This window comes from Mesorhizobium sp. M0408 (assembly GCF_040321495.1).
GTDB lineage: Bacteria > Pseudomonadota > Alphaproteobacteria > Rhizobiales > Rhizobiaceae > Mesorhizobium.
Genome location: NZ_JAMYRO010000040.1, coordinates 1 through 48,844, shown reverse-complemented (window position 1 = coordinate 48,844; position 48,844 = coordinate 1). Strand labels below are relative to the sequence as shown.

Genomic DNA, 48,844 nt, shown 5'->3' with positions numbered 1-48,844 from the left:
ACCCCCCCCCCCCCGCCCACCCGGCGCATACCCAGCTCCCCCCCCCCCGCCCCCGCCCCCGCCCACCGGCGCCGGTGGGGCATCCCCCGCGCCCGCCGGCCCGCCCCCCCCGGTCTCGGATTCCTCTTCCAGCACCAGCCAGCCATTGAAGCGTGGCGCTGCACTGGCGATGTCGATCACCGCCGCGGTATCGCAGACGCCCTTGCCGAGCATCGCCCATGTGCCGCTGGCATCGACATCCTTCAGGTGCACGTAGCGGATGCGGTCGCGATAGGTGGTGAGCGTGTCGGCCATGTTCCGATGGCCGCGCAAGATGTGACCGGTATCCGGCACCCAGCCGACGAGCGACGGATCGACCAGCCCGAAGATCCGGTCGTAGTCAGCGCGATCGAAGAGCAGCGTGTTGTGGTGCGAACTCGGATGCACCGCGACCTGGACGCCCGCCTTGCGCCCTAGCTCCCCCGCCTTGTTGTAGACCTCCGCGGCGATGGCGAATTTGTCGTCGCGCGGGCCGTCGGAGACGACTGTCGCCGAGCCCATCGACACCAGCGTGTCCGGAAAGGCAGCAGCGAAGTCGATCCATCGCTTCGCGGTCTCGAGGTCGTTGCCGATCTTCTCCTTGAGCGTGAAGCCGCTCTTGGAACCGAAGGCGAAGGAGACGAGCGTCAGCCCTGACGCCTTCAGCGCGGTCGCGAACTCCGCCGGCTTGTCGGCATATCGGCCGATCATCGTGTCGTTGATCTCGATGCCGGCATAGCCGCCATCGGCGATCGCCTTCAAGAGATCGTCCGGGCCGCCGGCAAAGCGCTCTCCGAGCATTTCCCAGGTAAAGGTCTGGCAACCGACTTTCAGGTCTTTCACGATCGTCCTTTCATTCCTTGATGCCGCCCCGCGTTAGCCTTGCGGTCCTGCCGTTCGTTGAAGGCCTTGATTAGGTCGCCAAAGGTTTCCTTGCCGAAGAAGGCGGCGCTGGCAAGCTGATTTCGGAACGTGATTGCGCCCGCGCCGGTCGAATGCCGAGACCCGTGTCGAGCGCTGCGGCGCCCAGCATGCCGGCGCCGATGAGAAATTGCCGGCGATCGGCGATGGTGACGTGACCCACAGGCTTCGTAGCGGCGGTCGGCCGTTTTTCATGTCAGTCATTTCCTCCCCTGAAGGCTGCGGCCCCCAATGTTGCGCCGGCATTTTCGCATGTTCTGCAAAAATTTTACGCGCGTCAATATTTAAAGTGCTGTATAGCGGGCTGTGATTGCGGCTCGCCACCGATTCAGCAGGCCCGCCGAAGTGTCATCGCGTTGGGAGGCAGACTCGAAAATGCAAGCAAAATCACAGATTAAGCTCGGTATCGGCGTTGTCGGATGCGGCAACATCTCGATGACTTATCTGCGCAACGCGGCGCTCTTCGGCGGCCTCGAGTTGCGTGCATGCGCCGACATTTCCACCGAACTGGCGGCACTGCGCGGCAGCGAATACGGCATCCGGGCAGTCAGCGTCGACACGCTTCTAGCCGATCCGGACATCGACCTTGTCCTCAACCTGACCGTCCCGGCGGCGCATTTCGACATCTCGTTTTCGGCGCTTTCGGCGGGCAAGCATGTTTTCACCGAAAAGCCGCTGTCAACCTCGGCTAGGGACGGCCGCCGGCTTGTCGCCGAGGCGGCGAAGCGCAATCTGCTCCTAGGCTCGGCCCCCGACACTTTTCTCGGCGCAGCCGGACGGCGGGCGCGCCGCCTGATGGACGAGGGCGCGATCGGCCGCGCCGTCACCGGCACCGCCTTCATGATGGGGCGCGGCATGGAGCACTGGCATCCCAATCCGCAATTTTACTATCAGCCGGGCGCCGGCCCAATCTTCGACATGGGCCCCTATTACCTGACCATGCTGGTCAACCTGCTTGGGCCGGTGGCACGCGTGATGGCGATGGCGACTCGGGGACAGGAAGTGCGCCTTATCACTGCCGAAGGTCCCTACAGGAACACCAGTTTCAAGGTCGGCACGCCGACCAACATCCTATCGCTGCTGGAGTTCCGATCGGGCGCCACCGTCACCTTCGGAGCCTCCTGGGATGTCTTCAGACACTCCAATCACCCTATCGAACTGCACGGCACGGAAGGCTCACTGCGCCTGCCCGATCCTGACACGTTCGGCGGCACCGTATCGCTTTCGGAACGCGGCGCCGACTGGGCCGACTTCCATAGCGAGAGCGAGCTCTACGGGGGGCGCAACTGGCCTTACGCCGCGCCCGACCGCGCCAACTACCGCATGCTTGGCGTCGCCGATCTGTCGCATGCGCTGAGGACGGGCAGAAAACCCCGCGCCTCGGGCGATCTCGCTTTGCATGTGCTGGAGATCATGGAGGCGATCCTCGCTTCGGGAGAAAGCCGCGAGTCCGTCGCCGCCAACGGGGCGGTCGACCAGCCGCCGCTTCTTGGCGAGGACGAGGCGACGAGCCTGCTTGCCTGAGGCGTAGGATCAGTCGATGGCTACGTTGCTTTCATCATTTCTCGATCCGGAAGCCCGGCATGTGCTCGACCTCGGCCGACAGGCTCCTGCGCGGCCGTTCGACGCCGGCACGCCTGAAGAGGCGCGGCGCGCCTATGAGGAGAGCTTTCCCACACTGCAGGGTGAACGCGAGCCGGTCGCCTCACTGAACGAACGCTTCATCGACGGGCCTAGCGGCCCGTTGACGCTCAGGATCTATCACGGGCGACGGGCGGCCTTGGCCAGTGCCCCAGCGTTGCTTTATCTGCATGGCGGCGGCTGGGTGATCGGCAATCTCGATTCCCATGACGAGATCTGCCGCTGGTTTGCCAACATGGCGGCCTGTGTGGTCGTCTGTCCCGACTATCGGCTGGCGCCGGAACACAAATTCCCGGCCGCCATCGAGGATTGTCGCGCAGCATTTGCCTTCATGCAAAGTGCGGCCGACGATCTCGGCATCGACGCGGAGCGGATCGCTGTCGCCGGCGACAGTGCCGGTGGCAATCTCGCTGCGGTGCTGTGCCTGATGGTGCGTAGGAGCAAGAATCCGCCGACCGTGCAATTGCTGTTCTATCCGAACACGGATGCCTCGCAGACAGCGGACAGCTATCGCCGTTTTGCTGAGGGCTATGGTCTCACCGCGGCAACGATGGCCTGGTTCCGCGACCACTATGTCAACCATGCCGGGGATATCGACGACTGGCGCGTGTCGCCGCTGAAGGTCGCCAGCCTTGCCGGCGCAGCACCAGCCTTTGTCGCGATCGCCGGTCATGACATTCTCGTTGACGAGGGTGAGGCTTACGCAAAGCGTCTGCAAGATGACGGCGTGCCTGTCGTGCTGAGGCGCTGGCCTGGCCAGATCCACGGCTTTGTCTCGATGGGCCGCCATGGTCCGGCCTCGCGGCAAGCCGTCGGCGCGGCGGTTGCCGCGTGGCGCGGCTTCGATGGAAAGCTCAGGCCGATTGACGCATAACCAGCGTCGCGTCGAGATTGACCTTAGCGGCAACCTCAGCTCCATCCTCGTTCAGCAGGGCCAGCAGCGTCTCGACGCTATATCCCGCCATGGCGGCGAAGTCCTGCGCCATGGTGGTGAGGCCTGGACATGTGTAGCGGCTCAGCGGGTGATCGTCATGAGCTGCGACACGCAGGTCGCAGTCGGCCTTGCGACCGACCTTGAGGCCTTGCGCGTAGGCGGCCGCCATCACGCCGAAGGCGAGACGGTCGTTGTTGCACAGAATGGTCTTGCCCGACAGGCCGCCATTGCCGAGCATTTTTTCCATTTGCTCGTAGCCGATCCGTTCGAAATCCCATGTGTACTCGTCGGTGTTGCCGATGACGACAGGCTCATGCCCGAGCCGCTTCATAGAAGCGATATAGCTTTTCAGTCGTTCTGGCGAGTTGTGGTTGACGTGCGGGATATCGAAATAGACCGGGGCATCGCCGGACCGGCACAGATACTCGACGATGGTCGAGACGCTCTGGGCATTGTTGTTGCCGACGAACGGCGTTCCGCCTTCGAGATAGGTGTCGAAATAGACCACCGGTATGGCCTGCGTCAGCTTCTCCAGCGTGCGGTGGTCCGAGCGCAGGCCGAGCGGCGCGATGAGTGCACCGGAGACCTTCAGCGACAGGATGGTTCGCGTTGCCTCCACTTCGAGCTCGCGCGAGCCGTGCGAGGAGATCACGATCGGCCAGTAGCCTTCGTCGCGCAGCCTTAGTTCGATGCGGCTGACCATCTCCGAATAAAAGGGGTCGGCCACTGTCGGCACCATGATGCCGATGCTGCGGGTCCGCTTGCGGTTCAGGTTGCGTGCAAACAGATTGGGCTGGTAGTCGGACGAGCGCAGCGCCTCTTCGATACGCTGCCGTGTCGCTGGCTTGACGCTGGTCGGATCGTCGAAATATTTCGACAGCGTCGGCCTGGAGACGCCGCAAGAGCGGGCAAAATCATCCATCGTCTTGTGCGTCGTCGGCAATTCAAACGCCTCGCGTTCTGGACATCCAATCACTGGGTTGCCCTAGCGCTGCCCCAGGGTACCCGCATACGCTGCCGTGCAACGGCAAGGCAAAATTTTACAGAGAGCTTCAGCAGTTTCAACGCGTATCGCTGAATTTTTTCACGCGTAAATTTATTAGTTGACGCGAAAAGTACAAGCCATATTGACTCCGAATATCGGTTGCCGCCAGGCAGAATTGCACGCGACTGAGAGGGGTCGTTCGAGTCGGGCCCTGGGGAGAAACGCCGGGAGGTTCCGCGAGGTGAAGAAGCTGGTCTCAGCCGGCGAGATCGAGCTTCGGCGATTGACGCAGCGTCGGCACCGAGATGCTGAGGGCAGCAACAGCGCGCTTTCCAGTCTAGCGCGATATGAAGATCCTTAATGTGCTAAATTTGTCTTCGTACTCCGAAACGTCGGTTGCCAATGGGACACGCTGCCAATTCTGGGCACCACAATCCGGAAGGCACCTACACATAGCGCACTTCGACTCCCAGCTTGTCCAATCGACTGCGAATCCCATAGGGCATAGCGGTGTCGGTGATGATCAGATCGACACGTGACAACGAAAATGCCTTAGATGAGGCGCCAATATCCCATTTGCTTGAATCCGCCACAAGGATCACGCGCCTGGCCATACGAACCAGATTGCGTTTTGTGCGCGCAATGTCTTCTGAGACATCGACGACATCGAATGACTGATCGATCGCATGCGCGCTGAGGAACGCTTGGTGGGCCACAAGGCCGCCCACAGCCCTATCAAAATCCGACACGATCGTGCTGACCGTCGAGGGATAGACCCGACCGCCTATCATATGCACGTCCAGCCCAGGGCGATACATCAGATGCTGTGCAATGTTCATCGCGGTTGTGGCTACTACCACATTGTTGACCGGGGGCATCTGCATTGCGACCTGCAGCAACGTCGAGCCGCTGTCGAACACCACGGACTGGTTGTCTATGATCTGGCGCGCCGCCATCTGCGCGATACGCCGTTTGGCATCGAAATTGCGAGACATCCGCTCTTCGAAGGCCGCCGCTGGCGAATCAGCGGGCAAGGCGATCGCACCGCCATGCGTTTTGATCAACTGCTTTTTTGCATCCAGAATTTCCAGGTCGGACCTGATGGTCACCTCGGAGACGCCGAAGTTTTCCGCCAGTTGGCTGGTACGCGCCTGGCCGGTCCGCTGAAGCGCGAGCATGATCTGATGTCGCCGTTGTTCCGCAAGCATGTGTAACCCCGAATTGCTGTTTGGATAACTGCACGCCAACCTTTCGAAAATCGAATAGGAAACCGGCCTGCGTTTGAGAATTCGAGGGATACCGCCTCACCGCAGCGAACGCTAGCCGTTGCAGTTGCAACCTATATCGAAACGAAAGAAATCGAAATATTGAATATTGTTTTGCTTTCGAGTTAGGGTCCTCAACGTCAGATCAACAATTGCGAAGGGACTGCACTGATATGGGCCTTGGAACTAAAATTCGCTTGTCGCGGCTGTTCTCGCATCGATCTGGGAACCTGTTCGGTGGTGCCGTCGACCATTTCGTAGGGTACGGCAACGTCCGCGAGGGAGGCCTTGCGGATCTGCCCGGCGCGCTCAAGCGGGTGATGGCCGGAGAGCCAGATTACATCAGCATTCAACCTGGTGCGGCGCGTCATTTGTGGCCGGCTTACGCCGGCAAGGCAGCGCTGGTCATTCAGGCGGGATGCTTTACGCCCGACGATCGGATCAGTCAGTTGATCGCGACGCCCGAAGATGCAGTGCGCTATGGTGCCGATGCGCTGGCGGTCGCCATTCCGGTGCGGGGCGATACCGAGGGTCACTACATTCGTTGGCTTACCGATACGGTCAACGCGGCTGCTCGTTTCGAAATGCCGGTCGTTGCACATGTTTATCCCCGCGACTATTCAAACGGCTGCAAGATCGTCTTCACCCCCGACGAAATCGCCTACGCAGTGCGGATTGGTTTTGAGACCGGTGTTGACGTGATCAAGGTCGGATACACCGGGGACTTCGACTCATTCAAGGAAACCGTGGCAACTTGCCCGGTTCCCATCGTTATCGCCGGCGGTCCGAAGACCGAGGATCTTCTGGGCGCTCTCACCCAGACGTCTGAAGCCCTGCGCGCCGGTGCGAAGGGTGCCGTCGTGGGGCGCAATCTGTGGGGGCACGGTGACACCACGATGGCAGCGCGTGCATTCAAGTGCGTCATTCACGATGGGATGGCACCGCAAGACGCTTTGGCGGCTGCGGGCACGTGAGCTGTGACCGGCAATCTGCAGGTTTTGGGCTTCGGAGCCTTGGCGATTGACGACATCATCTATGTCGACAGCCCGCTGGGTGCTGGCAAAGGGAAGGTGACAAATCGCACGAAGGACCACGGCGGCAATGTGGCGACGGCACTCGTTGCTGTCGCCAAGCTGGGGGGGCGTGCCGGTTTCATCGGCTGGCTGAGTGATCAGCCACTTACGGATGTCGGCGCCCACGAGCTTGAACGACACGGCGTCGACATATCTTTCGCGCCACGTCGTGCCGATGCCAAGCCGATCCGGTCGGTTATTACGGTCGCGCCCGATGGTGACAGGTTCATCGCCTATGATGATGATGTGCCGCACGGGACCTCCGATGCGCTGGCCGATAGCGTCCTTGCGCAAGCCCAGGTGCTGCTGATCGACGGTTACGCCACGCACGCTGACATGATTGTTGCTCGTGCCCGTAAGCTGGGTCTGGCGGTGGTGGCCGATATTGAGTGGACTGTCGGACCTGCGACCGAACGATTGATCCGCCTGTCAAATCACCTGGTATTGCCTCTGAAATTTGCCCAAACCTATACTGGCGAGGCCAAGGCGACAGCGATCCTGCGCAAGCTGTGGTCAGATGACCGCTCCGCGGTCGTGTTAACCGAAGGCGATCGAGGAGCCTATATCCGGCAAAAGGACGATGTCGTTTTGTGGCACGTTCCGGCCTACAAGGTCAGGGCAGTGGACACGACCGGCGCGGGGGATTGTTTTCATGGCGCCTATGCCTTCGCCCTTACGCAGGGAAAGCAGCCTGTCGCCTGCGCTGTTTATGCAACTGCCGCGGCCGCGATCTCAGTGACGGGCCGGGGTGGCCGCATGGCTCTGCCGGATCACAACGCCTGTGTCGCGTGGATGGCGAAAGAAAATGCACCTGTGCCCATACCGATTACGTCGCCAGACTGAGAATTCATCACTCGGATATTGCCGCTGCTGGTGGGACGTCCGAGGCGCGCGGTTAACCGCGCAGATAGCAATGCCGGTTCGATCTGCAGTCGCGCCGCGCGGAGGCTATTCGATGTTTAGGTAGCGCTGACAATAGGGAGGATGTGACGTGGCTGTTGTTGTGTTGGACAAAATTTGCAAGACCTACGGGACGAAATTCCAAGCCATCAAGGATCTTAGCCTGACGATAAACGACGGCGAGTTCCTCATTCTCGTTGGCCCTTCGGGATGCGGAAAATCGACAGCCTTGCGCATGATCGCGGGGCTGGAGGAGATCAGCAGCGGAACCCTGACCATTGGTGGAGAGAATGTTGAGGATCTAGCGCCGAAGGACCGGGATATTGCGATGGTCTTTCAGAACTATGCCCTTTATCCGCATATGACAGTGTTCGACAACATAGGCTTCTCGATGAAGCTTGCGGGGAAGAGCAAGGCCGAGCGGACGAAGCGCGTCCATGAAATAGCAAAGACCCTGCAGCTGCACACGCTGCTCGACAGTAAGCCGGCCGCGCTGTCTGGCGGACAACGCCAGAGGGTCGCCATGGGGCGCGCGATGGTGCGCGAACCGGCAGCCTTTCTCATGGATGAACCCTTGTCAAACCTCGATGCCAAGCTGCGCGTGCATATGCGCGCGGAAATTGTCAGCCTGCAAAGACAGCTGGGGGTGACCACGATTTATGTAACACACGATCAGACCGAAGCCTTGACCATGGGCGACCGGGTTGCGGTCTTGAAAGGCGGTGTCCTTCAGCAGGTCGACACGCCAAAGACGCTGTATAATCGACCAGTCAATGCCTTCGTCGCGGGTTTCATCGGCTCGCCGTCGATGAACCTGTTCGAAGGCCGTTTGCACAATGGCAGGATCAACCTGCCGACCTTTTCGATACCGGTGCCGACGAGTGCGTTTGAGCGCTCTCCTGGTCTGAGCGCCTTCGAAGGCAAGACGCTCATTTTCGGCATACGCCCCGAAGATCTTTACGACAGCAGTCTGGAATCGGGATCGCGACATGCCACTCTACCGGCCATCGTGAAGACGACAGAGGAATTGGGATCCGAGCTTATCGTTCATTTGAAGGTCGACGCGGTTCGAATCGATTCTGGCGACCCAGATGCTGTTGAAGATCTAAGCGGCGCAGCAAATGTCGTAGCGAGGTTTGAAGCCGTCAGCGCGGTCCGGCCGGGCGCGTTGATTGATCTGGCGATCGATGCGGCCAAGTTGCACTTCTTCGATCCCCAGACGCACCTCACAATCTAGCGTGATCCGCGATGGTTGACCCGGCTAAAGGGACGGAGACGCAAATGTCGCTTCTGTCTTCTGGCGTAGGTGACGGCAGACGCTGGCTTCGCTCTCCTGGGCAATCCGACCAGTTCTCGCTCGCCCATCACAGCTCGGGCCGTCTTCGTTGGCAAATGGTGAGACTTGCTCGACATCGGTTCAGCGCGCGACAGCCGATTTTTCCACCGGAGGTGGAGATCGTCTTGTGCCCGGCGGCACCCTGTCATCGACAACCAAAACGATCGCCTGAACGCCTCTGAATTGCGACGTCTACGCGAGCGCGCGACCCCACCGAATGGCGTTTTTTCTCTTCGAATATACGACTTTCATTTGTTTTCTTTTTAGGGGAGTGGCTTTCATTTGTTTACGAAAATAGAGAAAGAAGCGGCACAAGCAATGTGCACAAGGGAAAAACTAACCCCAGAGAACTTAAGAAAACCATATACCAATCAATGGCTTACATTCAGTCATAACGTCCCGGCATCCTACCCATTTTTCACGATTGCAGTTCTTGATTGACACAAAGACCCGGAAAAGAACCTAGTTTGATCGCGATCGGGAGGATCGAGCCAAACGTCGCTCCTAGGAGGAAAACATGAACGTCAGAAGATATATTGCTGCGGCCACGTCCGCTGTGGCTGTCTGGGCACTGTCTGCTACCTGCGCCTTTGCTGAGACCAATCTCGAATTCATCCAATGGTGGGAGCCGGAAATGCCCGCCGGTGCTCTGCGTAGCATCATGGACGACTTCGAAGCCAAAAACCCTGGTATCAAGGTGACGCTCGTCAGCGGTCCCTATTCCGCCACCCATGATCAGATCGTAGTCGGCGCCGCGTCGGGGACGCTCAGCGACGTCGTCGGCCTGGACGGAGCATGGGTCAATGGCCTTGCAAAGCAGGGCGCAATCGCTTCCATGGACAGCCTGATGGCTGACGCCAAATATGATCAGAGCCAGATCGCTGACATCATCAAGGTCAACGGCCAAAGCGTCATGTTCCCGCTCGCCTCGTTCGTATACCCGGTCTTCGTCAACCTCGATCTGGCCAAGGCTGCTGGTGTCGACAAGATGCCGGCCAACCGCACAGAATTCGCCGCTGCCGCGAAGAAGATGACCAATGCGGACAAGAACGAGTACGGGTGGGTGCTGCCGCTATCGCTGCAAAACCCCGGCGGCATCCAGAACGACGTGATGTCTTGGGTCTGGGCTTCCGGAGCATCGATGCTCAAGGACGGCAAGCCCGACGTGGAAAATGAGGCCGTGGTCGGTACACTCGAATACGTCAAGTCGCTACAGGACGCCGGCGTCATATCGCCAGGCATCTTTGCCAAGAAGGAACAGGACAAGGTCGAAGAGTTCGTCAACGGCCGTGTCGGAATGATGATCGACTCGCTGGCTCATATCAATCTTATCCGCCAGCGTAACCCCAATCTCAAGTTCGGTATCTCTGCGCTTCCTGCGGTCGACGGCTATACGGGTAAGCGCGGACTGCCCTATGCCTCTTGGGGCATCGGCATTAGCAACAGCACCGAGCATAAGGCAGAAGCCTGGAAGCTTGTTGAATATCTGATGAGCCCGGAAGTGAACGGCCGCCTGGTATCGCTCGCAAATGCCTTTCCGGGCAACGTGCAAGCGAAGCCTGACTTCTCGAAATCGGACCCGCTGTTCGAGGAAGCCTTCAAGATCTTCCAAAGCGGTCACTTGGCCAATGAATTCGTGGGCTTGCCGGTGGCCGAAGACCTGATGCGCGACATGAACGTCGAAGTGCAAAAGATGTTCGACGGCCAGCAAACCGCAAAGGAGGCCGCTGCCAACACGCAAAAGCAGTGGTTGCTTGACTTCGCCAAGTAGGCGCTGCTTCAGACAATTCGGCAGCGCGATAACATCTATCGCGCTGCCGCTGCATCGGAACCGGACCATACGGTCGATGACCAAGCGGATTGTACCTCATGAGCCTCGCCAACGAAGGTTTGATCGTCACGCGAACGAAAATGCGCAAGCGTGGCATGCTTTCTTACAAGACGAGAAAGCGGCTCACTCCGCTGTTTTATGTGGCACCCGCCACGTTTTTGTTTTGTCTGCTAATGCTGTTTCCCATGATCACGGTCCTGCGCTATTCGTTGATGGACGGCGCAATCATGAAAAAGGACGCTGCTTTCATAGGGTTGCAGAACTACGAGACGATCTTCACAGATCCAGTCTTCTGGCAGTCGGTCGGGCAGACCCTCTATTTCACGGTGATGAGCGTCATTTTCCACCTTCTAATCGGCCTGGCCTTCGCCCTATTGCTGAACACCCAACGCGTCCCTCCGATGATTAGAAGCATCCTGCGTGTTCTCTACATTTTGCCATGGCTCTTTACGGCAGTCATCATCGCGATCATCTGGCGGCTGCTTTTGGATCCCAATGGCGTGGTCAACAGCATTTTGATGACGCTCCATATCGTCAACTTCAAGGTCGAGTGGTTCTCCTCGACGAAAACCGCGATCCATGCGTTGACGTTTGCGAACATCTGGGCGGGATACCCTCTATATATGGTCAGCTTGCTCGCCGGTCTCCAGGGCATCCCCAAGGACCTTTACGAAGCCGCCGGCATCGATGGCGCCAATGAGTTCCAAAAGTTTCGGTACATCACGATCCCGCAGCTGATGCCGATCATCATCAGCATCGCCCTGCTGGATTTCATCTGGACGATGCAAGTCTTCCCCCTGGTCTGGATGACAACGGGCGGTGGACCGATCCATTCGACCGAGGTGCTGAGCACGTATACCTATAAGCTTGCGTTTTCGAGTTACGAATTTTCACAGGCTTCGGCGAGCGCGATCTTCATCTTGATCATCTCGATGGGCGCGACTTACTTCTACATCAAACACCAGAAGGCCAGGTGACCGGCAATGGCAAAGCGCTCCTTCAAAAACACCGTTTTGCCGACCGTACTGACATATCTCGGGCTCGCGGCCGGTCTGGTCTTTGCAGGCTTTCCAATCCTGTGGATGTTTTTCACTTCGTTGAAATCGAACACCGAGATCTTTGCCCTGCCGCCGAGACTGCTGCCCGACCATTTCACGAACGTGGCCTATCTTTCGATCTTCAATGATCCGACCAAGGTGCGCTTCTTTCTCAACAGCTATCTGGTCGCGGGAGTGGTAACCCTTCTGACGTTACTGATCGCCATTCTGACGGCCTATGGCTTCAGCCGCTATTCATTCCGGCTTAAGAATACGCTTAACGTCTTCATCATCAGCACACAGACCGTACCGCCGATCACGCTTCTGATTCCCTATTTCGGCATGGTCGTCGCCTTCGGCATTTTCAACACCTATTTCGCGCTGATTCTAACCTACATGGTATTCACCCTGCCTTACGCAATCCTTCTGATGACCGGCTATCTCAATACCCTGCCAAAGGAACTCGATGAGGCAGTGCTGGTCGATGGGGGGTCAAGTTGGACAGCGCTATGGCGTGTGATTATCCCTCTTTCAGTCCCCGGCGTCGTCGCGACCGCGGTCTATACGTTTCTGTTGGCGTGGAACGAGTTCCTTTTTGCGCTTACTTTGACGAAGTCGACGGACATGCGGACCGTTCCGATCGGTATCGAGTTGCTTATGGGCCAACATGCGTTCGAATGGAACGAGATGATGGCGATGAGCGTGCTGGGATCACTCCCGCTTCTGATCCTGTATCTGATTGCACAACGTTACTTCCTCGCGGGCCTGGCCGCCGGGTCGGTGAAGAGCTGAGCAAACTGACTGCCAGTTCGCTGTTCGCTGCTGAACACATCAACCCATTCCGGCCCCGAAGGTCCGGTCTTTGACAGCGCCAGCGCTATGCCAAATCCTGCACGTCGAGGGTCGTGCAGGCCGAAGGCGGCGACTGATCGCGCTCGACATCTCTCCCGCGGTTTCCCAACTGTTTCGCCCCGATGGCCCGGCGCTGACGCCGCTGCCGTCGACCTGAGTGGCGCACTCGGAAGTTGAATCCGACTGCTGACCAAGCCGGCTTCTAGCCTGGCCTCGGCATCCCCTGCCTTGTCGATTTCGCCATCTGATGCCGCGATCGCTCGACACCGGTCTGCTGCAATGCAGCACATCAAAACCCGCGGCACACCATTTTAAATCTTGACGCGTGTCAAATTTTTATAAAACATGCGGAAACGCGGACAAGGCATCGATCAGCGCGGCTGGAAGTGACGAAAGCCGGCGTCGGCGGTCCTGTGACGCGGACATACGGGCCGCTCTATGGCGATGCCTTCTCCAATGAGCTCGAAAGCTTCCATCGCCACATCATGGACGGCACCAAACCTCTGACCGATCTCGCGGACTCTCGTCGCGACTTGGCGCTGATGGCGGAGATCATTGATCGCATGAAACAGACTACGGGGATTATGCGCTGAAGCTGCCCTTTTAGGGTAGATCCTACGAGGAGATTGCATTGGCTCCCGGCTGGCGGGTCTACGCTTTCCGGCTCGCGGTCTATCCGCCAACCATCAGCTTGACGACTTCGTCATGGTTGGTTTCCGATATCTTGCGCTCGCCGGCCTGGACGCCGCGCCGCAGCACGATGATGCGGTCGGACACGGCGAAAATATCCAGCAAATTGTGCGAGATGAAGATTACGCCCCTGCCCTGGGCCTTGAGTTGGTGGATGAGCGAAATGACCTTGCGCTGTTCGGGCACGCCGAGGGCCGCGGTCGGTTCGTCCATGATCAGGATCTGCGCGTCCCAATAGACGGCCCGGCCGATGGCAACAGCCTGCCGTTGACCGCCGGAGAAATTGCTGACCGGGGCATCGAGCCGGCTGACATGGAAGTCCAATCGCCCCATGGTCTTCTTGGCGGCGACGGCCATGGCCTTGCGATCGAGCACCGGCAAGAAACCGAAGGCCTTGCGCATGGGTTCACGGCCAAGGAAGATATTGGCGCCGATGGACAAATTGTCGGCGAGAGCGAGATCCTGATAGATGGTTTCGATGCCTTTTTCGCGCGCCTCATGCGGCGTCGCAAATGTCACCGGCTGACCCCTCAGCAGAATTTCACCGCCCGTCGGCTGAAAGACGCCCGATATCGCCTTGATCAGCGTGGTCTTGCCGGCGCCGTTGTCGCCCGCCAGGGCCACCACTTCGCCCGGCCGCACGACCATGGAGAAATCGTTGAGCGCCCGGACGGCGCCGAAGTGCTTGGAAAGATTCCGGACTTCCAGGAGGGGGGTGGTCTGGCCTGGGCTATTCATCCTGACGGGCTCCACTGAACCGGCGCTGCGCCTGGTCGATGAGAACGGAAATGATGATGACGACGCCGACGGCGATGAACTGCCAGAACGGCTCGACATTGACGAAAACCAGCCCGTACTGAATGACCGCGATCACCAGCGCACCGGCGACCGTCCCGAAGATCGTGCCCGATCCACCGAACAGGCTGGCGCCGCCGATCACGACTGCTGCGACGCTGTCGAGCAGCAACGGCTCGCCGGCCTGGGCCGCGCCCGCGGTGAAGCGCGCTGCATAGAGGGCGCCACCGAGGCCTGCGCACATCGCCGAAAGCACATAGAGGCGCAGGATATGGCCTCTGATGTCGATGCCGGCACGACGAGCCGCCTGCACATTGGCGCCGATGGCGTAGTTATGCTGGCCGAACCGGGTCTGGCTCAGGATGTAGTGCATCGCGACGACGAAAACGGCTGCAATGATGACGAGATAAGGCACACCGTAGAACCTGCCGTTGCCGAGCAGCGCGAACCAGGAATTCTGGACCGGCACCGTCGTGCCGCCGGCGAGCAGGAAAGCAGCGCCGCGCGCCACGCCAAACATGCCAAGCGTGCCGATGAAGGGCGGAATTCTGAGGCGCGAGATCAGCAAGCCGTTGATCATGCCAGGGACTCCCGCGACGATCACGGCCGCCAGAATGCCCACCATCATGGCCAGAGGCACCGGCATGGCGGCGCCAGCCAGATTCGTGGCATGGGCCGCAACAACAGCAGCAAGGCCCATGATGAAGCCCAGCGAGAGGTCGATGCCTCCCGAAATGATGACGAATGTCTGTCCGGTCGCAAGCAGCAACGGCGCCACGGCAAATATCGCAATGGATTGCACGTTGAACGGATTGAGCACGAAGGTCGCGCCGAAGGAGGCCCTCGACCAAACCTCGAAACAGATGATCAGGCCGGCGAGAAACAGCCAGGCGCGCCCTTCGGCGATGCGTCCGAGCCAGGTCCTGGCCGGATCACCATGGTCGGCCTGAGGGGCGACATGGGTTTCGCTCTGCTCGGTTGGTGATGTTGAAGTCATTGACACATCCGATCCGCAGCGCGGCCTCCGTCAACAGGGTCCCAGAGACCCGGCGCTGGTCTCCTCCCGGCAAGCCGGAAGGGGACCAAGCTGGTTGGAATCATTCGGAATAGAGGTACCTCATTCGGAATAGAGGTACTTCGAGATGTTCGGGTCCGCGATGTTTGACTTGTCCATGATCGTAAAGCCGGTGCCGATCGCAACCGGGATCGACTGGCCGGTCAGGTGGGCATAGGCAGAAACGACACCAAAATAGCCGATCTCGGCCGGATGCTGGGCAATCGCAACGTCCACCAAGCCGGTGTTGATGTTGTCGACGATGCTGACCGGTGCGTCGAACGCGACGACCTTGATGGTCCCGCTTTGCCCTGCCTGCTTGACGCCGTTCGCCGCGCCGATCGCCGAGAACAGATTTGCACCGAACACACCAACGAGATCGGAGTTGCGCGCGAACGTCGCTTGGAGCTGCGAGGCAGCCTTGTTGGCGTCGTCGTCGTTGAACTGCGTCTCGAGCACGGTGATGTCCGGATGCTTCGCCATCTCCTTCTTGAAGCCCTCTTCACGCTGATCGGTGGTCGAAATGCCGGGCTTAACGTTGGAAACATAGACCTTGCCTTTGCCGCCTATGGCCTTGACCAATGCCCGCGCGGCGATCTCGCCGCCCAGAATGTTGTCCGAAGCAATATAGGACAGCGGGAAATCCGCCTCACCGGCACCGGTCTGGTAGACGCCGCTGCCGATGAAAGTGTCGACGGTGATCACCGGGATGCCGGCATCATTGGCCTTGCGGAGCGGCTCGACCAATTGAACCTTGTCGGTTGGCGCGATCAGGATCGCGTCTGGCTTCTTGGCGATGACCGCGTCAAGCACGGGGACTTGCGTTACCGGATTGAAATCCGAAGCGCCCTGGAACACCAGGGTCACGCCAAGGGCATCGGCCGCCGCCTGAGCGCCTTTGCGCATGGTGATGTAGAAGCCGTCGGTGGTAAGGCCCGGAACGAGAGCAATGGTGAACTTCTTGTCCTGCGCCAAAGCGGGCGTGATCAGCGCCGTTGCGCAGATGGCGAGAGCCGCCAGGGCGGCAACAATCTTCTTCATAACATCCTCCTCATAATGTTGGCAGATTTGCCGTTGCGATTGATATCGGGAATGGCCGTCAATCTGTTCAGGCTACGAATCGTAAATGCGCTGACGGCCGGAAAACGGGTTTCGCCTGCTTGCTGTTACGGGCAGCTCCTCCCAGGCGCCCAGTCATTAGATCAGCCAGTCGAAACCGACCAGCCCTGCTGCCCGCAGTCCCGTTTCCTCGCATCCGCAAGGTCCAGAGAACTGCGCCGCTCGGCGCGCATGCGCGCCTAGCGGCAGGTTGTAACACTTTGCTGAAAGAAATTGCAACCGGTACTTCCCTGGCCGGAACGCTTTTCAAACCGGACAACATCTGTCTGCTCCGCAGGGCCCGCACGGCTATTGCCCCCAAGTCCCTGACGAGACAACAGGTGATTTCGGGGCCCCAGGCTCCCGGACCGCGTGGCGTCGATCGGTTCAGGATTGATCAGGCGCGCCGATGTCGCGCATCATGGTGTCCGCCTTCTATCGAGGCACGAGAGCCACGAGGATGGCTTGCGCCGTTTTCGTGTCCGTTATCAGGGCATTGATGAGTCTCGCGCGGACGGCACCGATGATGGCCGTCGCCTTCTCCGGCGAGGCGGCAACGCCGATGACCAAGGGGACGGTTCGAAGCTGGGCCGGCGACATTGCGATCATCCGGCCCTCCCCTTCCCACGGGATAAGGGTGCCTTCGGCGTCGAAGTAATGGCGGATGACGTCTCCAGCCGCATGAAACAGGGCCTGTTCGCTCAGTGTGGCCGCGCTCGCCTCGGGCGGATTGATGGCATGGGGCAGGCCGATGCCGACGATCGCAACGTCGGTCCGGTCCCAAAGCGCGACGCTGTCGCGGATGGCCGCATCGCCAAGGAAGACCTGACGCAATTCGGTGGACGGCAGATAGGGCGCATGGATGAAATGCGGCGTCCCGCCGAACTCTTCGGCGGCCAGCCGTACAAACTCGTTGATCTGGAAATGCGCCGCCTGCTGCTGCATGCCGCCGGTGGCAGCGACGGTAAGGACCCCGGGAATGCGCGGCAGGCCTGCCCGGATCACCTCGCGGATGGCTCGCCCCCAGCCGACGGCAACCACCGAGCCGGCCGTCAGTTCCGCTTGCTTGAGCAAGGCGCCGAGCGGTGCGGCGAGCGCCGTCAGCGCTCCGGCTGCCGGCGTTTCGACAACCGCGGCGTCGCGCAGCCCCAACCCGTCAATCAACTGCCTGGTGATGTCCTCGGGCGTCACAAGATCGAGAACCTCGATCCGCACGATGCCCTCTGCTCTCGCCCGCTGCAGCAAACGCGATATGGTGGCGGTGGAGACACCGAGCCGGCGCGCAATGTCGACCTGCGACATCTCCGCCTCGTAGTGCATTTTGGCGACCGTATGCAGCATCGTCCGCGATGCGGCCGCATCTTGTGTGGGAGGGACAGACAGCTTGCAATTCCTTTCAGCAATGTGTTACAGACCCATCAACCGATGGGAGTTATCGCGCAAATCCGGCAGACTCGCAACTTGGGTTCGTTTCCACCGAACGTTGCTGCCAAGCCAGATTTCTCGGTTCGATAGCGCATCAAAGCGGCAAACCTTCCTGCCGGCAGGCAGGTAAAAACTGAACATTTCTTGTTCCACGGATCTGCGCCCTGGTGAATGGGCGCCAACATCGGACAAAAGACCATGACAAAGATGACGACGGCGGAGTTACGCGGCTATCAGCAGATATGCGGCAAGGACGGGGCCATGATGGCCATCGCCTGTGACCAGCGCGGCGGCATGCGGACCTTGCTGGCGTCGGACCCTGCCGAACAGGCCAAAATCACCAACGACATGCTCGGCGACACCAAGGAGGACATCACGCGATACCTCGCCAGTCAGGCATCCTGCGTGCTGCTCGACCCGCTCTGCGCGGTGCCGCGGGTTGTCGATGAAGGGGTGCTGAACCGGGATACGGCTCTGCTCATCGGCCTCGATGCCTCGGGCTTCGACGTCTCGCCCGCCGGCTACCGGCTGTCGCGCCTCGTTCCCGACATCGACGCGCGCCGCGTCCGCGAACTCGGTGGCACCGGCGGCAAGATCATGGTCTATCTCAGGGCCGACAGACCGGAGGCGAACGAGTATAACGTCGCCATTCTGCGCCAGTGCATCGCCGACTTCGGGCAAGAGGACCTGCTGCTCATCGTCGAATTCCTGACCTATCAACTCGAAGGCGAAAGCCTTGAAGACTATACGGCCAAGATCCCCTGGCTTGTCGAAGAGGGCACTCGGATTTCGCTGGAATGCGGGGCAAAGGTGCTCAAGCTTCCTTATCCCGGAACGCCGGAAGCCTGCGCCAGGATCAGCAGCATGGCTGGCGAGGTGCCATGGGCGGTCCTCTCCGCCGGCGTCAACCACGCAACGTTCCTGGGCCAGGTCGAGATCGCGATGAAGAACGGCGCGTCAGGCGTGATCGCCGGCCGGTCGCTGTGGAAGGACTGCATCTCGCTGGACCGTGACATTCAGCGGGAAAGGCTTAAGACCATCGCAGTGTCGAGATTGCACGAGCTTCAGGCCGTGATCGGAAACTACCGGCAGAAAGCCGCTTAGTCATTCGCCGTTCACACCGGGCACACACGGGACGTCATGCCTCATAGTTCGATGGCCATCGGGATCGATATCGGCGGCACCAATCTGCGCGCCGCCCGCATTTCCGGCACAGGCGAAATCCTTGACCGCATGTCCGAAAAGAGCGCGCCGGACCCGGCGCTCATGCTCTCCCGGATCGCCGAGATGGTGCGCCGGCTCGATTCTCCGGAGGTTGCCGCCATCGGCATCGGCGTCCCGGGACGCGTCGATGCGCGGCGTCGCGCCGTCTTGTCCGGAGGCTATGTCAACCTCGCCTCGGTCTCCCCGGCGCAACGGCTGGAAAACCTGGCGGGCAAGCCCGTCGTGATCGACAATGATTGCAACATGGCACTGGTCGCCGAGATGGCTCGAGGCGCCGCCATGGGTCACGAAAACATCGTCATGTTCACCATCGGGACCGGCATTGGTGGTGCCGTGGCTCAAGACCGGCAGATCGTCCGCGGCAAGGGGACGGCGGGGCAGCTCGGCCATATCACTGTCGACATATCAGGCGAAGCCTGCGTCTGCGGCCGGCGCGGCTGCGTTGAAACCACCAGCTCCGGTACAGCACTTGGCCGTCACATCTCACGCGCAGGCCTCGGTCCGGATATCTCGGTCGATCAGCTTTTCGCCCGGGATGCGAGCGGCGACACGCCGGTGCGCGGGATACTGGAAGCCTGGGCCAGACCGTTGCGTGCGGCAATCGATACAGCGGTGGCGATGTTCGCCCCCGATCTGGTGCTGCTCGGCGGCGGACTTGGCCAGGCGGCCCATCAGGCGCTTGCCAAGGCTCCGGCCTTGGCTCCCTGGTACCAATGCCCTGTTGAACCGGCGCAACTCGGCGACGACGCCGGCGTCATCGGCGCCGGTCTGCAAGCGCTGGCAGGGCAGGCGGCGGTTACGGCCTCGCCGGTGACCTCGCCATCCGCTGGACTCAACCCGGGCCGGCGTGCCGTGCCCGGCCAGCGCGCCGTGCTCGTCAACGGCATCCCCGCCAGCGGCAAAAGCACGGTCTCGCGCGGTATCGCCGACCGCCTAGGGTGGCCATTGCTTACGCTCGATACCATTAAGAACCCGTTCCTCGAAGTGCTCGGCGGCGGCGATCGTGAATTCAACCGCTCGCTCGGTCGCGCCAGTTATGAAGCCATCTGGTCGGTCGTCGGCGAAGCTCCCGCGGGCACAACAGTTGTCGTCGATGCCTGGTTCGGCTTCCAGCCGCGCCAGGTGCTCGAGGATCACCTGCGAAGGGCTGGTGTCGAGCGGACCGCCGAAATCTGGTGTCATGCACCCGGCGAGGTTCTTGCCGAGCGCTATCGCGCACGGCTCGACCAGCGTCCCGCTGGCCACCCCGGGGCGGCCTATGTCCCCGAGCTGATCGAGCTGGCCAAGCGCGCCGAGCCGCTGCGGCGTGGACCGCTCTTTGATGTCGATACGACAAAACCAATCGCTTTCGATGCCATCACGCAATGGCTGCGGGCGACGATTGACACATAGGCAGGCGAAGCTTGCGCGCCTGAAATGATGATCCGCGCGCGACTTATCCGCGGCGTGATTCACTCGTGCTCTTGATTTTGATGCCGGGAGCGGAAGCTCGCGCTGGATCGAGGTGACATGGATGACCACGCCCGAGCCTTGCTCCATCATCATCGGCAACAGGGCAGATCAAGCAGGGTTCATCGGCTTCGCGCGAGGATGATTTGGAACAACGGGAAGACCAAAGACGTTCGTGCATATTGCATCCGCCAGCCACAGGTCTAACGCTTGCTATTCTCAGTAGTTCGAGGCGTACCATGTTTCGCAACTCGGGCATCATTTCTCTGCCTCGCCCGCTTGAGCGTCGTGTGGACACTCTTGCCCAGTCGTTCATGCGCCAGCGGCTCGGATCTCAGATGGACTTCTCGACTCCGGAAGGCGAGCCGGCGCTGTTACCACCCAATTCCGTAACCTGGCGCATTTTCAAGAACCCTGTTGCGCTGTTCATCGGCGGGGTAACGGCGGTGCTGCTCGAATTGGCAGAGCCGCGGGTTCGCGACGCCATTTGGCAGCACAGCAGCTTCCGCTCCCTCGCGCTCCGACGATTGCAGCGTACGGGCCTCGCTGCTTTGGTCACGGTCTACGGCCCCCGATCCAAGGCTAAGGCCATGATTGAAGATGTGGTCAGGATGCATGGGCGCGTTTCGGGTCGAACCAGCGAAGGCGAGCCATACCACGCCACCGACCCGGAGCTGCTGGACTGGGTGCAAGCGACGGCCGCGTTTGGTTTCATGGAGGCCTATCACACCTATGTGCATCGTCTGCATTTTTTCGAACGGGACGCGATGTTTGCTGAGGCTCGCCCCGTGGCGCTTCTCTATGGTGCGGTCGGCGCGCCCACGTCTCAGGCCGAGCTTTACGCGCTGTTCGACGTGATGAGGCAAAGACTCGTCGCGTCGCCGATCGTCTCGGAGTTCCTGCAGATCATGGAAGAAGTTCCCGCCTTGCCGGGAGTTGCTCGACCCCTTCAGCGGCCGCTTCTGAAGGCGGCCGTCGAGATCCTACCCCAATGGGTCCGCAAGCGGTTGGAACTCGGCGACCGCTGGACCTTGAAGCCGTGGGAGCGTGCTGTTGTGAAGACGACGGCTGCAATTTGCGACAGCACCGCGCTTCATTCATCACCAGCCGTCCAGTCGTGCCGCCGCCTCGGCCTTTCCGAGAGCTATCTCTATCGCCGAACGGCATCCGAAAACTTACACAGAACCGGACAGTGTTCCTTGACCTAAATGTCAGGCCCGCGTCGTGCAGACGTTCAGCTTCTAGTTAACGCGTCTTGAAGGCACGAACTCGATAGCCCACTGGACGGTGGGGCGTGACGGAGGCCCGCCAAGCAGATGCGAACAAACTACCGGACGGCTGCCGGCAACAGTGAAGCCGTCGTACCGTCAAAACCGGCATGGGCCGGCTCGTGGCCGGAGCCGCCGCCCGAGATGACCGTGTAGCCCTTCTCGGTGACTGTCAAAGTCACGATCCTGATCCGCGGGTCAAAGAGCGCCTCCAGCAGCTGAGCGGGGCCCTCCGGTGCGACAAGAATATGGCCGATAGAACCGACTATCCGAAGGCTCGTCTGTTCATCTTGACGACTGACAACTGTGTACAAACCATCTTGGGGAGCAAGCGCGTCCCGCGTGTCCGAACTCCGGGGGAGGCTGCAATGATGCCCCAATCGAGTTGTCCCGCGGCCAAGCAATCACCGTATAGATTGCCTGATGGGCCCTGTGGAAGTTGCCGATACCGAGATGCACGATTCCGGGCGTCACACTCCGTCGATCGTACCGATGAATTTGGACACCGGCTGATGCGAGCGCCAAATTGGCGTAAGAACGACGATTTTCCATTGTATGCAGCTCAATCGAAATGGAGACCACCGTTCATGTCGATAACCTCACCCGTGATGAACCCGGCTAGAGGTGACGCGAGGAATGAAACGGTGTGGGCGACTTCTTGAGGTTCGCAAAATCGCCCGACCGGGATTTGAGCAAGCTGGGCCGCGCGCTGTTCGTCGTTGAGCTGTTCGGAAACCATCGGCGACATTACGTAGGCGGGGGCAATTGCATTCGAGGTTACGCCCTGGCCAGCGGTCTCGCGGGCAATCGAAAAGGTCAACCCTATCATCGCGCTTTTCGAAACTGAATACGCCGTCCCTGCGGTCAAGCCTCCGCTTTTGGCGGCATAGGAGGAGATATTGACCACCCGACCCCACCGCTTCGACCGCATCCCTGGAAGAAATATCTGGGCGAGAAGGAATGCGGCTTCTACGTTGACTATGTTGACCCTTCGCCATTCCTCGATCGAGGTATCTGCCATTTTGTGGTTCGACAGAATGCCAGCATTGTTGACCAAAATGTCGACCGAACCGAAGTGCTGAAGAACCTTCTCCGCCGCCGCGCGCGTTGAACTCTCAACTGCCAGATCAACACCGACGGCAACGGCGCCATGCCCTATCCGCGACGCCAGCGCCTCTGCGGCCTTGGGGAGCAGATCCAGGACTGCTACTTGAGCGCCGGCGCGCGCCAGTTCCACTGCGATTGCGGAGCCGATAGCGCCTGCGCCTCCAGTTACGACAGCGGTTTTTCCTTCTAGCGATTGCAAGCGGGAATTCTCCATTGCTTGGTCAGACCGCGGCATGACGTGTCTCCGACGCATGCGCGTCGAAAAGGACAAAGATTTTATCGAGATGGGCGACCAATGCGGCTTCCGCACCGGGTCCGTCATTGGCATCCAGCGCATCCAGAATTGCCAAATGCTCCTGCAGCACAACCGCAAACCGTGCGGCATTGCCGGAGAAACGAATAAAGCGAGTCAGCTTGGCTTTAGCAGCGTGGATGGTCGTCCAAACTCCCGGTCGCTGCGCGAAAGACGCAAACAATTGGTGAAAATTCTCGTCATTGTCGTGAAATCCGTCAATATCGCCCTCAGCGATACTCCGTTCTTGAGCCGCCACCAGTGAACGCATTTCAGCGCTCATCGCTGGCGTCCAACGCGGCGCAACTTCGCGAAGAAGGCAAGTTTCCAGAGAACGGCGGACAAAATGGCTGTCTTGGATGCTGACGATATCAATTTGCGAAACAAAACTGCCGAGCTGCGGAAAGACACTTACAAGTCCGTCTTCGGCCAATCTTTGGATCGCTGCCCTCACAGGTGTGCGAGACACATTGAACTGGCGACACACCGCGTTTTCACTAATCGATTCGCCCGGCAAGAGCTTCGCACGCACGATTGCCTCGCGCAGGACGGAGTAAATTTGCTCACTCGCCGAACTGCGCCGGTTCAAAAACACGTCTAGTTCAGCCAATCCGGAAGACATGGCTTTCGCTCCATTCTGGTCGAAACGCGATATCGCGTTCCGCTCGCCTTCTTGCACAATGTCCTCCGAGAAATGCCATCAACAAAAAAGCAGTTGCACCTTGTATACAAGTGTACTAGAACTTCTGCGGTGAATGCAAGGCATTTGCGCTGGCGGTCTCGACAATTTTAAGCGGGAAGGCGGCGCTCTCAACGGGAGGAGTTTTGATGTCGAACTATTTGCGTCGCGTGCTCGCGATTGGACTGGTATCCGCAATAGGCGTGGGGTCCGCCTTCGCCGCTGGAGATTCAAAAATTGCGCTGGTTCCCGGAGGTCCGCACCCCTACTTCGCGGCGTGGGAGCAAGCTGGTAAGGATGCTGCCAAGGATTTTGGCCTGGCCGCAGCAGACTATAAGGTGCCGCAAAAGTGGGAACTCAGCCAGCAGAACCAGCTGCTCGAGAGCCTTTTGACCCAGGGTTATAACGGCTTTCTGATTTTCCCAGGTGACCCCGTCGGATCGGTCAGTACCGTCGACGAGCTCGTGTCCAATGGCGCGCCTGTCATCGGCGGCGCAGGGTGCTTCAAGGATCCTTCTTCAGCAACCTTCTGCCTCGGCACCGACACTGGCAATTCAGCATACATTGGAACCAAGGAGCTTTTGAAAACACTGACGGGCACCAAGAAGCGCATTGCTCATTTCACCGGCTTCCTTGTTGATCCGAATACCCAGCTTCGCATCGACGCCGTCAAAAAAGCGGCGGAGGAAGAAGGCGCAACGGTCGTCCAGGTCATCGCTGACATTGATGCGCCCGAGCCAGCCGAGGAAAAGATTAATGCCTACCTGGCAGCTCACGCCAACGACGTCGATGGCATCATCACGACCGCTTGGGTCCCTGCGGTTGTAGCCTCGAACGCAGTCCGAAAGATCGGCGACAAGCGGATCAAGATGGTAGCCATTGATCACGATCAAGTTGTGTTGAAGGCCATCAAGGATGGCTTTGTGAATGGCACAATGCTGCAGAATCCGTATGGCCAAGGCTATATCGGCACTTTCGTTCTCGACAAGCTTCGTTCGGGTTGCGCGGTCAAGACCGATGCGCCTTTTAAGAAGAATGCCCTCACTGACAAGTTCATCGACTCGGGAACCGTCTATGTCGCGGCCGACAAAATCGACACTTATGTTGACGCCATGCGCGACACGACCAAGAAGCTCTTTGAAACCTTCCAGGCGACTTATCTGACCTGCAAGTAACGAGACTTCCGCCAATGCCGCCGGGCTGCGTTCAAGCAGACCCGGCGGTCGTCCAACCAAATTGCACGGTGTCTGTCGTGACCCAGAGCCAGGCCTGATAAGATGGCAGCCTAGCCATTGAAGGTGCGAAACCATGTCTTATTCAGATGTGCCGGCGAAGGGTCCCAGTGGCGACATCGTCGGCAAGCCGCGCAGGAATGCCACCGAGACGCGATTCTATCTGACCAATGAGTTTGGGCTCATTGCCCTCATTGTGGTCTTTGCGCTGGGCTTCAAATTCACAACAGAGGGTTTCTTTTCGGCCTTCAATTTGTTCACCCTCGGTCGTATCGCAGCCGTCAACATCATGATCGGCTTGGCCATGATGGTCGTCGTTATAACTGGGGGGTTGAACCTTGCTGTAGGGGCGATCGGCGTTTGTGCCGCAATGACTTGCGGCTATCTCATTGAGGTCGTCGGGCTTCCGTGGCCACTCGCAATTCTCTCAGCCGTGGCCCTTGGCGCCTTGCTGGGCTTTATCAACGGATGGACTTCCGTTCGCACCGGATTGCACAGCTTCATCATCACGCTCGCGACAATGAGCATTTTCTTCGGCGTAATGATCTTCCTGACGCGTGCAGAATCCTATCGCGCTCTGCCACCCGTCTTTGCAGCGTTCGGACGCATCAAGCTGTTGGGTTTTTTCTCTCCGCTCCTCCTGGTTAGCCTCATGGCTGCATTGGTTCTAGGATATCTTTATAATTTGACAGCGGTTGGGCGGGAGATGCTGGCTGCTGGCGCCAAGCCCGAAGCGGCGGAGATGTCCGGCATAAATGTCGGGCGCATCTTCATATACTGCCACATGCTGTCTGGCGCGCTCGCCGCCTGCGCGGCTCTGATGCTAGTCGCACGCAATGGAGCGGCGATCCCATCAATGGCGGGACAACTCGGACAGGACTGGCTGCTCATCGCGTTCCTTGGTCCTGTGTTGGGGGGAACACTTTTGGCGGGCGGCAAGGCATCGGTGCTGGGGACGTGCCTAGGTGCGTTTCTGGTGACGATGCTGACTAGTGGTTTGCTTCTATTACAGCTGGGCGATTTCTGGATTCAGAGCTTTTTGGGTCTGCTTTTGCTGGCTGCGGTATTGATGGACAAAACACGCCGAACCTTTCTGGCCCGGAGGAACATGGCATGAACGGCTCCTTCGCCAACGCCGTGCGGAGCGACTGGTTTGGGCCGCTGCTGGTTACGATCGTCGCCGTTGCGATCGTGGGGGGCTTCAACCCATCATTCCTATCGCCATTGAATATTCAGGTGCTGCTGCTCGCAATTGCAGTAAATGGCCTGATCGCGTTTTCGCAAATGCTCATCATCGCTATCGGTCAGATGAATTTGTCTGTCGGGGCTATCGGCGGTCTTTGCGCTATTGTTTTCGCCGGCATGATGGACGCGTGGCACGTGCCCGCATCCCTTGCCGCCTTAACCGCGCTGTCGCTCGGGGTCATATGCGGCGTAATAAACGGATTTCTGATCGCCCGAACTGGCATTTCGGCGTTCGTAATTACCCTCGCCAGCCTGTCCGTTTACAAGGGCATCAATTTGGGCATCACACATGCCCAACCCTTTTATGATATCTCAGACGGCGTGAAATCCATCGGACAGGGCGCGATCTTCGGGATCATTCCTTGGTTGATGCTCCCGACCATGGCTGTCGGGCTAGCCTTGTGGTTCATGCTTAATCGGCAACCCATAGGGCGGTTTATTTTGGCAGTCGGCGGCAATCAACATGCCGCAGAATTGTCGGGAATATCGATTGCAAATACAGTTGTCATCGCGCACGCCCTTTCGGGGTTTCTTGCAGCGCTTGCCGGTCTTCTCCTTGTTGCCCGTTTACAAATGGGTCAACCGACGATCGGCGACGACTGGCTAATTTTGTCTTTTGCCGCGCCCGTGATCGGCGGCGCGGTCTTGGCCGGCGGACACATCAGCGTGCCCGCTACGCTGCTCGGGGTGGTGATCGTTGCAATAATCACACAAGCCCTAGTGCTTTTCGACATCGACCCGTTCCTCGTGCAGGTCGTGCTGGGCGCAATGATCTTGGCGGCAGTCGGCGCCAATCGTTTTCGCGAAAGTCGTTTGTCACGAAATCTCAAGAGGCTCTGAAATGGCGAGCGAGATAGCGTTCCAGGCTCTGGGCATTGAGAAGTCCTTTCCAGGCGTAAAGGCCCTAAAGGGCGTTTCCCTGACACTTAAAACTCATTCCATACATGCTTTGCTCGGCGAAAACGGCGCAGGGAAGTCAACGCTTATCAAGATCATTACCGGTGTTCACCACCCCGATGCCGGCCGCCTCATCCTGGAGGGCCAAGAGGTTCATTTCGGCTCGCCGCGCGAGGCCATCGCTCATCGTGTTGGCGTCGTACATCAAGAACGGAATCTTATCCCGAGGTTTTCTGTTGCGGAAAATATCCATCTCGAGCAACTTGGGGCTTCGTTGCTAAAGCCGGTGGACTATGCCGACTTGAACAAGCAGGCCGCGCGTTGGCTTGAGGCCCTCGGCCTAGACATCGACCCAAGAACCCCGGTATCGCGCCTTAGCGTCGCCAAGATGCAGCTGGTCGAAATCGCCAAGGCCTTGTCTCTGCGCTCGCGAGTGCTTCTCCTGGATGAACCAACCGCATCACTTACCTCGAGTGAAACTGATCTATTATTCTCGTTTTTGCGAAAGCTGCGAGACCAAGGCGCCAGCCTGCTATTTGTCAGCCATAAGCTGGAAGAAGCGCAGGAGCTTTGCGACAGCGTCACAGTGCTGAGGGATGGGTCGAATGCCTGTGAAAGCCGGCCAATGGAGGGCCTGGGGCGGCAAGACATTGTCCGATTGATGATCGGCCGGGCCGAGGGTGAAGGCGGCTGGCGGGAGCGCAACTCGACTGGGGCTCCTCCGGCCATCGAGCTCAAGAACATTGAAACATCTTTAGGCCATTCGGACGTCAATCTGCATGTCCGACAAGGCGAGATTGTGGGCCTCTATGGCCTCGTGGGCGCCGGAAGGACCGAGCTTGCAAAATGCATCCTGGGTCAGTTTCCGCTGACGGCTGGTACCGTCGAGATCGACGGGAAGCCGGTTAAGATCAGGTCGGTCGGCGAAGCCATCCACACGCATCGTGTGGGATACGTCAGCGAAGATCGAAAGGGCGAAGGTCTGGTCTTGATGCATTCGGTGCTGTCAAATGCTGGAATTGCAGTGTGGCGCCCCCTTTCGGCACTTCTCGGATTCCTCACCGACCGCCTCGTGCGACACAAGGTAACGCCATACATCGAGAAGCTTGAGGTGAAAACACCCAGCCTCGCGCAGACGGTGGCCAACCTTTCGGGTGGCAATCAGCAGAAAATCAGCGTCGCCAAATGGCTGGCAGCAGGCGTCAAGATCTTGCTGGTTGACGAGCCGTCAGTCGGCATCGACATCAAGACCAAGGCTTACCTGCACGATTTGCTGCGAGAACTTGCCGACAACGGCACTGCCATTTTGCTGATCACGAGCGACATGCCCGAAATGATCCTGCTCGCTGACAGGATTCTGGTCATGAACGACTACCGGCTTCAGGGCCAGTTAATCAATGACGGATCCTATGCCGGCATGAGCGAGGGCATCATGAATCTGATCCATAGGGCTGAGGCCGCCTAAGCTCCTCACACTTTCAGGACTTTTCACCATCGGCCAAGAGGATCCCGTGGACAGGCGTGAGTTCGATCTCGAACAGATCATGGAGCCACTGCTGGCCGCCAGGCGGAAGCTGCGCGAGGAATTTGCGCACCTGCACAGACAAGTGCTGGCGATCGCCAGGGGCGATGCTACCTGCCGGCGCTTGATGACGGTCCCTGGTGTCGGCTCCATAGTGGCGCTCGCGTACACCGCGACGATCGACATTCCACAACGGTTCAGAAACTCCAAGGCGGTAGGGCCGATCCTGGGGCTGACACCGAAGCTCGACGAGTCCGGCGAAAGCAAGCGCGTTGGAGGCATCTCACTCTGCGGGGACGGCATGATGCGAACATTGCTCTATGAAGCAGCCCAAGTCATGCTGACGCACGTGAAGAAATGGTCATGGCTGAAGGCCTGGGCGATGAACGTCGCCAAGCGGCGCGGCTTGCGCAGGGCGATAGTCGCGCTCGCACGTCGCCTGGCGGTCGTCATGCACCGCATGTGGCTGGACAACAGCGAGTTCCGCTGGACGCGGGAAACCATGGCGTCAGCCGTGTGACAAAAGGCCGGGAAGAAGAGGTAGAGAGTTCCGCCCAGCGCGGAAGCACGTCCTTCGCGGGACGAAGGATGAGGTGAGTTCGCGATCATGGGCGCACCGGTCATGTCATGCTGGCCAGGACGCGAATCAGATTGTTCCGCCTTATTCTCTGAATCCCATCAAGGGAGGGCCAATGGGCCGATCCCGGAGAGAAGCACGAACCCGCGAATGATGTCAGAAGCTGGTAAGGCAGAAAATGACAAAAGCGCTTGACCCCAAGCCGCCGAATAGAGAAGCCATGACCCGAGCTCCTAACAGCTTGGCTGTGGTTAGGTCGGGCTAAGCGTGTCAGCGCTCAGCTCGGCCGGCTTAGGGAAGCTCATCATACAAATTGATTGACCGTCAATCGGATTGTAGCCCATGGAAAGTGCGCTAACGATAGAGCAGTGTCGCGGCGCTCGGGCGATGCTTGGGTGGAGCCAAGACGAACTAGCTAAAGCCGCAAATGTGGCTCGGCAGACGATTGCGGATTTTGAGCGTGGGGCGCGCATTCCGATCGCCAACAACCTCATAAGTATAAGGCATGCGTTCGAGAGGGCCGGAATCGAGTTCTTATCCGAGAATGGTATCCGTTTAAGACCCCGCATCTGACAACTGTTTGGCAATAGGCTTGGCTAAGCGTTGCCGGGAATTGTTAAGAGCCAAGAGTGCCCCGCCGATGAGCGCGCTCACATCCCGATTCCGCGTTTTCTGCCGAAGCTCCAGTCGATGCCGCCGCTGTTTTGCACGAAGCCGGTAATGTGCTGGCCGATGCGCTTGTCGAGCATCGGCTGCCAGGGCACGAGCCGAAAGCCGAGACCATTGTCCAGCATGGCGAAGCGCCCGCTCGCAAGACTGACGGGGCCAAGCAGCGTGCCGCCGACATGATTGCCGGGCTGGACGGGCGCGAAGGTAAGGCCGCGCGCAGCGGCCATTTCCTTGCCGACCCGCGTAACCTCCTGGCGCTCCAGCGTGGCTACAAGGTCGCGCGAGAAGGTGATTGTCCCGCTCGTCGCGTCGCGTGCGGCATGGCCCAGCCTGACGAGTTGGGCAGCCCGTTTGTCGAGCGCGTTGTCCACGTCAAGGCCGAAGCCTGACCGGACCATCGGCACAGGGTTTCTGGCCGTAAGCTCCCGGTCGAGCCAGGTGGCGCCGTCGCTGCCGATCTGCGCGTCGAGATCGAGCGTCGAAAGCACGCGGACGGAGAAGTCTTTTGCGCGGTTCTGGCCATCGTAGGCGATGCCGCGCTCGGGCAAGTTTTCCGGAATGCGCCAGTGGTCTTCGTCGATGCGCTCGACATGGCCGGCCCGGCGCAGCGCTTCGAGACGGCGGACATGGAAGCGGACGAAGGCGTCCGGGTCCTTGCCCTGCTGCAAAAATGTTTCCCGGATCGCCTCCAGGTGCCTGCTCGGCCGATAGATGCCATCCTCGCCGGCTGCGACGCCGATGTTGCGGTCGGCGGCACGCGGCTCCTCCTTCGGCGGGATCGGATCAAGCGCTACGATATGGCCGCGCTGGATGTCTTCGAGCTTTGCCGCATCGGCGGTCTCGACATAGTGCGTTCGCCCGTCGACGCCATCGATGACGAGCGACAGCTTATCGCTCATCTCGTCGCCGGCAAGACCCTTGGCGAGCACACGGCCGACGACCGGCTCGGTGATGGTCTGGCGGTGCATGACATATTGCGCCGCGCCCCGTTCATCGGCGAGGCCGTGCTCCTCGAGTGCCCGGTGCATGGTCTTGATGATGTCGTTGCGCTCGCCAAGCGCGCGCAGCGTGCTTTCGGCTTTGTCGGAGATCAACCACCGGCCGGGCTCGATCTCGCTCGCCAGGCCGAAGTGCCGCAGTCTCTTTGCCCGATCGATCAGCAGGTAGCGGTTGCTGGAAATGGTGTAGCTGTCGCTGGCATTGGGACGGAGGTCGACAAGATCGTGCTCGTGCTGTTCGGCGATCAGCATGCGGTCGAGCCGGGTCAGCCGTTCGGCACCCACTTCGTTGGCCAGCTTGCGGGCGACCTCGACCTCGCTTTGCAGGCCGAGTTCCGTTCGACCAGCTCGCTTGCCCGGTGACGAATGCCATGGGCGATGTAGTCGCCGGCGATGTTCAGGATCTTGCTGTCATCGGTGACGCCGCGCACCAGGATATGGGTGTGCGGATGACCGGTGTTGTGGTGGTCGACGGCGATCCAGTCGAGGCGCGTGTTGAGGTCGGTCTCCATCTGCCGCATGAGATCGCGGGTGAAGGACCGCAGGTCTTCCATCTCCGCGGCATCCTCCGGCGCGACGATGAAGCGGAACTGATGCCGGTCGCCCCGCCCGCGTTCGACGAAGGCCTTGCCGTCGGCCTCGTCCTCGACGGCCGAGTACACCCTGCCCTTCTCGCCGTCTCTGGTGACGCCGTCGCGCTGAAGATAGCGCAGATGCGCATCGACGGCCTTGCTGGTCGTCACGAACTTTTGGCCGCGCCCGGTGGTCCCCTTGCCTCGTCCTGGCAACTTGACGACGCGCGCCTTCACGACGACGCGGCGGGAGCGAAAGCGGACGCCATTGCCGTCCTGCTTCCAACCGCCACCATCCCTTGGCAACTCTGCTGCCAGCTTGCCGCCGCGGCCGCGGGCGTTGAAGCGGCCACTCCCCTTTCCGGCACCGCTGCTTGCACCGAGGCGATAGGGATTGCCGCCCTGCTTGCGGATGGCAATCTCGACCTGGCGCACAAAGGGCAGCGTGCGAGAATTGACCGGCGCGCCGCTACGCCGCGTCCGGCCGGTGCGAACCTGGAATTGGTCGCTGTCACGATCTGCCATGACGGCAGCATCGGGCGTCGGGATTCGCTCTTCAAGACGGCCGGAACGCTGAGCGTGCTATGGAGCGCAAAGACTTGCTGTGGCGTATAAACGGCGGATCGCACATCGCCCGGGCACCGCACCTTTACTTTTCAGATCAGCAGGATAGCGGACCAACCGGCACCCGCCACACCTCGCGTGGTGCCTCCCGGTGTCCGCATGTGCCGGAAAAAACAATGTGCAGACACACACTTACGAGCGAAGCGAGGGCGAGCGCCAGCTCGCTTTATCTTGCTGTCCCCCACCACCCTCGCTGTCCCCCACCACCCTCGGTAACCGTCCGGATCCTGCACATCTTTCGGGTCGTGCAATCTCGCAACATGTGACGTTCCTTGCTATTGAGAGATTTCCGGCGGTGCCTCAACGTTCCTGGGACAAGGCCAACAACCCGTGCTGGTCGACGCATGACGCGACCTGGTATCGGGCCGTTTTGAGGCGGAGGAATATTGCCGCCGGCGCAAGCTTTCGACGAAGACTTTTGAGCTGTGAGTGCGCCATCTGGTGAGCCCGGAAGATCGGCGCAAACGTGCGGAATATCTGCGGAAATTGCGCCAGGAAAAGCCGGAAAAGCGGGGCAAGAAAGGGCCGCCGAAGCGACGCAAGAGCCCGCGCCGCTACCGCTACAGCGTGCGTACGGACACCGGTCCGATTGCCCTGCAGGCGTTCTGGGGCAAGCATGTGGAGGCGATGAACTGGAGCGGGTTGGGGCTTGCCGAATATGCCGCGGCGCTCGGACTTTCGCCCCATGCGCTGCGCAAATGGCGCGCTCGTCCCCGAGGAATTCGAGGCCGAAGTGGACTGGCGATCTCTGTTGCATCCGAGTGCGCGGGCTCAATTCAGCAGCGCTGCTAATTGCGTACGGCGCCAATGTCACTTGACACCGCCGTTGACGGGCGGTCGAACCGGCGCCGCTTCAGCGACGCACAGAAGCAGGCGATCGTGCAGGAGACGGAGAAGCCCGGCGTCAGTGTGGCGGAGGTTTGCCGCCGCCATGGGATGGCCACCAGCATGCCTTCGGCCGGCGTGTCCAGTTCGGCGTGACCGCTCGCAAGGCGCCGCAATTGGCAACGGTTGCACTCATCCATGGGACGGAAACCGAACCGCCGGTACTGACTGCCCTGCGCAATCTCGTACGACCGCCGGACGGCGTGATGACAGCCCAACTGGACGACGGGCGGCGCGTCTTTGCATCCGTCGGCACAATGCAGATGCAGTCCAGCAGCATCTCGCGGCGAGGAAGAACGCATCATGATCGTCGTTCCGACGGGGGTGAAGGTGCATCTGGCGCTCGGTCATACCGACATGCGCAAGGGGCTCGATGGGCTCGCGGCGCCGTGGTGTCAAACGAGTTGTCAGCTGCGGGGTGGCAAGCGCTTCAAAAGCAGCACGCCGTTCATCAGATATTCGTTGAGCCAGTAGGCGGCAGCCGTTCGGGCGCATGCCGGCTGCCATGTCAGCAACATCCATCCTGCCGATCGGCGCGAGGCGGTGCAGCCCACCTGAATGAGTCCCACAAGAGGTACACGCGAGGGCCAATTCATGCCGGGGCGAGACCAGGACCGCGGCACAGAGTGTCGCGACGACAATTGTTCATGGCTCAATCCTGCGACGCAGGAGCCATGATTCATGGCGCTGGCTTGCGTTGGGCTGTGCGCTTGGCGCGCGGAGAAGCGAGGGGGAAAGCCTTCCTGCTTCCCCGACGCGATCGGCAACTTGTCTGCAGCCGGACCGAACGATCGCAGCGACACTTGCCTGCTTGATATTTACACGGAATGAGGTTTGTTGGCGGAGTAACGAATTATTTGCCTGGATTGGCGAATAGACAGACCATCCGTTTTCAAAGCGCGCTTTGGACAAGAGGAAATTCGATGACCGTTTCTCCAGACCCAAGCGACCAGGCTGATCTCGTATCAATCACCGCTGACATCGTTTCCGCCTACGTTTCGAACAATCCGTTGCCGGTCGGCGAGTTGTCGAAGCTGATCGGGGATGTCTATGTCGCTTTGCAAGGGATCGGCACACCTGTGGCTCCGACCGCAGCCAAACTGGAGCCGGCGGTGTCGATCAAGAAGTCAGTGTCACCTGATTTCATCATATGCCTGGAAGACGGGAAAAAGTTCAAATCCTTGAAGCGGCATATCGGAACGCACTACAATCTGAGTCCGGACGAATACCGCCAGAAATGGAACCTGCCCTCCGACTATCCTATGGTTGCGCCGAACTACGCGGCGACTCGCTCGGCCCTGGCAAAATCAATAGGATTGGGCCGCAAGGCGGCAGCGCCAGCGACAGCTGCGGCGGAAAAACCAAAACGAGCTGCTCGCGCGCCAGCGGCGGCAGCAATTGCCACGGCAATCAAATCGCCGGTGAAGAAGGCGCGCAAAACACCCGTCAAAGCATAGCGTGCTGCACCAGATAGAGGTGCAGTGGCGAACCTGAACATGGCGAAGCCCCGCCTTGCGCGGGGCTTCGTGTTAGCTCGGATCACTCGGCGGCGCGGCGGGACCAGATGAGCGAGAACTCGCCCCCGGGGTCGGTTTCGACCAGGCTCGCATAGATCGGAGCGGGGAAGCTGGGATCGTCGAGCTTGACTGAGTGATAGTCGCGGCCCTCGCGCGAGGTCTTCTTCCATGCCGCCCCGAACTCGATGGCGCCGGCGAAGATGCGGAAGTCCGGACCTTTTTCATTGTCGCCGTCGACCGGGGTGAACGACACTGTCTTGACGTTGAGGTTGAGGGTTTTGACTGAGCCGGAGAAGCCGTTCGCGGTGCGGGAGAATGTGCCGATCGTCGCCATTGTGGTGGTTCCTTCTGTTTCTCGGGCCGCGCCCATTGCGGCCTCACATGAGGGACCACTCGTCAAGCTGTGGCTCTGAGCTGCTGAGTGGTCGTTTCTGGAGGACGCTCCGCTCGGTGCGAGGCGTCCTGTCAAGGGTGCTCAATCGCCGTTGCGGCGGTTCGGACGTGACCAGATGAGGCTGTAGCCCTGGCCATCCTCGCCCACGACGAGGTTGGCGTAGATCGGAGCGGTGAAGCTCGGGTCGTCGAGCTTGAGACCCAGTTAGCTGCGACCCTCGTTGGACTGCTTGGACCAGGCCGCCCCGATTTCGATGCGGCCGACGAAGACCCGGTGGCTGGGAGCGTTTTCGCCGCTGGCGCGCGTATCGGGTACGATACGGACCTTCTTGGCCTGGAGGGAGAGGGTGACGATCTCGCCGCTGAACTCGTTGTTGTCCGATTGCTGGAAGTTGCCGATGGTAGCCATTGTCGTTCTCCTGACTGGTTGCCGAAGCCGCCCTGTGCGGCCTCGATAGCGGTCGTGAGGCGACGATCGGGCCGACTGCATCCTGTGGACCGCAGCGCCAGCGGAGGACGGCGGCAGCCGAGCTTGTTGTCCCGCGAGGAATGCGGCAAAGCCGCAGGGGAAGAAGGTCGGGGAAGCCGTTGCAGGCAGAGGCCCGACCGGCGCCAGACCAGCCAGTAGAGAGGCCGTATAGGGAGGATTTCAGCATCAGTCTCTCGAGAACGATGCTGGCCATCGGCCCTTCAGCCACGCATTCGGCACAAGCAGCGCGATCCCTACCGCCACATGAACCTGAGGTCTGAGCCCATTCCTGATCCGCGCGTTTGCACGTATCAACCTCACATCCGGTCGCCGCTCGAGCGGCCGCACCATAATCCCGCCTGCGGCGGCAAGGGCTCAGGAGGACGAGACCAGTCTCGATGACGGCGTTCAAAGCCATGCCGCAATGCGGTCGTCCACCTGGTTCCGGCGGGGCTGATCAGGCCCTGGCCGAACTGGAATGCGGTCAGATCGTCATGGTCTTACAAACGCTCCTTCGATCACCACGCCGGCGCGGACGTATTTCCACAAAGCCACGATCAGCTTGCGGGCCAGCGCGGTAATCATCACCTTCTTGAAGCGTCCGCCATTCTGGGCAACTCGCTCGTTGAACCAGCGGCTGAGCGCCGAGGCGGGCTGGTGCCGCAACCAGAGCCACGCCATTTCCAGCAGCGTCGATCGCAAGCGTGGGTTTCCGGACTTTCCGATCCCCTGTTCCCGGTCGATCGACCCGCTTTGCCATGGCGTCGGCGCAAGGCCGGCATAGGCCGCCAGCTGCCGGCGATTGTCGAAGCACCGAAACAAGCCCTCTCCCCACAGCACGGCCGCAAACTCTGGTCCGATACCGACGACTTTCGACAGCATAACCACTTCACGCGCCGATTGGCGTTCTTCGGCGAGCATGGCGTCCCGTTCCGCCTCGACTGCCTTGATCTGATCGAGCAACATTTCCATTCGGTCGACCTCACGCAGAACCTGGCGCTTCATATTTGCGGGCAGATCCCGTCCATCGCCGGTGTGAAGAGTTTCCAGCCGATCGCGACGATCACGCCGCAAAGGATCGTAGCCGGTGATGCCCTGCGAGAAGAGCAGACCCTTGATCCGGTTGCCGTGCCGGATGCGTTCTTCCATCAACACCTTGCGCTCCCGGACGATGCGGCGGCGATCCTCCTCATAAGGGCTCGGCACGCGTAGCATGGAGCAGACTCGCGGTTCGCCACGCTTGAACGCCAGCAGCGACGCCGAGTGGTTTTGAAAGCAAGGCAGCGCACAAAGAGCTGGACGAGATCTTTGTTTCGGTGGAGTTGAGCAAGAAGTCCTGGCTGGTCACCTCGATTCGCCGGGAGCTGGCGGGTTATCGCGCCATACCATCCCCGGCGCGGATATTGCCGGGCTTCTTGGCCGCCTCGCTCAGTTGAAGCAAAGGCTCGTAGCCGAACCGGCCGCGACTATCCGTTCGTCATCATTCAAGGGGCCGGCCTTGATGGCTTCTGGGTCCACCGAGTTCTGGAAGCAGAAGGCCACGACACTCATGTCGTTGACGCGGCATTTTGAACATCACTACGGTTCGGTCGCTCCTCCAAGCGCCCGCCGTGCGGGTGGCGGAGGAGTTGTATGGCCTCATGAGGGTTGAACGAATGTTTCGGGCAAGTTTGCAGCCAGCTCCGCCGACTGAACCAAGTCCGGAGATTCCATATCGACGCTTGGGTTGGACGCTCGCGCCAGCCGGAACCAACGGCGGCCACAAGCGGTTTACCAATCGAAGGGACTGCAATGGATGCAGGATAATGGAATTTTTGGATATGGAACTGGCGAGAGCCCGACAGCGGCTCAACGGAGCGCAGCTTTCCCTTAAACGTGCGAATGAAATGCTGGATGAAGACTGCGGCGTCGGCATCAATATCGCGCTGTGCAGCAGGATACGGGCTGCGCAACGGCGCGTGGTGGAGGCCAGATCGCGGTTGACGAAGATCGATCCCACCAGCGCTGACGGAGTTCGCACACGTTGAACCATCCGGGCCGTGAAAGCCTTCCGATCCGCCGCTGCCCCATGTCGTCACGGCTAGCGCCTCAGACCGCGCAGCAATATGTGAGGACCGGCCTCTCATTCGTCACGGCCCTCCGGCCAGCTCTTTGCGAGCGTAAGATCGGACAGCGGAACCAAAGGCGGATTCGCGAATTCTACCGCTAGACAATTGGATTGTCGCCCATGAGGCTCGCGACCCTCCACCTTGAAACTGCGAGATACGGCGATGTATATCGCGCCGCCAGGCTCGCGCGACTGACGCGGCAAATGATCCGGCACATCAAGCGCACTGACACCTCGGCTCAAAACGTCGAGCAAGCGCTGGCTAGGTTGGCCGAAGCAAACGCGCCCATGGATCGGCTCACGCTGCATCAGTAAGGCCGCCACGCTCATGCCCGCCCCCGCATCGGCACGATGTGCGGCGGGTTGTTTGTGTGGCGTTCCCTCCACATCCGTTTCGCGGTGCCGGGGATGGCGCTCATGATCTTGGCGATCGGGCGCTCGCTGCCCAGTCGAGTAGATCGAGCTGCGCTGGGTCATGATATCGCTTCTTCGTGACTCCGCTGGTCCTTAATCGGTTGTTCTTGCGAGACTTATGTAACATCGTGCCAGCGCCGTTCAGCGCATCGTTGCCGCCACGGCCTCGGATGATGTCGGCGACATTGAAAGAGCCGAGCCGTTGATGCAGCCCAGTTCGCTGCTACGGTCAATGATCCTGGTCGGCGGCAGACTTAAAAGTGCTGACGGGTGGCTAGAATGTATTACGTCCACGGATATGCCTACGAGAACGTCTTCCCCTTCCCGGGTGACTTTACGCGGCTTCCTCATCATCGTCCGACTCGTACTTTCGAGCTCGTGACGCTGGATCCCGGGTGCTGTCAGGCCGCATGCCGGCGATAGCAAAAGAACGCCCCCTCAATAGTGGGTCTTGCGATGTAGCGGTCTCCCACCCTCAAATTCCAAACAATTCTCTGTTGGAATACAGCGCGCTCTGAAGCCCAGGATGGCGCCGAAAGCTGTTTGCTGGGCCGTGCGCCAAATCAGCCGAATTGCTCTCTAGAAAGCCGTTCTTCTCCATACTTCTGTGCTACGCTATTTAGCACACAGGTTGGCGATCTCAATGAATTCAAGTGCTTGGCGCATAGCGCCTAGCATCGAGTTTGCGGCCTGCTGCGCTGGAGCGAGAGAACCCGACGACGAACGCGAACGCCCATCGACAGGTTTGAGAGATTTTGCTCTAGTGAGAGTATGATCCACGCCGCATAGACCGGTGTTATTTCCCCTGGCGATTCTTCCAAGAGATCGCGTCCTCAAGCCGGTCGTCACCCCAGAAAATCTCCTTGCCGACGACGAAAGTCGGCGAGCCGAAAATGCCGAGGCTCTTGGCTTGGTTCGTCGCGTCAACAAGCCCCGCCACGGCTTCTTCCGCGTCCGCGCGTGCCAGCACATCCTCCACATCGGCGCCGGCCTCCGTGATACTCTGGCTGATGTTCGGCTCATTTCCGGCAGGAAGTCCTTCTTCGATCCATCGCCTGTAGCTTGCCCGGACATAGGCGGGACACCAGCCTTCTGCTGCCCCCACGATTGCTACACGGTTCGCCCGTTCCAGCTCCGCTAGAGGGTACGGCGCCGGGAGCTTCGGCGAGAGCCCGCGCATTTGCGAGCGCCGCTCGATGTCCCTCCACATATAGGCGGCCTTTGCCGGCTTGTTCACAAAGGGGACGTTGTTCATCTCGATCATCACCACCCGCACATTGAAGGGTTTCCAGACGAAACGAACGCCAGTCTGCTTCTCGACCTGCTCGATGCGCATGACCGACAGGTATGTGTAGGTGCTGCCTATTGAGAACCAGAAGTCGATGATTGGCATTACCTAAAACTCCAGAGCATGACCCGCCTTGTCGCCAGCGAGGTGTGCTCCCAACGCGGCGATCCCGCTCCCGACATTAAGGCAGGCCTGGCTTCGTTGCCATTGTGGTTACCAATACGTCACCGGAAACCTGCGAGGCCAGGAAATTGCGAGCGTCGCGTATGTCCCGAGAGAACTCTGCATCTGCAAAGGGAACCAGGAGTTGCTCCAGCATCGAGCAGGGATAGAGCCCAGGGCTGGCCTCGTGTGCGAAACGCGCGAGATCTGTCGCGGCTCGAAGTTCCAACATTCGGGCGTCCTGCTGCCGCGCAACCTCCATTGCGGCGAGGAGGCTGGTTTCCACCCGGGAGAGGTCCGGCTGTGGTTGCTTCAGTGCCACCAGGCCATCGAGCCGATGAAGTTCAGCCAGCCAGAACTGCTCGCCCGACCGGCCAACGAAGGCGAAACCTTCCCGCACCGCAGCCTCTGCTGCCACCGTATTGCCGGCCTTCAGAAGGCATTCGGCAAGCTGCGCGACGAACACTGACTCGAATAGGTGAGCGTCGCGCGTTCGATTGGAATCGAGCGCCTGACGGATCGTCGCTATGTTCTCGTCGGTTGGCTCGCGCCGGGCTCGCACACATGCATGGCATAGAACGCCGTTTCGCTTCAGGTGCTCGACCTTCCGTTCGCCGCAATAGGTGACGAGCGCAACAGCATCGCTCTCGCAAGCGTCGAGATTGCCGAACAGAAATTGTGGCCACACGATCGTGTAGAAGTTGCCTGCCGCGACGGTGTGAGCGTTGCCATGATTTAACAGCTCTGACCGCACCTGTTCACTGGATTTCGCGACGCCCTCGTACTGTCCCAGCAGAGCTAACGCCATTGTCTTCCAGTACAGGACGTTCAGGCCGGGGTCGATGCCAAACCAGGAGCTCAACACCTTCTGGCGGTCGGGGTCACGATATCTTTCAGCCGACTGCAGACTTTCCAGAGCCTCGCGAGAACGTCCGGTCAGGACCTGGGTCGTCCCGAGAAGCCGATAGGCGACCAACTTGAATGTCGGGTCGACCTGGCGGTCCGCAAACTCTACAATCTGCCGCGCTAGGGCGAACGCATCCTCCATCTTCCCCGCGAAATAGCTGCTCGCGCAAAGGCCATGCAGAACCGAGAAGCGTTGCAAGTCGGAACCGACGCCTGCGTCAAGCAGTGATTTGGCACTAGTCAACGCCGCAACTGTTTCCTGGAACGGCAGCAGCGAGTTGGCGCGGGCGACCAATAGAGCCAGTTCAAGTGGTCGACGCACCTGCTCGTCTTCGATTTGCCGGGCTGCCGTCAATCCGGCCCCGGTGTGCTGAGTGGCCTCGGCAAGAGCTGACCGCGACAGGGCCAATTCCGCAGCAGTCAGCCAATAGTGCGCCGCCGGCTCCGAGAGTCCCGCCTCAGTGTAGTGATGGGCGATCACCGCCGGCGCGGATTCGCTGCTATCAGCAAAGCGCTCGACAATTGACCGGGCGATGTCCGCATGGATGCGCTGTCTGCGGGAGCGAAGCAGCGAGTTGTGGGCTGCATCCTGCACGAGCGCGTGTTTGAAAACATAGATCGTGTCACCTATGGCGGCGCGAGAGAATACCAGCTCCGACTCGACCAGTTTGTGTAACGCCTCCTTAAGCGCGGTTCCGGTAATCGGCGAGATCGCTTCCAGCAGACGGTACGAAAATTCCCGGCCGATCGCCGCGCCAATCTGTGCGATTTCCCGGATCGACCCGAGCCTATCCAACCGCGCCATTAGGGAGTCCTGCAGCGTCGATGGAATCGCCAGTGCCGTCAACGGCGCGGCCAGCACAAAACACTGGCTTTGCTCGCGCAGTTGCCCCGATTCAAGGACCGCCTTGGTCAGCTCCTCGACGAATAAGGGAACGCCGTCAGTCTTAGAGATTATCGCGCTTTGCACTTCTGCAGGAATCTCCTTGCCGCCGGTGATGCGATCGATCATGGCTGCAGCGTGACGCCGTCCGAATCGGTTGAGCGCCAGCCCATGGCCTTGACCGACCCAGGGATTTGTAAACTCCGGGCGAGAGGTCACTATCAACAGCGCCCGCAATCCCGGTACTCGCTCGACGATGCCGCTGAAGAAATCCAGCGAGGTGGGGTCTATCCAGTGCGCGTCCTCCAGCACGGCAAACACGGGCGCCTCTCGCGTCAGCCCGGCGAACAGCTCAATCAACGCGGCAATCGTCTGCTCCTTTGCCTCGCTCGGCACTACTCCGAGGTCCTGAAAGTGTCCCTCGGTCGAGATCGACAGAAGCGAGGCGAGATAGGATGCGACGCCCCGGCCACCGAGGCCCGAGCGGGCGATTAAAGCTTCGAGCCTTTCGATTTGCGCTGTCGGCGGCTCGCCGGACCTAAGACCCAGCGAAGATGATATCTGTCGGACGACTGGATACATCGAGACGTTGCGATGGTGCGGAGAACACTGGTAACGCACAAGGCCATAAGGTTGACCCACGATCCGTTCGCGCAGTGCCTCCAACAGGCGTGACTTGCCGATGCCTGCCTCGCCGGTCAGCAACACTACTTGGCCTTCCCCCCCGCACGCGTCGCTCCAGCGGTCGGCAAGCAACGCCACTTCCTGATCACGTCCCACCAGGGGCGCGTTCGACCGGGACGCCTCGAACCGATTGACGTTCTCCGTCTCGCGGAGGACCTCCCAGGCCGAAACCGGAGCATCAAAGCCTTTGATGACGTGGACGCCCAAGGCCTTGAGCTCGAATACCTCGCCAAGTAGTAGGCGCGTCGAAGACGCGATGACGATGCGGCCTGCGTTCGCCAGACCCTGAAGCCGGGCCGCGAGATTCGGCGTATCGCCGACCACCGCATGCTCGCGCGATGCACCATGGCCGATCACGTCCCCCACCACCACCAGGCCAGTCGCAATTCCGACGCGCGCCTGGAGTGTGCCTGCTGCCGCCGTTTCAATCGTGGCAACCGCAGCTACGATCTCCAGAGCGGCACGCACGGAACGCTCCGCGTCGTCTTCATGGGCAAGCGGATAGCCGAAATAGGCCAACACGCCGTCACCCATGAACTTCGCAACAAAACCCCCGTACCGGGCGATGATGACGGAGCAAGCTTCTTGGTAAGCGCGCAGTACGTTGCGCATCTCCTCCGGATCCAGCCGTGTCGACATTTGCGTCGAGCCGACGAGATCGCAGAACATAACTGTAATCTGACGTCGCTCAGCTGTGTCGACATGCGGCGTCGTCGGCTCTATGGGCTCGGGTTCCAATTGCCGCGCACCAAGGCGTTCGATTGCCTTCAACAACCGCTTGCGATGCCCGAGAAGCACGCCGATCTTTTCCAGGTCGGCGTCCGTAAGGTCAGGCAGCACTTCGCTGTCTATCCCGTTCTCACGGAACGAAGCTTCATATTGAACAAGACCGAGGCTCTGCAGCCATTTCCCTAAATTCATGGACGTATCGCAGCCCGATTGGACCAATAGTCCTCAAACGGGAGCCGGATGTCTAGTGAAGAGAATTCCGGGTAGTGGGTCAGTTTGAAATCTGACGCTGCGCTTCTTGCCGGGGCGCCGTTCTTCGCTCAGCTCTGGGCATATTTGTCAGTTCTTCGGCATTTGGGGTGGCACAAGTTGAACGTATGGCGTCGTCGGTTCCTTATCAGGGCGAATGCGACTGGGGGCCGGCTTCCCGTGTTTGCCGAGCGACCTAATGTATTGATAGAGCGATTGCATATCGCTCTCGTCCATCGCTCGAAGATTGTACCAAGGCATCGGTGGAGATGTTCTAATGCGCTTCAGCATCCCTACAAATCCACGCTCGGTCATTACCGAAGCATCTATCCGAAGATTGGTCGCATAGGTCGTGCCCCAAGGACCGCGCCAACCGACCGAGTTGCCCATTAAAGCCTTTTCAGGATCAATCTTGCCTTCTGTTTCCCGGTAGCCTTCGGTATGGCAATCGTGACACCCGCCGATGATTGATACCTGCAACCCTCGTTCGACCGATACTTCGCCTTGAGCGAAGGCTGCAATTGGCATCGTGAGACCGGCTAATAGGAAAAACAGGCTTGTGACACGCATCCTTCCCTCCCATGCGTTCCGCTAAGCAGTATGAGCCAACGTCCGAAGGCGACGGCTAGCTTGAAAGGCTCTTTTTGTAAGGGCCGCGAATAGCCGGTTTCTCGGCTTCTCTCGCTTCGATCAGCGCAACGATGTCACCAATCTCCCAAAGCTTGTCAGTGACGCCAGTGGCCATCGCAGGCGTCATGCGCAACGTGGCATGGATGCGAACAAAATTGTAGTACATGAAATGCAACGCCACCGCATTGGCGTGAGCCTCCACCTTCTTGGAAAAGCCATTGGTCAGGCGAGTGAAGCGGCGCATGTGCATCCGCATGGTCAGGTTCTGGCGTTCCGCAAATGACGTGCTGACATGCTTGATGTCAGGATTTCCTTCGATCCGTTCTTTCCGCGCGCCAGTGCATTCGGCGGGGCTATAGCGCCCCTTGGCGCTGTCAGGCGAAGTGCCATAGAGCTTGATCAGCATGGCATAGTCGATATCGCCGCCGAACGCACCTTCAACAGCCTCTAGCGACTTGAACCCCCGACGTCAGCACCGAAACATTCTGCCGCATCTTACCCTGTCCGATTTGCACGTCGCTACTCGCCTTTCCCGAACGAGCCGGCCAAGCAGCTTCCGCACCACGCAACATCTCTTATCTTGGGCAACACGGTCTCTTCATTACCGGATGTGCGGGATGTGGATTTGTTGTGCCGAGTGCAATATGGCCCCGTTTACCGGGACCGAGGCTTGTCGAAACAGTCAACCGCCTGGATTTGATATCGTTGTGCTGTTTCAGTACCGACGTTCTCGAGGCCGCGTCTATGAAGAGTGACGCGCTTTCGTACCCGCCCCGCGGCCTCTCTCGTGAGGAAGCAGCGCGCTATGTCGGCGTCGGATCGACACTATTCGACGACATGGTTGCTGACGGCCGCATGCCGAGGCCTAAGCACGTCAACAGTCGCGCGATCTGGGATCGTGTGGCGCTCGATATCGCTTTCTCCGCCCTGCCAGACAAAGACAATGGTCTCCAACAACTATTGGAGCGGAGCAAACGAGAGCCGACAAGGAGATAAGCAACTACGCACATTGCGTATACGCTGCAGGCGTAGTACAGTCATCGCCTGAGCGGATGAGATGACGTGAACGACAATGAAAAGCTCGCGCGAGAAGTGAAAGCCTGGCGGGCGAAGGGAGGATTCACCGCCGAGAGTGCAGCCAAGGTCTTGGGAATACCGAAACGCACTTTTGAAGGCATAGAGCAAGGTCGGGGCTTCCCTTACCCGGTACTCCTGCGCGTTGCTATAGAAAGCAAGACCCTTTCGCTTCAGGCAATGCTGGAGGATTCCCCGCCTGTTGAGCAACGGCAGCGGAAAACTCAAAGGGAGATTTAATGGCCAGGCCATTCAAAGATATCCGCTACCCCGGCGTTTCGTCGCGCATCAAGAACGGAAAGCTCGTCTATCGCTATCGCGGCAAAGGAATGCCCGAAATTCGGCTTCCTGGCGGACCAGGCGATCCTGAGTTCGAAGCCGCCTATGAACAGGCAACGCAAGGCCAAGGTCAAAAGGCCGTCATCATTGACTTGCCCGGTCGGGCGTTGCCAAAGACATTTGGTCATGCTGCGCGCCGACTTGAAGCGACGATGGAATGGCTGGACTTCGACGAAGCGACGCAGCAGAAGAATGCTCGGCTTATTGAGCGCTTCCTTCAGATGCAGGTCGATCCTGCCTATCCGCTGACTTGGCGCAACACGCCGGTGGAACATCTCGATGCCGACCATCTGCGTGCGATTATCGAAAGTGTCTTTGCCACCAACCGGACGGTTGCCAAGCACCTGCTGGTGGCAATCAAGAAGCTCCTGTGGGTGGCGATCGAAGTTGAGAAATGGATCAAACCGCAGGACGATCCCTCGCTGTCGATCCGCGTCCGCATTCCAAAATCGACTGCCAATCCCGCCTGGCCGATCGCCATTCGTGAAAAGTTCGAGGCGCACCATCCAATCGGCTCAGCGCCGCGCACCTGCTATGCGCTCGGTTTCTGGCTCGGCAACCGACGCGGCGATATCGCCTCACTGGAGTGGGACGATTTGGTCTTCGAGGAGATCGAATTGTTCGATGGCTCCTTGGAAACAATCGAAGCCTTCGACTTCCGACAGCAGAAAAATCGTCATGGCGGGCGCGAGATGTTCATCCCTGTTGTGGACAAGCTGGCGCAAGCTTTAGTGCCACTAGATCGCTCTAAGGGTGGCACGGTATTGAAGAACGGCTATGGGCGTCCGTTCTCCGAAAAGAGCCTCACCGGCATGATGGCACATTGGAACAAGCAAGCCGGCATCCCGGAGGGCTACACCCTGCACGGGCTGCGCCGTACCTTCGGTACGTATCTCGCCGAATGCAACATCCAAGCGCGCGCTATCATGGAGGCGATGGGGCATTCTTCAATGACGGTAACAGACGAGTATGTGCGAGAGGCCAATAAGAAACGGATGGCTGTCGATATCGCCCGCGCCATTAACGAGCGGGAGGCCAAACGCGACGCCATGAAGCAACGGACACCGCTGCGCGTCATCAAATGAGCGGTTTCAAACCGACCACATGCAGGGTGGCCTATCGGCCGCCCTTTTTGTTGGGCCCATAACGGGCCCAAAACGTTTTGGGCCGAGGCCACTTTTTATAAACAAAATCAATGGTCATGGTGGGCCCGGAGGGACTCGAACCCCCAACCAAGCGGTTATGAGCCGCCGGCTCTAACCATTGAGCTACAGGCCCCACGGCGCTGGATTAGTGTTTTTCCCTGAACCGCACAAGGCTTTCCGAGGGCTTTCCGAGCAGGCGTTCCAAGGGGGCTGGCAGAGATCGCCCAAATCAGCCCATATTGATAACCTATTGCACGTCGCCCATTGGACGCCGGCCAACACTCGGCTGTCTTGGGATCCCAGATCGAGGAGATTTCATGACCAGACGTATTTTGCCCCTGGCGATTGCCGCCGCAATCGCATTTCCGGCGATCGCGGCCGCCGCCGATTCGCCACCGCCGCCGCGTATCGTCGTCACCGGTGAAGGCGAGGCGGCGATAGCACCCGATCTGGCTCTGCTGACGCTCAGCGTCATGCGCGAAGCCAAGACGGCACGTGCAGCGCTCGATGCCAATAACGACGCCATGGCCGCGGTGATCGCTGCCATGAAATCGTCCGGCATCAAGGAGCGCGACCTGCAGACCGCGGGCATCCAGATCAATCCACGCTATAACTACACCAACAAGACCGACGGCAGCCAGGAGGCCGAGCTTGTCGCCTATCAGGTGACCAACACGCTGTCGGTGCGCATCCGCGACATCGACAAGACCGGCGACATTCTCGACAAGGCGGTGTCGCTCGGCGTCAACCAGGGCGGCGGCATCTCCTTCTCCAACGACGATCCGGCGGCAGCCGTCACCGAGGCGCGCAAGAAGGCCGTCGCCAATGCCATGGCCAAGGCCAAGACGCTGGCCGAAGCGGCCGGCGTCGGCATCGGCCGGGTCCTGGAAATCACCGACCAGAATTTCGCACCACCGCCGATGCCGATCAACGCCAAGGCATTCGATGCCGCCGGTGCGTCGGTCCCGGTGCAAGCCGGCGAAAATTCCTATACCGCACAGGTGACGGTGACTTTCGAATTGAAATGACCATCGCTTGCAGCATGAAAAACCCCGGAGGATCGATCCTCCGGGGTTTTTTGAGCCGCGCTTTCCGTCCTGGCGGAAAGGGCTCCGCTACTCCACCGGCTGCAAGTCAACCGGCCGCAGGCCCGAAGACCTTAGCGATAGATGATCGGACAGCCGCGCTCATTGGCGAATACGATCACGACACGGTCGCCATACTGGCGGCCGGCGACCTTGACCGTGCGGCGGTTGATGTCGATGATGCGGGCGCGGTGCAGGCCCATGCGTTCGGCCTTGTCGATGGCACGCTCCGGCGAACAGGACCGGCGCCAGCCGCCATGACGGCGGTGTTCGCGATAGTAACCATCATCTTCGTCGCCGGTATAGACGCCGACGCGCGGATCCTGGTTGTTGCCGAAGCCGAGATAAATGCTGTCAGCATGAGCGGGGATGGCAGCAAGCGTGCCAAGGCCGACAAGAGCCGAAAGAGCCGCCGTCTTGATGGTGTTGAACATTGTCTTCTCTCCTTGTTGAGGGTTTCCACCCGTTTTCGTCGAACCGATGGGAGGAGAATGCACCCGCCTGTCTGAATTTTTTGCGAACCGGCCATTCATCCCCCGTTCATGCGGCAAGAATGGGCCAGCCGTTAGTCTCTCCGTTTCTGGAACCGTTCTATGCAGGGCAGATGGGGAACGTACCCTTTTGCCATGGTTCCCGGTCTTCGTTACCGCAGGAAATCCTAAGGCTCGTCCGCGAGCATATGGTCGAAATAGTCGTCCGGCTCGGCAAGGTCGGTCTCGCTGGCGCTGACCCGGCCGCGCATCGAGATGCCGGCCTCGTGCACGGTCTCGTCGCTTCCAGACACCAGCCTGTGCCACCAATAGAGGTCGCGGCCCTCGGCGACCAGCCGGTAAGCGCAGGTCTTGGGCAGCCAGCTGATGGTGCGCACATTCTGCGGCGTCAGCCCGACGCAATCCGGAACACGCGCCAGCCGGTTGGCATAGTCGGAGCAGCGGCAGCTTCCAGCGTCGAACAGCCGGCAGCCGACGCTGGTCCAGTAGATCTCTCCGGTGTCCTCGTCTTCGAGTTTGGACAGGCAGCATTTGCCACAACCGTCGCAGAGTGATTCCCACTCGGCCGGGGTCATCGCCTCGAGCGTCTTGGTCTTCCAGAACGGCTTTTCCATCGTCGGCATGTGGCCCTCGGACGCGTCAAGGTCAAGCACGGCAACCGTGCACCCTCGTCCGAACCATACGCCGGGACCATACGCCGGAACATACGCCAGGACCATACGCCAGGACCATACGAATGACATGAAGTCGCCTTCAAAACGCCGGTCAATCGCCCTGTGCCACCGCTAGAACCTACAAACAGGAACCAAACATGGTTGCTGAAAGTTTGGGCAGGGATGGGACGCCACAAGGAGTGTTTATGATGAAACGCCAACCATGGATTCTGGCAGGCACGGCGCTTGGCCTGTTGATGGCGTCCGCGCCGTTAGGCGCGTTCCCGCTGCAAGGCAATGCCGCATTCAGCCCCGTGCAACGTACCGCAGCGCCGCTCATCCCAGTGCAATCGAGTTGCGCCGAGGGCGAGTCGGCGGAGGCCTGCGCGCAAAGCCAGCAGGCAGAGCAGCCCAGAAAGAAGAAGCGCGACCAGCAGCAGCAAACGGAATCCGCTCCGGCCGAGCAGATCGCTCCAGCCGAGTCCGAGCAACCCCGCAAGAAGCGGCGCAATCAGCAGCAGCAAACAGAAT

Annotated in this window: 44 protein-coding genes, 1 tRNA gene and 8 pseudogenes; 28 read left to right on the top strand and 25 right to left on the bottom strand. The window is 59.8% G+C overall.

All coding sequences use genetic code 11. From position 1 onward, the window contains the following. Nucleotides 1-819, bottom strand: an 819-nt coding sequence (locus tag NKI67_RS30340) for a sugar phosphate isomerase/epimerase family protein (RefSeq protein WP_352648467.1), incomplete at its 3' end; no start/stop codon positions are given. Nucleotides 820-1,314: 495 nt separating this feature from the next. On the opposite strand from NKI67_RS30340, the gene NKI67_RS30335 reads away from it, so the two are divergent. Together NKI67_RS30335 and NKI67_RS30330 are read left to right on the top strand one after the other, a co-directional pair. Then, nucleotides 1,315-2,463 carry a Gfo/Idh/MocA family protein gene (locus NKI67_RS30335; RefSeq protein ID WP_352648465.1) on the top strand — a complete coding sequence of 383 codons (1,149 nt, stop codon included), beginning with the start codon at nt 1,315-1,317 and terminating at the stop codon, nt 2,461-2,463. A gap of 16 nt (nt 2,464-2,479) precedes the next feature. Further along, nucleotides 2,480-3,454 (top strand): alpha/beta hydrolase, encoded by a 975-nt coding sequence (locus tag NKI67_RS30330; protein ID WP_352637588.1) that lies wholly within the window; start codon nt 2,480-2,482, stop codon nt 3,452-3,454. On the opposite strand, the gene NKI67_RS30325 is transcribed toward NKI67_RS30330, so the two are convergent. Together NKI67_RS30325 and NKI67_RS30320 are read right to left on the bottom strand one after the other, a co-directional pair. Beyond that, entirely contained in the window at nt 3,435-4,436 is a 1,002-nt protein-coding gene (locus NKI67_RS30325) for a LacI family DNA-binding transcriptional regulator (RefSeq protein ID WP_352637592.1), read from the bottom strand. The genes NKI67_RS30330 and NKI67_RS30325 overlap by 20 nt on opposite strands. 509 nt (nt 4,437-4,945) lie before the next feature. Further along, nucleotides 4,946-5,707 (bottom strand): DeoR/GlpR family DNA-binding transcription regulator, encoded by a 762-nt coding sequence (locus tag NKI67_RS30320; protein ID WP_023680295.1) that lies wholly within the window; start codon nt 5,705-5,707, stop codon nt 4,946-4,948. Nucleotides 5,708-5,937: 230 nt separating this feature from the next. Here NKI67_RS30320 and NKI67_RS30315 point away from each other — a divergent pair, with 230 nt between their 5' ends. The 7 genes from NKI67_RS30315 (at nt 5,938) to NKI67_RS30285 (ending at nt 13,386) form a co-directional block, all read left to right on the top strand. Continuing rightward, complete coding sequence (locus NKI67_RS30315) at nt 5,938-6,738, top strand: beta/alpha barrel domain-containing protein (RefSeq protein ID WP_352457857.1); 801 nt, start codon at nt 5,938-5,940, stop codon at nt 6,736-6,738. Between the two features lie 3 nt (nt 6,739-6,741). Continuing rightward, on the top strand, nt 6,742-7,680 hold the full coding sequence (locus tag NKI67_RS30310; RefSeq protein ID WP_352571729.1) for a PfkB family carbohydrate kinase: 939 nt from the start codon (nt 6,742-6,744) through the stop codon (nt 7,678-7,680). A 148-nt stretch (nt 7,681-7,828) separates the two neighbouring features. After that, entirely contained in the window at nt 7,829-8,974 is a 1,146-nt protein-coding gene (locus NKI67_RS30305) for an ABC transporter ATP-binding protein (protein WP_352648461.1), read from the top strand. Between the two features lie 616 nt (nt 8,975-9,590). After that, nucleotides 9,591-10,844, top strand: coding sequence for an ABC transporter substrate-binding protein (locus tag NKI67_RS30300; protein ID WP_352637586.1), 1,254 nt, complete (start codon nt 9,591-9,593; stop codon nt 10,842-10,844). 140 nt (nt 10,845-10,984) lie between these two features. Continuing rightward, complete coding sequence (locus NKI67_RS30295) at nt 10,985-11,881, top strand: carbohydrate ABC transporter permease (protein WP_502898200.1); 897 nt, start codon at nt 10,985-10,987, stop codon at nt 11,879-11,881. A 6-nt stretch (nt 11,882-11,887) separates the two neighbouring features. Then, on the top strand, nt 11,888-12,733 hold the full coding sequence (locus tag NKI67_RS30290; protein ID WP_352524729.1) for a carbohydrate ABC transporter permease: 846 nt from the start codon (nt 11,888-11,890) through the stop codon (nt 12,731-12,733). Nucleotides 12,734-13,179: 446 nt separating this feature from the next. Next, nucleotides 13,180-13,386 carry a hypothetical protein gene (locus NKI67_RS30285; RefSeq protein ID WP_023680287.1) on the top strand — a complete coding sequence of 69 codons (207 nt, stop codon included), beginning with the start codon at nt 13,180-13,182 and terminating at the stop codon, nt 13,384-13,386. A 79-nt stretch (nt 13,387-13,465) separates the two neighbouring features. On the opposite strand, the gene NKI67_RS30280 is transcribed toward NKI67_RS30285, so the two are convergent. The 4 genes from NKI67_RS30280 to NKI67_RS30265 form a co-directional block, all read right to left on the bottom strand. Then, entirely contained in the window at nt 13,466-14,221 is a 756-nt protein-coding gene (locus NKI67_RS30280; protein WP_023680286.1) for an ATP-binding cassette domain-containing protein, read from the bottom strand. After that, nucleotides 14,214-15,275: an ABC transporter permease subunit gene (locus NKI67_RS30275; RefSeq protein WP_023680285.1), complete on the bottom strand. Its 1,062-nt coding sequence runs from the start codon at nt 15,273-15,275 to the stop codon at nt 14,214-14,216. Before NKI67_RS30275 ends, NKI67_RS30280 begins: the two co-directional genes overlap by 8 nt. Before the next feature lie 120 nt (nt 15,276-15,395). Next, nucleotides 15,396-16,373: an ABC transporter substrate-binding protein gene (locus NKI67_RS30270; RefSeq protein WP_352457851.1), complete on the bottom strand. Its 978-nt coding sequence runs from the start codon at nt 16,371-16,373 to the stop codon at nt 15,396-15,398. Between the two features lie 492 nt (nt 16,374-16,865). After that, nucleotides 16,866-17,771, bottom strand: coding sequence for a sugar-binding transcriptional regulator (locus NKI67_RS30265; RefSeq protein WP_023680283.1), 906 nt, complete (start codon nt 17,769-17,771; stop codon nt 16,866-16,868). Nucleotides 17,772-18,053: 282 nt separating this feature from the next. Here NKI67_RS30265 and NKI67_RS30260 point away from each other — a divergent pair, with 282 nt between their 5' ends. Continuing rightward, nucleotides 18,054-18,959, top strand: coding sequence for a tagatose-bisphosphate aldolase (locus NKI67_RS30260; protein ID WP_031213032.1), 906 nt, complete (start codon nt 18,054-18,056; stop codon nt 18,957-18,959). Nucleotides 18,960-18,995: 36 nt separating this feature from the next. Further along, nucleotides 18,996-20,471, top strand: coding sequence for an ROK family protein (locus NKI67_RS30255; RefSeq protein ID WP_352648454.1), 1,476 nt, complete (start codon nt 18,996-18,998; stop codon nt 20,469-20,471). A gap of 84 nt (nt 20,472-20,555) precedes the next feature. On the opposite strand, the pseudogene NKI67_RS30250 reads toward NKI67_RS30255, so the two are convergent. Next, nucleotides 20,556-20,636: pseudogene (locus NKI67_RS30250) on the bottom strand (short-chain dehydrogenase); the annotation flags it as partial. Between the two features lie 131 nt (nt 20,637-20,767). On the opposite strand from NKI67_RS30250, the gene NKI67_RS30245 reads away from it, so the two are divergent. Further along, nucleotides 20,768-21,736 (top strand): oxygenase MpaB family protein, encoded by a 969-nt coding sequence (locus NKI67_RS30245; protein WP_352648452.1) that lies wholly within the window; start codon nt 20,768-20,770, stop codon nt 21,734-21,736. Nucleotides 21,737-21,855: 119 nt separating this feature from the next. On the opposite strand, the gene NKI67_RS33940 is transcribed toward NKI67_RS30245, so the two are convergent. The 3 genes from NKI67_RS33940 to NKI67_RS30230 all read right to left on the bottom strand — a co-directional run bounded on the left by NKI67_RS33940 (nt 21,856) and on the right by NKI67_RS30230 (nt 23,817). Continuing rightward, a complete protein-coding gene (locus tag NKI67_RS33940) occupies nt 21,856-21,978 on the bottom strand; it encodes a hypothetical protein (RefSeq protein ID WP_502894702.1) in 123 nt (40 codons plus the stop codon). 380 nt (nt 21,979-22,358) lie between these two features. Beyond that, nucleotides 22,359-23,138 carry an SDR family NAD(P)-dependent oxidoreductase gene (locus NKI67_RS30235; RefSeq protein ID WP_352648450.1) on the bottom strand — a complete coding sequence of 260 codons (780 nt, stop codon included), beginning with the start codon at nt 23,136-23,138 and terminating at the stop codon, nt 22,359-22,361. Further along, on the bottom strand, nt 23,125-23,817 hold the full coding sequence (locus NKI67_RS30230; protein ID WP_352648447.1) for a GntR family transcriptional regulator: 693 nt from the start codon (nt 23,815-23,817) through the stop codon (nt 23,125-23,127). The genes NKI67_RS30235 and NKI67_RS30230 overlap by 14 nt, the downstream gene beginning before the upstream one ends. Before the next feature lie 206 nt (nt 23,818-24,023). On the opposite strand from NKI67_RS30230, the gene NKI67_RS30225 reads away from it, so the two are divergent. The 6 genes and pseudogenes from NKI67_RS30225 (at nt 24,024) to NKI67_RS30200 (ending at nt 29,920) form a co-directional block, all read left to right on the top strand. Continuing rightward, a complete protein-coding gene (locus tag NKI67_RS30225) occupies nt 24,024-25,049 on the top strand; it encodes a sugar ABC transporter substrate-binding protein (protein ID WP_352648445.1) in 1,026 nt (341 codons plus the stop codon). A gap of 133 nt (nt 25,050-25,182) precedes the next feature. Further along, nucleotides 25,183-26,223, top strand: coding sequence for an ABC transporter permease (locus NKI67_RS30220; RefSeq protein WP_352637577.1), 1,041 nt, complete (start codon nt 25,183-25,185; stop codon nt 26,221-26,223). Further along, nucleotides 26,220-27,191, top strand: a complete 972-nt coding sequence (locus tag NKI67_RS30215) for an ABC transporter permease (RefSeq protein WP_352637575.1) — start codon at nt 26,220-26,222, stop codon at nt 27,189-27,191. The genes NKI67_RS30220 and NKI67_RS30215 overlap by 4 nt, the downstream gene beginning before the upstream one ends. A gap of 1 nt (nt 27,192) precedes the next feature. After that, complete coding sequence (locus NKI67_RS30210) at nt 27,193-28,713, top strand: sugar ABC transporter ATP-binding protein (protein WP_352457841.1); 1,521 nt, start codon at nt 27,193-27,195, stop codon at nt 28,711-28,713. Between the two features lie 67 nt (nt 28,714-28,780). Continuing rightward, nucleotides 28,781-29,290 (top strand): annotated as a pseudogene (locus tag NKI67_RS30205) (transposase); the annotation flags it as partial. Nucleotides 29,291-29,689: 399 nt separating this feature from the next. Beyond that, complete coding sequence (locus tag NKI67_RS30200) at nt 29,690-29,920, top strand: helix-turn-helix transcriptional regulator (RefSeq protein ID WP_352457838.1); 231 nt, start codon at nt 29,690-29,692, stop codon at nt 29,918-29,920. 77 nt (nt 29,921-29,997) lie between these two features. Here NKI67_RS30200 and NKI67_RS30195 read toward each other — a convergent pair whose 3' ends face one another. Together NKI67_RS30195 and NKI67_RS30190 are read right to left on the bottom strand one after the other, a co-directional pair. Then, nucleotides 29,998-31,299, bottom strand: a complete 1,302-nt coding sequence (locus tag NKI67_RS30195) for a DUF3363 domain-containing protein (protein ID WP_352648442.1) — start codon at nt 31,297-31,299, stop codon at nt 29,998-30,000. After that, entirely contained in the window at nt 31,281-32,111 is an 831-nt protein-coding gene (locus NKI67_RS30190; protein ID WP_352648440.1) for a relaxase/mobilization nuclease domain-containing protein, read from the bottom strand. Before NKI67_RS30190 ends, NKI67_RS30195 begins: the two co-directional genes overlap by 19 nt. 528 nt (nt 32,112-32,639) lie before the next feature. Here NKI67_RS30190 and NKI67_RS30185 point away from each other — a divergent pair. Then, the gene (locus NKI67_RS30185) at nt 32,640-33,002 is read left to right on the top strand and encodes a hypothetical protein (RefSeq protein ID WP_352637569.1); all 363 of its coding nucleotides are present in this window, start codon (nt 32,640-32,642) and stop codon (nt 33,000-33,002) included. Here NKI67_RS30185 and NKI67_RS33935 read toward each other — a convergent pair. Then, nucleotides 32,999-33,400 carry a hypothetical protein gene (locus NKI67_RS33935; protein ID WP_245274834.1) on the bottom strand — a complete coding sequence of 134 codons (402 nt, stop codon included), beginning with the start codon at nt 33,398-33,400 and terminating at the stop codon, nt 32,999-33,001. The two genes, NKI67_RS30185 and NKI67_RS33935, sit on opposite strands and share 4 nt — an antisense overlap. Here NKI67_RS33935 and NKI67_RS30175 point away from each other — a divergent pair. Both NKI67_RS30175 and NKI67_RS30170 read left to right on the top strand, forming a co-directional pair. Further along, a complete protein-coding gene (locus NKI67_RS30175) occupies nt 33,399-33,569 on the top strand; it encodes a hypothetical protein (protein ID WP_245274835.1) in 171 nt (56 codons plus the stop codon). The genes NKI67_RS33935 and NKI67_RS30175 overlap by 2 nt on opposite strands. 449 nt (nt 33,570-34,018) lie before the next feature. After that, nucleotides 34,019-34,477: pseudogene (locus NKI67_RS30170) on the top strand (Ros/MucR family transcriptional regulator); the annotation flags it as partial. Nucleotides 34,478-34,634: 157 nt separating this feature from the next. Here NKI67_RS30170 and NKI67_RS30165 read toward each other — a convergent pair. The 3 genes and pseudogenes from NKI67_RS30165 to NKI67_RS30155 form a co-directional block, all read right to left on the bottom strand. Further along, complete coding sequence (locus NKI67_RS30165) at nt 34,635-34,946, bottom strand: DUF736 domain-containing protein (RefSeq protein WP_023680034.1); 312 nt, start codon at nt 34,944-34,946, stop codon at nt 34,635-34,637. Nucleotides 34,947-35,087: 141 nt separating this feature from the next. Next, nucleotides 35,088-35,414 (bottom strand): annotated as a pseudogene (locus tag NKI67_RS30160) (DUF736 domain-containing protein). Between the two features lie 552 nt (nt 35,415-35,966). Then, nucleotides 35,967-36,731 (bottom strand): annotated as a pseudogene (locus tag NKI67_RS30155) (IS110 family RNA-guided transposase); the annotation flags it as partial. Between the two features lie 38 nt (nt 36,732-36,769). On the opposite strand from NKI67_RS30155, the pseudogene NKI67_RS33930 reads away from it, so the two are divergent. Both NKI67_RS33930 and NKI67_RS30150 read left to right on the top strand, forming a co-directional pair. Continuing rightward, a pseudogene (locus NKI67_RS33930) lies at nt 36,770-37,040 on the top strand (IS110 family transposase); the annotation flags it as partial. 239 nt (nt 37,041-37,279) lie between these two features. Continuing rightward, on the top strand, nt 37,280-37,501 hold the full coding sequence (locus tag NKI67_RS30150; RefSeq protein ID WP_023680037.1) for a hypothetical protein: 222 nt from the start codon (nt 37,280-37,282) through the stop codon (nt 37,499-37,501). Between the two features lie 95 nt (nt 37,502-37,596). On the opposite strand, the gene NKI67_RS30145 is transcribed toward NKI67_RS30150, so the two are convergent. From NKI67_RS30145 to NKI67_RS30125, 5 genes and pseudogenes are all read right to left on the bottom strand, one after another. Next, nucleotides 37,597-38,058, bottom strand: coding sequence for a hypothetical protein (locus NKI67_RS30145; RefSeq protein ID WP_156937462.1), 462 nt, complete (start codon nt 38,056-38,058; stop codon nt 37,597-37,599). Nucleotides 38,059-38,791: 733 nt separating this feature from the next. Continuing rightward, nucleotides 38,792-39,388 carry a 2-hydroxychromene-2-carboxylate isomerase gene (locus NKI67_RS30140; RefSeq protein WP_023680039.1) on the bottom strand — a complete coding sequence of 199 codons (597 nt, stop codon included), beginning with the start codon at nt 39,386-39,388 and terminating at the stop codon, nt 38,792-38,794. Between the two features lie 76 nt (nt 39,389-39,464). After that, nucleotides 39,465-42,839 (bottom strand): AAA family ATPase, encoded by a 3,375-nt coding sequence (locus NKI67_RS30135; protein WP_352648435.1) that lies wholly within the window; start codon nt 42,837-42,839, stop codon nt 39,465-39,467. Between the two features lie 147 nt (nt 42,840-42,986). After that, nucleotides 42,987-43,466 carry a c-type cytochrome gene (locus NKI67_RS30130; RefSeq protein ID WP_352457996.1) on the bottom strand — a complete coding sequence of 160 codons (480 nt, stop codon included), beginning with the start codon at nt 43,464-43,466 and terminating at the stop codon, nt 42,987-42,989. A gap of 55 nt (nt 43,467-43,521) precedes the next feature. After that, a pseudogene (locus tag NKI67_RS30125) lies at nt 43,522-43,977 on the bottom strand (IS1 family transposase); the annotation flags it as partial. Between the two features lie 293 nt (nt 43,978-44,270). Here NKI67_RS30125 and NKI67_RS30120 point away from each other — a divergent pair. The 3 genes from NKI67_RS30120 (at nt 44,271) to NKI67_RS30110 (ending at nt 46,024) form a co-directional block, all read left to right on the top strand. After that, the gene (locus tag NKI67_RS30120) at nt 44,271-44,522 is read left to right on the top strand and encodes a hypothetical protein (RefSeq protein WP_031212899.1); all 252 of its coding nucleotides are present in this window, start codon (nt 44,271-44,273) and stop codon (nt 44,520-44,522) included. A 66-nt stretch (nt 44,523-44,588) separates the two neighbouring features. Next, nucleotides 44,589-44,840 carry a helix-turn-helix domain-containing protein gene (locus NKI67_RS30115; RefSeq protein WP_023680045.1) on the top strand — a complete coding sequence of 84 codons (252 nt, stop codon included), beginning with the start codon at nt 44,589-44,591 and terminating at the stop codon, nt 44,838-44,840. After that, entirely contained in the window at nt 44,840-46,024 is a 1,185-nt protein-coding gene (locus tag NKI67_RS30110) for a tyrosine-type recombinase/integrase (RefSeq protein ID WP_352648433.1), read from the top strand. Before NKI67_RS30115 ends, NKI67_RS30110 begins: the two co-directional genes overlap by 1 nt. 117 nt (nt 46,025-46,141) lie before the next feature. Here NKI67_RS30110 and NKI67_RS30105 read toward each other — a convergent pair. After that, a tRNA-Ile gene (locus tag NKI67_RS30105) sits at nt 46,142-46,217 on the bottom strand. Nucleotides 46,218-46,401: 184 nt separating this feature from the next. Between NKI67_RS30105 and NKI67_RS30100 the strand changes: the two genes are divergently transcribed. Continuing rightward, nucleotides 46,402-47,112, top strand: a complete 711-nt coding sequence (locus NKI67_RS30100) for an SIMPL domain-containing protein (RefSeq protein WP_352648431.1) — start codon at nt 46,402-46,404, stop codon at nt 47,110-47,112. A gap of 131 nt (nt 47,113-47,243) precedes the next feature. On the opposite strand, the gene NKI67_RS30095 is transcribed toward NKI67_RS30100, so the two are convergent. Both NKI67_RS30095 and NKI67_RS30090 read right to left on the bottom strand, forming a co-directional pair. Beyond that, on the bottom strand, nt 47,244-47,603 hold the full coding sequence (locus tag NKI67_RS30095; protein ID WP_023678277.1) for a hypothetical protein: 360 nt from the start codon (nt 47,601-47,603) through the stop codon (nt 47,244-47,246). A 224-nt stretch (nt 47,604-47,827) separates the two neighbouring features. Continuing rightward, complete coding sequence (locus tag NKI67_RS30090) at nt 47,828-48,274, bottom strand: YcgN family cysteine cluster protein (protein ID WP_023678278.1); 447 nt, start codon at nt 48,272-48,274, stop codon at nt 47,828-47,830. A gap of 245 nt (nt 48,275-48,519) precedes the next feature. Here NKI67_RS30090 and NKI67_RS30085 point away from each other — a divergent pair. Then, nucleotides 48,520-48,844 (top strand): annotated as a pseudogene (locus tag NKI67_RS30085) (OmpA family protein); the annotation flags it as partial.

Bases quoted from the DNA above. Each gene is read 5' to 3' on its own strand.
- NKI67_RS30335 (WP_352648465.1), top strand. From the start codon at position 1,315: ATGCAAGCAAAATCACAGATTAAGCTCGGTATCGGCGTTGTCGGATGC.
- NKI67_RS30330 (WP_352637588.1), top strand. From the start codon at position 2,480: ATGGCTACGTTGCTTTCATCATTTCTCGATCCGGAAGCCCGGCATGTG.
- NKI67_RS30325 (WP_352637592.1), bottom strand. From the start codon at position 4,436: ATGGATGATTTTGCCCGCTCTTGCGGCGTCTCCAGGCCGACGCTGTCG.
- NKI67_RS30320 (WP_023680295.1), bottom strand. From the start codon at position 5,707: ATGCTTGCGGAACAACGGCGACATCAGATCATGCTCGCGCTTCAGCGG.
- NKI67_RS30315 (WP_352457857.1), top strand. From the start codon at position 5,938: ATGGGCCTTGGAACTAAAATTCGCTTGTCGCGGCTGTTCTCGCATCGA.
- NKI67_RS30300 (WP_352637586.1), top strand. From the start codon at position 9,591: ATGAACGTCAGAAGATATATTGCTGCGGCCACGTCCGCTGTGGCTGTC.
- NKI67_RS30295 (WP_502898200.1), top strand. From the start codon at position 10,985: ATGCGCAAGCGTGGCATGCTTTCTTACAAGACGAGAAAGCGGCTCACT.
- NKI67_RS30290 (WP_352524729.1), top strand. From the start codon at position 11,888: ATGGCAAAGCGCTCCTTCAAAAACACCGTTTTGCCGACCGTACTGACA.
- NKI67_RS30280 (WP_023680286.1), bottom strand. From the start codon at position 14,221: ATGAATAGCCCAGGCCAGACCACCCCCCTCCTGGAAGTCCGGAATCTT.
- NKI67_RS30275 (WP_023680285.1), bottom strand. From the start codon at position 15,275: ATGACTTCAACATCACCAACCGAGCAGAGCGAAACCCATGTCGCCCCT.
- NKI67_RS30270 (WP_352457851.1), bottom strand. From the start codon at position 16,373: ATGAAGAAGATTGTTGCCGCCCTGGCGGCTCTCGCCATCTGCGCAACG.
- NKI67_RS30265 (WP_023680283.1), bottom strand. From the start codon at position 17,771: ATGCTGCATACGGTCGCCAAAATGCACTACGAGGCGGAGATGTCGCAG.
- NKI67_RS30260 (WP_031213032.1), top strand. From the start codon at position 18,054: ATGACAAAGATGACGACGGCGGAGTTACGCGGCTATCAGCAGATATGC.
- NKI67_RS30255 (WP_352648454.1), top strand. From the start codon at position 18,996: ATGCCTCATAGTTCGATGGCCATCGGGATCGATATCGGCGGCACCAAT.
- NKI67_RS30245 (WP_352648452.1), top strand. From the start codon at position 20,768: ATGTTTCGCAACTCGGGCATCATTTCTCTGCCTCGCCCGCTTGAGCGT.
- NKI67_RS30235 (WP_352648450.1), bottom strand. From the start codon at position 23,138: ATGCCGCGGTCTGACCAAGCAATGGAGAATTCCCGCTTGCAATCGCTA.
- NKI67_RS30230 (WP_352648447.1), bottom strand. From the start codon at position 23,817: ATGTCTTCCGGATTGGCTGAACTAGACGTGTTTTTGAACCGGCGCAGT.
- NKI67_RS30225 (WP_352648445.1), top strand. From the start codon at position 24,024: ATGTCGAACTATTTGCGTCGCGTGCTCGCGATTGGACTGGTATCCGCA.
- NKI67_RS30220 (WP_352637577.1), top strand. From the start codon at position 25,183: ATGTCTTATTCAGATGTGCCGGCGAAGGGTCCCAGTGGCGACATCGTC.
- NKI67_RS30215 (WP_352637575.1), top strand. From the start codon at position 26,220: ATGAACGGCTCCTTCGCCAACGCCGTGCGGAGCGACTGGTTTGGGCCG.
- NKI67_RS30210 (WP_352457841.1), top strand. From the start codon at position 27,193: ATGGCGAGCGAGATAGCGTTCCAGGCTCTGGGCATTGAGAAGTCCTTT.
- NKI67_RS30200 (WP_352457838.1), top strand. From the start codon at position 29,690: ATGGAAAGTGCGCTAACGATAGAGCAGTGTCGCGGCGCTCGGGCGATG.
- NKI67_RS30190 (WP_352648440.1), bottom strand. From the start codon at position 32,111: ATGGCAGATCGTGACAGCGACCAATTCCAGGTTCGCACCGGCCGGACG.
- NKI67_RS30175 (WP_245274835.1), top strand. From the start codon at position 33,399: ATGATCGTCGTTCCGACGGGGGTGAAGGTGCATCTGGCGCTCGGTCAT.
- NKI67_RS33935 (WP_245274834.1), bottom strand. From the start codon at position 33,400: ATGATGCGTTCTTCCTCGCCGCGAGATGCTGCTGGACTGCATCTGCAT.
- NKI67_RS30165 (WP_023680034.1), bottom strand. From the start codon at position 34,946: ATGGCGACGATCGGCACATTCTCCCGCACCGCGAACGGCTTCTCCGGC.
- NKI67_RS30150 (WP_023680037.1), top strand. From the start codon at position 37,280: ATGGAATTTTTGGATATGGAACTGGCGAGAGCCCGACAGCGGCTCAAC.
- NKI67_RS30145 (WP_156937462.1), bottom strand. From the start codon at position 38,058: ATGACCCAGCGCAGCTCGATCTACTCGACTGGGCAGCGAGCGCCCGAT.
- NKI67_RS30140 (WP_023680039.1), bottom strand. From the start codon at position 39,388: ATGCCAATCATCGACTTCTGGTTCTCAATAGGCAGCACCTACACATAC.
- NKI67_RS30135 (WP_352648435.1), bottom strand. From the start codon at position 42,839: ATGAATTTAGGGAAATGGCTGCAGAGCCTCGGTCTTGTTCAATATGAA.
- NKI67_RS30130 (WP_352457996.1), bottom strand. From the start codon at position 43,466: ATGCGTGTCACAAGCCTGTTTTTCCTATTAGCCGGTCTCACGATGCCA.
- NKI67_RS30120 (WP_031212899.1), top strand. From the start codon at position 44,271: ATGAAGAGTGACGCGCTTTCGTACCCGCCCCGCGGCCTCTCTCGTGAG.
- NKI67_RS30110 (WP_352648433.1), top strand. From the start codon at position 44,840: ATGGCCAGGCCATTCAAAGATATCCGCTACCCCGGCGTTTCGTCGCGC.
- NKI67_RS30100 (WP_352648431.1), top strand. From the start codon at position 46,402: ATGACCAGACGTATTTTGCCCCTGGCGATTGCCGCCGCAATCGCATTT.
- NKI67_RS30095 (WP_023678277.1), bottom strand. From the start codon at position 47,603: ATGTTCAACACCATCAAGACGGCGGCTCTTTCGGCTCTTGTCGGCCTT.
- NKI67_RS30090 (WP_023678278.1), bottom strand. From the start codon at position 48,274: ATGGAAAAGCCGTTCTGGAAGACCAAGACGCTCGAGGCGATGACCCCG.